The 57671-nt window shown below is 32.7% G+C and carries 56 protein-coding genes (1 of these 56 running past the window's edge); 32 read left to right on the plus strand and 24 right to left on the minus strand.

Features of this window, described 5'->3' with window-relative positions; translation table 11 throughout:
• The 3 genes from G0Q09_RS06745 to G0Q09_RS06755 all read right to left on the minus strand — a co-directional run.
• A partial coding sequence (locus G0Q09_RS06745; RefSeq protein ID WP_219034369.1) for an IS3 family transposase occupies nt 1-215 on the minus strand: 215 nt, incomplete at its 3' end.
• A 134-nt stretch (nt 216-349) separates the two neighbouring features.
• Nucleotides 350-649, minus strand: coding sequence for a transposase (locus G0Q09_RS06750; protein ID WP_125388334.1), 300 nt, complete (start codon nt 647-649; stop codon nt 350-352).
• A gap of 317 nt (nt 650-966) precedes the next feature.
• Nucleotides 967-1293, minus strand: coding sequence for a Spy/CpxP family protein refolding chaperone (locus G0Q09_RS06755; RefSeq protein WP_038332782.1), 327 nt, complete (start codon nt 1291-1293; stop codon nt 967-969).
• 236 nt (nt 1294-1529) lie between these two features.
• Here G0Q09_RS06755 and G0Q09_RS06760 point away from each other — a divergent pair, with 236 nt between their 5' ends.
• The gene (locus G0Q09_RS06760) at nt 1530-4058 is read left to right on the plus strand and encodes a TonB-dependent receptor (protein WP_219034370.1); all 2529 of its coding nucleotides are present in this window, start codon (nt 1530-1532) and stop codon (nt 4056-4058) included.
• 74 nt (nt 4059-4132) lie between these two features.
• Here G0Q09_RS06760 and mscL read toward each other — a convergent pair whose 3' ends face one another.
• From mscL to G0Q09_RS06785, 5 genes are all read right to left on the minus strand, one after another.
• Nucleotides 4133-4516, minus strand: coding sequence for a large conductance mechanosensitive channel protein MscL (mscL, locus tag G0Q09_RS06765; RefSeq protein WP_125349655.1), 384 nt, complete (start codon nt 4514-4516; stop codon nt 4133-4135).
• Between the two features lie 34 nt (nt 4517-4550).
• Nucleotides 4551-5444, minus strand: a complete 894-nt coding sequence (gene lgt / locus G0Q09_RS06770) for a prolipoprotein diacylglyceryl transferase (protein ID WP_219034371.1) — start codon at nt 5442-5444, stop codon at nt 4551-4553.
• Entirely contained in the window at nt 5444-5677 is a 234-nt protein-coding gene (yidD, locus tag G0Q09_RS06775) for a membrane protein insertion efficiency factor YidD (RefSeq protein ID WP_219034372.1), read from the minus strand. The genes lgt and yidD overlap by 1 nt, the downstream gene beginning before the upstream one ends.
• A gap of 98 nt (nt 5678-5775) precedes the next feature.
• Nucleotides 5776-6282, minus strand: a complete 507-nt coding sequence (locus tag G0Q09_RS06780; RefSeq protein ID WP_125349652.1) for a thioredoxin family protein — start codon at nt 6280-6282, stop codon at nt 5776-5778.
• Between the two features lie 58 nt (nt 6283-6340).
• The gene (locus G0Q09_RS06785) at nt 6341-6745 is read right to left on the minus strand and encodes a hypothetical protein (RefSeq protein WP_115001760.1); all 405 of its coding nucleotides are present in this window, start codon (nt 6743-6745) and stop codon (nt 6341-6343) included.
• Between the two features lie 113 nt (nt 6746-6858).
• On the opposite strand from G0Q09_RS06785, the gene G0Q09_RS06790 reads away from it, so the two are divergent.
• The 3 genes from G0Q09_RS06790 (at nt 6859) to G0Q09_RS06800 (ending at nt 9138) form a co-directional block, all read left to right on the plus strand.
• A complete protein-coding gene (locus tag G0Q09_RS06790) occupies nt 6859-8139 on the plus strand; it encodes a replication-associated recombination protein A (protein WP_219034387.1) in 1281 nt (426 codons plus the stop codon).
• 212 nt (nt 8140-8351) lie between these two features.
• The gene (locus tag G0Q09_RS06795; RefSeq protein WP_115001756.1) at nt 8352-8774 is read left to right on the plus strand and encodes a type II 3-dehydroquinate dehydratase; all 423 of its coding nucleotides are present in this window, start codon (nt 8352-8354) and stop codon (nt 8772-8774) included.
• A 40-nt stretch (nt 8775-8814) separates the two neighbouring features.
• Nucleotides 8815-9138, plus strand: coding sequence for a hypothetical protein (locus G0Q09_RS06800; RefSeq protein ID WP_219034373.1), 324 nt, complete (start codon nt 8815-8817; stop codon nt 9136-9138).
• A 34-nt stretch (nt 9139-9172) separates the two neighbouring features.
• Here G0Q09_RS06800 and yihA read toward each other — a convergent pair whose 3' ends face one another.
• Nucleotides 9173-9805 carry a ribosome biogenesis GTP-binding protein YihA/YsxC gene (yihA, locus tag G0Q09_RS06805; RefSeq protein ID WP_084106860.1) on the minus strand — a complete coding sequence of 211 codons (633 nt, stop codon included), beginning with the start codon at nt 9803-9805 and terminating at the stop codon, nt 9173-9175.
• A gap of 2 nt (nt 9806-9807) precedes the next feature.
• Nucleotides 9808-10590, minus strand: coding sequence for an alpha/beta fold hydrolase (locus tag G0Q09_RS06810; protein ID WP_038332809.1), 783 nt, complete (start codon nt 10588-10590; stop codon nt 9808-9810).
• A 262-nt stretch (nt 10591-10852) separates the two neighbouring features.
• Here G0Q09_RS06810 and mraZ point away from each other — a divergent pair, with 262 nt between their 5' ends.
• The 15 genes from mraZ (at nt 10853) to G0Q09_RS06885 (ending at nt 27698) form a co-directional block, all read left to right on the plus strand.
• Nucleotides 10853-11314, plus strand: coding sequence for a division/cell wall cluster transcriptional repressor MraZ (gene mraZ, locus G0Q09_RS06815; protein WP_038332815.1), 462 nt, complete (start codon nt 10853-10855; stop codon nt 11312-11314).
• Complete coding sequence (gene rsmH / locus G0Q09_RS06820; protein ID WP_125349647.1) at nt 11307-12212, plus strand: 16S rRNA (cytosine(1402)-N(4))-methyltransferase RsmH; 906 nt, start codon at nt 11307-11309, stop codon at nt 12210-12212. Before mraZ ends, rsmH begins: the two co-directional genes overlap by 8 nt.
• 9 nt (nt 12213-12221) lie before the next feature.
• Complete coding sequence (locus G0Q09_RS06825) at nt 12222-12581, plus strand: FtsL-like putative cell division protein (RefSeq protein WP_052217625.1); 360 nt, start codon at nt 12222-12224, stop codon at nt 12579-12581.
• Nucleotides 12559-14541: a PASTA domain-containing penicillin-binding protein gene (locus tag G0Q09_RS06830; protein WP_219034374.1), complete on the plus strand. Its 1983-nt coding sequence runs from the start codon at nt 12559-12561 to the stop codon at nt 14539-14541. The genes G0Q09_RS06825 and G0Q09_RS06830 overlap by 23 nt, the downstream gene beginning before the upstream one ends.
• Entirely contained in the window at nt 14538-16001 is a 1464-nt protein-coding gene (locus G0Q09_RS06835) for a UDP-N-acetylmuramoyl-L-alanyl-D-glutamate--2,6-diaminopimelate ligase (RefSeq protein ID WP_038332824.1), read from the plus strand. The genes G0Q09_RS06830 and G0Q09_RS06835 overlap by 4 nt, the downstream gene beginning before the upstream one ends.
• A gap of 3 nt (nt 16002-16004) precedes the next feature.
• On the plus strand, nt 16005-17246 hold the full coding sequence (gene mraY, locus G0Q09_RS06840; RefSeq protein ID WP_115001744.1) for a phospho-N-acetylmuramoyl-pentapeptide-transferase: 1242 nt from the start codon (nt 16005-16007) through the stop codon (nt 17244-17246).
• Nucleotides 17247-17248: 2 nt separating this feature from the next.
• Nucleotides 17249-18583, plus strand: a complete 1335-nt coding sequence (gene murD, locus G0Q09_RS06845) for a UDP-N-acetylmuramoyl-L-alanine--D-glutamate ligase (RefSeq protein WP_219034375.1) — start codon at nt 17249-17251, stop codon at nt 18581-18583.
• 15 nt (nt 18584-18598) lie between these two features.
• A complete protein-coding gene (locus tag G0Q09_RS06850; protein WP_219034376.1) occupies nt 18599-19798 on the plus strand; it encodes an FtsW/RodA/SpoVE family cell cycle protein in 1200 nt (399 codons plus the stop codon).
• The gene (gene murG, locus G0Q09_RS06855; RefSeq protein ID WP_219034377.1) at nt 19770-20876 is read left to right on the plus strand and encodes an undecaprenyldiphospho-muramoylpentapeptide beta-N-acetylglucosaminyltransferase; all 1107 of its coding nucleotides are present in this window, start codon (nt 19770-19772) and stop codon (nt 20874-20876) included. The genes G0Q09_RS06850 and murG overlap by 29 nt, the downstream gene beginning before the upstream one ends.
• The gene (gene murC / locus G0Q09_RS06860; RefSeq protein WP_125349641.1) at nt 20876-22216 is read left to right on the plus strand and encodes a UDP-N-acetylmuramate--L-alanine ligase; all 1341 of its coding nucleotides are present in this window, start codon (nt 20876-20878) and stop codon (nt 22214-22216) included. Before murG ends, murC begins: the two co-directional genes overlap by 1 nt.
• Before the next feature lies 1 nt (nt 22217).
• Nucleotides 22218-22949: a cell division protein FtsQ/DivIB gene (locus G0Q09_RS06865; RefSeq protein ID WP_236688178.1), complete on the plus strand. Its 732-nt coding sequence runs from the start codon at nt 22218-22220 to the stop codon at nt 22947-22949.
• Nucleotides 22936-24390 (plus strand): cell division protein FtsA, encoded by a 1455-nt coding sequence (gene ftsA, locus G0Q09_RS06870; protein WP_219034378.1) that lies wholly within the window; start codon nt 22936-22938, stop codon nt 24388-24390. Before G0Q09_RS06865 ends, ftsA begins: the two co-directional genes overlap by 14 nt.
• Before the next feature lie 55 nt (nt 24391-24445).
• Nucleotides 24446-26290, plus strand: coding sequence for a cell division protein FtsZ (ftsZ, locus tag G0Q09_RS06875; protein ID WP_125349666.1), 1845 nt, complete (start codon nt 24446-24448; stop codon nt 26288-26290).
• Nucleotides 26291-26391: 101 nt separating this feature from the next.
• Entirely contained in the window at nt 26392-26844 is a 453-nt protein-coding gene (locus G0Q09_RS06880) for a GatB/YqeY domain-containing protein (RefSeq protein ID WP_125349638.1), read from the plus strand.
• A 323-nt stretch (nt 26845-27167) separates the two neighbouring features.
• A complete protein-coding gene (locus G0Q09_RS06885) occupies nt 27168-27698 on the plus strand; it encodes a septal ring lytic transglycosylase RlpA family protein (protein ID WP_125349637.1) in 531 nt (176 codons plus the stop codon).
• A 128-nt stretch (nt 27699-27826) separates the two neighbouring features.
• Here the strand turns inward: G0Q09_RS06885 and mqo are convergent, their stop codons facing one another.
• The 3 genes from mqo to G0Q09_RS06900 form a co-directional block, all read right to left on the minus strand.
• Nucleotides 27827-29302: a malate dehydrogenase (quinone) gene (gene mqo, locus G0Q09_RS06890; protein WP_125349636.1), complete on the minus strand. Its 1476-nt coding sequence runs from the start codon at nt 29300-29302 to the stop codon at nt 27827-27829.
• Between the two features lie 135 nt (nt 29303-29437).
• The gene (locus tag G0Q09_RS06895; protein WP_125349635.1) at nt 29438-29938 is read right to left on the minus strand and encodes an RDD family protein; all 501 of its coding nucleotides are present in this window, start codon (nt 29936-29938) and stop codon (nt 29438-29440) included.
• 41 nt (nt 29939-29979) lie between these two features.
• A complete protein-coding gene (locus G0Q09_RS06900) occupies nt 29980-31461 on the minus strand; it encodes a hypothetical protein (RefSeq protein ID WP_038332873.1) in 1482 nt (493 codons plus the stop codon).
• Between the two features lie 148 nt (nt 31462-31609).
• Between G0Q09_RS06900 and G0Q09_RS06905 the strand changes: the two genes are divergently transcribed.
• From G0Q09_RS06905 to leuB, 4 genes are read left to right on the plus strand one after another with little or no spacing between them, the layout of a single operon-like run.
• The gene (locus G0Q09_RS06905; protein WP_125349634.1) at nt 31610-32785 is read left to right on the plus strand and encodes a 2-isopropylmalate synthase; all 1176 of its coding nucleotides are present in this window, start codon (nt 31610-31612) and stop codon (nt 32783-32785) included.
• Nucleotides 32782-34167 (plus strand): 3-isopropylmalate dehydratase large subunit, encoded by a 1386-nt coding sequence (gene leuC, locus G0Q09_RS06910; protein WP_219034379.1) that lies wholly within the window; start codon nt 32782-32784, stop codon nt 34165-34167. The genes G0Q09_RS06905 and leuC overlap by 4 nt, the downstream gene beginning before the upstream one ends.
• A gap of 12 nt (nt 34168-34179) precedes the next feature.
• The gene (gene leuD, locus G0Q09_RS06915; protein ID WP_219034380.1) at nt 34180-34782 is read left to right on the plus strand and encodes a 3-isopropylmalate dehydratase small subunit; all 603 of its coding nucleotides are present in this window, start codon (nt 34180-34182) and stop codon (nt 34780-34782) included.
• Nucleotides 34769-35893, plus strand: coding sequence for a 3-isopropylmalate dehydrogenase (gene leuB, locus G0Q09_RS06920; RefSeq protein WP_219034381.1), 1125 nt, complete (start codon nt 34769-34771; stop codon nt 35891-35893). Before leuD ends, leuB begins: the two co-directional genes overlap by 14 nt.
• 82 nt (nt 35894-35975) lie before the next feature.
• On the opposite strand, the gene groL is transcribed toward leuB, so the two are convergent.
• From groL to miaB, 9 genes are all read right to left on the minus strand, one after another.
• Nucleotides 35976-37601, minus strand: coding sequence for a chaperonin GroEL (groL, locus tag G0Q09_RS06925; RefSeq protein WP_125349630.1), 1626 nt, complete (start codon nt 37599-37601; stop codon nt 35976-35978).
• 103 nt (nt 37602-37704) lie between these two features.
• Nucleotides 37705-37983 (minus strand): co-chaperone GroES, encoded by a 279-nt coding sequence (locus G0Q09_RS06930; RefSeq protein WP_125349629.1) that lies wholly within the window; start codon nt 37981-37983, stop codon nt 37705-37707.
• 155 nt (nt 37984-38138) lie between these two features.
• A complete protein-coding gene (locus G0Q09_RS06935) occupies nt 38139-40460 on the minus strand; it encodes a zinc-dependent metalloprotease (protein ID WP_125349628.1) in 2322 nt (773 codons plus the stop codon).
• A 2-nt stretch (nt 40461-40462) separates the two neighbouring features.
• A complete protein-coding gene (locus G0Q09_RS06940; protein ID WP_125349627.1) occupies nt 40463-40888 on the minus strand; it encodes a hypothetical protein in 426 nt (141 codons plus the stop codon).
• A gap of 91 nt (nt 40889-40979) precedes the next feature.
• The gene (gene secG / locus G0Q09_RS06945) at nt 40980-41330 is read right to left on the minus strand and encodes a preprotein translocase subunit SecG (RefSeq protein ID WP_038332909.1); all 351 of its coding nucleotides are present in this window, start codon (nt 41328-41330) and stop codon (nt 40980-40982) included.
• Between the two features lie 4 nt (nt 41331-41334).
• Nucleotides 41335-42546, minus strand: coding sequence for a tetratricopeptide repeat protein (locus tag G0Q09_RS06950; RefSeq protein WP_219034382.1), 1212 nt, complete (start codon nt 42544-42546; stop codon nt 41335-41337).
• Between the two features lie 23 nt (nt 42547-42569).
• Nucleotides 42570-43079, minus strand: coding sequence for an LptE family protein (locus G0Q09_RS06955; protein ID WP_125349625.1), 510 nt, complete (start codon nt 43077-43079; stop codon nt 42570-42572).
• A 1-nt stretch (nt 43080) separates the two neighbouring features.
• Nucleotides 43081-44352, minus strand: a complete 1272-nt coding sequence (locus G0Q09_RS06960) for a sigma-54 interaction domain-containing protein (RefSeq protein WP_125349624.1) — start codon at nt 44350-44352, stop codon at nt 43081-43083.
• Between the two features lie 219 nt (nt 44353-44571).
• The gene (gene miaB, locus G0Q09_RS06965; protein WP_125349623.1) at nt 44572-46017 is read right to left on the minus strand and encodes a tRNA (N6-isopentenyl adenosine(37)-C2)-methylthiotransferase MiaB; all 1446 of its coding nucleotides are present in this window, start codon (nt 46015-46017) and stop codon (nt 44572-44574) included.
• 122 nt (nt 46018-46139) lie between these two features.
• Here miaB and G0Q09_RS06970 point away from each other — a divergent pair, with 122 nt between their 5' ends.
• From G0Q09_RS06970 to G0Q09_RS07010, 9 genes are all read left to right on the plus strand, one after another.
• Nucleotides 46140-46934, plus strand: a complete 795-nt coding sequence (locus tag G0Q09_RS06970) for a DUF2189 domain-containing protein (RefSeq protein ID WP_125349622.1) — start codon at nt 46140-46142, stop codon at nt 46932-46934.
• Nucleotides 46935-47019: 85 nt separating this feature from the next.
• Complete coding sequence (gene topA / locus G0Q09_RS06975) at nt 47020-49554, plus strand: type I DNA topoisomerase (protein ID WP_219034383.1); 2535 nt, start codon at nt 47020-47022, stop codon at nt 49552-49554.
• 2 nt (nt 49555-49556) lie between these two features.
• Nucleotides 49557-50708 (plus strand): arginase family protein, encoded by a 1152-nt coding sequence (locus G0Q09_RS06980; RefSeq protein ID WP_125349620.1) that lies wholly within the window; start codon nt 49557-49559, stop codon nt 50706-50708.
• Nucleotides 50709-50816: 108 nt separating this feature from the next.
• Complete coding sequence (porK, locus tag G0Q09_RS06985) at nt 50817-52256, plus strand: T9SS ring complex lipoprotein PorK/GldK (RefSeq protein WP_185144160.1); 1440 nt, start codon at nt 50817-50819, stop codon at nt 52254-52256.
• Between the two features lie 36 nt (nt 52257-52292).
• On the plus strand, nt 52293-52964 hold the full coding sequence (porL, locus tag G0Q09_RS06990; protein WP_125349619.1) for a type IX secretion system motor protein PorL/GldL: 672 nt from the start codon (nt 52293-52295) through the stop codon (nt 52962-52964).
• Nucleotides 52965-53015: 51 nt separating this feature from the next.
• Nucleotides 53016-54584, plus strand: a complete 1569-nt coding sequence (gene porM / locus G0Q09_RS06995; protein WP_219034384.1) for a type IX secretion system motor protein PorM/GldM — start codon at nt 53016-53018, stop codon at nt 54582-54584.
• A 23-nt stretch (nt 54585-54607) separates the two neighbouring features.
• Nucleotides 54608-55510 carry a type IX secretion system ring subunit PorN/GldN gene (gene porN / locus G0Q09_RS07000; RefSeq protein WP_257468103.1) on the plus strand — a complete coding sequence of 301 codons (903 nt, stop codon included), beginning with the start codon at nt 54608-54610 and terminating at the stop codon, nt 55508-55510.
• A 351-nt stretch (nt 55511-55861) separates the two neighbouring features.
• Nucleotides 55862-56920, plus strand: a complete 1059-nt coding sequence (locus G0Q09_RS07005; protein WP_219034385.1) for an NAD(P)/FAD-dependent oxidoreductase — start codon at nt 55862-55864, stop codon at nt 56918-56920.
• 11 nt (nt 56921-56931) lie between these two features.
• Nucleotides 56932-57393: a hypothetical protein gene (locus tag G0Q09_RS07010; RefSeq protein ID WP_115001691.1), complete on the plus strand. Its 462-nt coding sequence runs from the start codon at nt 56932-56934 to the stop codon at nt 57391-57393.
• Between the two features lie 6 nt (nt 57394-57399).
• Here the strand turns inward: G0Q09_RS07010 and G0Q09_RS07015 are convergent, their stop codons facing one another.
• Nucleotides 57400-57621: a hypothetical protein gene (locus tag G0Q09_RS07015; RefSeq protein WP_115001689.1), complete on the minus strand. Its 222-nt coding sequence runs from the start codon at nt 57619-57621 to the stop codon at nt 57400-57402.
• Nucleotides 57622-57639: 18 nt separating this feature from the next.
• A protein-coding gene (locus G0Q09_RS07020; protein ID WP_115002126.1) for a hypothetical protein crosses the window boundary here: on the minus strand, nt 57640-57671 show its final stretch. 289 nt of this gene lie beyond the right edge of the window; only the last 32 of its 321 coding nucleotides appear in the window; its start codon lies off the right edge, out of view — the gene reads right to left on this strand; the stop codon is at nt 57640-57642.

The following is a 57671-nucleotide window of genomic DNA, read 5'->3' on the forward strand; positions in this document are numbered from 1 at the left end:
TTAAGAAGATTATTTACAGTTAAATAATTATGTTTAGAATTTGTTGTAACTCTAAACTTTTTACTTAATTTACTTCTTAAACCAAGCTCTTGCATATATTTAGCAACTGTTTTAACTGATATTCTGTAACCTAAAGCATTTAATTCTGAATGAATTCGAGGACTTCCATATCTCTGCTTGAATTTAAAATATAGATACTTTATTTTATCTAGCATCAAATTTTTTCTCAAAAGTCGATTGGAGCAACCTTTATTTTTCCATTTATAATAGCTGCTGGAGTGGATTTTTAAGATAATACACATTTTCTCAATCGGAAATTGGCACTCGTGATTCTTTATAAATCTATATTTCATCGACCGTTCTTGGAGAAAATGCTGATTGCTTTTTTTAAGATATCACGTTCTAATTCTGCATCTTTAAGCTTTCTTTCTAATTCAACTATTCGCTCCTGTTCTGGCGTTAGTTTTAAATTACCTTTTCCTGGAAAACTATTGGATCCGTATTCTTGATAATCTTTGCGCCATTTGTATAATAAGGAGGCTTTTATTCCAAGTTCCCTTGCTAATTCCGATATATTACTTCTTTCATAACTCAATTCTACCGCTCGTAATTTAAATGAAGCATCGTAATGATTTTTTATTCCTTTCATAATTGTAAGATAAGTATTATATACCTTTTCTTACTCTGGAACTTTCGTTAGGATATCCAATTTAGGATTAAGATCAATTGGTGTATAACTATAACAGGATTTATTTAAAAACATGTATAGTTATTTTAGGACGGGTCATTAGGACGGGACAGTAGCAGGATACTCCCAACATCAAGGCAAGATGAAGGCAACATAGTGGCAGTAGAATGTATGTAAAAGGTTTTTGTAACTCAGGTGTTGTGACGATTGCCTAGTTGCTTTGTAAAAAAGATAAACGTATTAAGTTGTAATAATTGTATTAAATAAAAAAGGAGCTATTAATTAGCTCCTTTTTTATTTTGATGTTTTTTGGCGTGCAATTCCTTCAATGTTGCTTTTTGTTCTGGCGTAAAAACAGCATTGATTTCATTAAACTCCTTTTGACGAACTTCTTTCATTTTCTTTTTCAATTCAATTTTTTCGTCTTTGTAGCTGTCCTCAATTTGTTTGATTTTGATGACTTGCGCATCTGTCAAGTTCAAATCTTTTTTTAATTGTTGTAATTTCTGCTCTCTCGATCCTTCATTTCTGTCTTGCGCTGAAGCAGTTGTTAAAGTGAAAGCAATTAATCCTAATCCTACATATTTATAAAATGCTGTTCTCATAATTATCAACTTTTTTTGTTTATTTATTCTTAAGACTTCAAAAAATTAAAAAGGTTTAAAACAATAAATGTTAAAATTTTTCGGTTATGATGAAATCTTTTAAAAGATGTAACATTTGAGATGAATAATCGACCAATATTTTTTTAAATTATTTTTGAAATCGATTAAACCTTTTTCAAAAAGGATTGTCAAACAAGTTGTAAAATTATAAAACTACAAAACGAAAAATTAAACAAATGAGGTTAAGAAGTTTATTTGCTTTGATTTTTATTTGTGTTTGTGCAGGATTGAATGCGCAAGAGCTTTTAAAAATTAAAGGGAAAGTCTTATCAAGTGAAAACAAACCTGTAGAATACACTACAATATCGCTTGAAAGCTCGGAAGATGGAGTTGTGGCAGAAGCGGCAACGGATGCAAAAGGAGAATTTACAGTAGAAGCAAAGGCTGGGCAATATGTTCTTGTGATTGAGCCATTGGGATACGATGTAATAGAAAAACAGATTAATTTAGAATCTGCATTAGATTTAGGAACTTTTACTGTAAAAACGACGCAAACAGTTTCGTTAGGAGCAGCGGTTGTAACAGCGGAAAAACCAATTTATAAGGTAGAATTGGACAAAAAAGTGTATGATATGGCGAATGATCCAATGTCGCAAGGTCAAACATTGTCTGATGCTTTAGCAAATGTACCATCGGTTTCTGTTGATGCAGAAGGAAATGTTTCGTTGAGAGGAAATGATAATGTAAAATTCTTGATTGATGGAAAACCTTCGGGAATGTTAGGTGTTTCGGATGTAGCGGAAGCTTTAAAAAATATTCCAGCCGAAAATGTAGAACGTATTGAATTGGTAACAAACCCTTCTGCTCGTTACGAAGCTTCAGGTTCTGCGGGGATCATCAATATTGTATTGAAAAAAGGTTCTAATACAGGTTTTAATGGTTCTGTAACCTTGAATGGAGGAATTCCTAAAATGGTTGGAGGAAATGTAAACTTGAATTATAAAACAAAAAAATATAACATTTTTACAACTTTAGGTTCTCGTTATATGGATAGAGAAGGTGAAGGTTCTGCTTTTATGACAAGTTATAATGAAGGAACAGATGTTGTAAAACAATATAGATCTACAAACCGAGATAATAATAGAATTCGTAGAAATTACAACATTCGTTTGGGTGGAGAATATTATTTAGATGATAAAAATACAATAGGTTTATCTGCAGGTTATCGTTACAATAATGGAAATAACAATGCTTTAGTTGATTATAATTATTTTGATAATGCAATGACTTTCTTGAAGAATGAATATAATCTTCAGAATGAGAAAGAAATTGAAAATAACTTTGATTTAGATTTTAATTATAAACACGAGTTTGATAAAAAAGGTCATGAATTTGTTTTTACAGGTCGTTTTTCATCTCAAAAAGAAGACGAAGATGGTCTTGTTGATGGATTGACAAAAGAACTTGATAAAACAACTGGAATTTATAAAGATAAAATTACAAATCGTATTACTGATAATTTAGAAGATCAGAAAAATATTGTTTTAACGGCAGATTACGTTCGTCCAATTGGAGAAAAAGGAAAATTTGAATTGGGTGCTCGTGCAGATTTTAGTGATACGAAAACTAATAACAAAACATTCTTTTTAACTGACGCTGGAGATTATGAAGAAGATAGTAGATTCTTTGCAAATGTAGATAATCAACAAAATGTATTTGCGGCTTATGCACAATATGGAAATGCGATTGGAGAAAAATTTCAATACTTCGCAGGTTTACGTTTAGAGAGTTCTGATATGAAAATCAAAAACTACACAAGCGGAGAAAATATTTCAAAAAAATATACAGATTTATTCCCAACATTAACGTTGAATTATAAGTTTACTGAGAAAAACGAATTACAATTAAGTTATTCTCGTCGTGTTCGTCGTCCAATGGGATTCATGTTAATGCCTTTCTTTTCTGCAACAGATGATAGAAATGTAAGAAATGGTAATCCAGATCTTAATCCTACTTATACAAATTCATACGAGTTAGCTTATATCACAACTGTAGGAAAGTTGATGGTAACGCCAAGTTTATTTTACCAAAGAACAACTGATATGATTAATCAGTTTCAACGTAAAAATTATAACGATAACGGAGATGAAGTATTTATTACAAAACCAATCAACATTGGTGATGAAGATCGTTATGGTTTAGATTTAACAGCGACTTACAAACCAGCTAAATGGTGGAGTTTGATGTTCAATGTAAATTTATTTGGATACAATAGAACAGGTTTCTACGAAGAAACAAACGTTGTAAAAGATCCTGTAACAGGAGTAGAAAGTACAAAAGTAGATACGCAAGATTTCTCTGGAGACGGATTTAGTTCTCGTGGACGTTTGTCTTCTAACTTTATATTACCTGCAGATTTCAAAATTCAGGTTGCTGGAAATTACATGGGAAGCATGAAAACGGCTCAACAAAAAATTGAAGATAATTTGTCAATGGATTTTTCTTTATCAAAAGATTTATTCAACAAACAAGCTACATTATCTTTAAATATTCGTGACGTGTTCAACTCAAGAAAAAGAGAATCTACTACTTATGGAGCAGATTACACTAATTACGAAAGTATGCGTTGGATGAAACGTTCAATTAACTTATCGTTTACATATCGTTTTAAGAAAACAAACGAAAGAGAAAAGAATAAACAACAACGCCCAGATGGAGAAGAAATGGGAGGTGGAGAAGAAATGCAAATGCAAGCAGCTTCTTAAGAGTTTGAAAATAATCGATAAAAAAATGGATCGCAATTGCGATCCATTTTTTTATCATTTTGAATGAAAACGAATTATTTGTTTTTTAACAAATCACGAATTTCAGCCAATAATTCTTCTTGTGTTGGTCCTGCAGGAGCTGGTTCTTCAGCAGGGGCTTCTTTTTTCAATTTGTTAATTCCTTTAATCATTACGAATAAAGCAAATGCAACAACTATAAAAGAAATAGCAGCAGCTAAAAAGCTACCATATTTAATTGCAGTCCCTGGTATTACTAATGCAGCTAAATTTTCAGCGTCAATAGCTTTCAAGGCTGGATTTAAAATGGCTGGCGTAATGATATCTTCAACTAAAGAAGTAACAATTTTACCAAAGGCACCACCGATAACTACACCGACAGCTAAATCTACTACGTTACCTTTTACTGCAAACTCTTTAAATTCTTTAAAAAATCCCATAAGTCTATAATTTATTTCTAAGTTTATAATAATTCTAAGGTTGATTGATATCTAATCTATTTTTAGAAGAGATAAATAAGTATAAACCGATTAACATAAAAGGAATACTTAAGATTTGACCATTGTTTAATCCTATATTCAACATTTGAGCAACTGCTTCTTCTCCTTGATTTTCTTTATAGAACTCAACAACAAATCGTATTAAAAATAATAAAAATAAGAATATGCCTAACAAAGCTCCCAAATATTTTGTCTTATCTGTTTTGTTGTACATATAAAGCATAATAATTCCTAAGATAACATATCCAATCGCTTCATAAATTTGAGCTGGATGACGAGGAATTACTTCTCCATATCCCAAACTTTGTTGATGAAATTTTACTGCCCAAGGTAATTCTGATGCTTTTCCTACAATTTCTGAGTTGTAAAAATTTCCAATTCGAACCGCAGCTCCACCAAAAGGAACAACAACAGCAATACGGTCTAACAACCACAATACATTACGATGCAAATATTTTCTACTAAATAAATAGGAAGTTAAAATTACACCTAATGCAGCTCCGTGACTTGCAAGTCCACTAAATCCTACAAATTCGTAATCTTGTAATAATCCAAAGAAAGCACTTTGTCCTGGTGAGTGTTGTACAGGTAAGAAAACTTCGATTGGTCGTTCAATAAACGCAGCAGGATCATAAAAAATATATTCTCCGAGTCTTGCACCTACAATTGCTCCAATAAATGTGTAAAGGAATAAAGGGTCAAGTAATTCTTTTTTCTGATTTTCTTTCTTGAAAATATTTGACATCAAATACCAGCCTACGACAAAGGCAACTATCCAACATAAACTGTAAATATGTACTTTGAATCCTGCTATTTCAAATAAATAAGGTTTTGGATTCCAATCGATAAACGAAATTAAGTTAATCATTAATTTTTCTTTTTAGGTACAGGGTCGTATCCATGTCCTCCCCAAGGATGACAGCGACTAATTCTTTTTGTTCCGAGCCACAAACCTTTCAGCAAACCATGTTCTTTTAGCGCCTCTATCATATAAGAAGAGCAAGTTGGTTGATATCTACAATTGCTTCCCATCCAAGGAGAAATTGCTAATTGATAAAATCTTACCAACAGAATAAATGGTGTAACCAAAATTTTGTTCATCTCGCAAAGTTAATCAATAACCGAAATAAAAAAGAATCAATCTAAAAAGTTTATGCTTTTGCAGATTGATTCTCTATACGATACGTGCTTAACGCATATTATTTTTTAGTATAACTCGCTGGATCTAATGCTTTGTAAGACCAGTTTTGTAAAAACTCTAACACAACTTTCGGATCATGTCCTTTCACTTCTTTGCTTTCAAGATAAGCTGAGTTTTGTGTGTGAATTAAATTTCCTTTCTCATCTAAAATTACAAAAACAGGAAATCCAAAACGCTCTGGGTGTTTCAATGCAGCTAACGTTTCTTCGTTTTTATTTTTTGGAGAATAATTTACATGAACCACTTCATAATTATTCGCAATATAATCTTTTACTTCTTGATTTTCTTTTGTCAATTTATCAAACATCACACACCAAGCGCACCAATTACCACCAATTTGCAATAAAACGTGTTTCTTTTCAGCAGAAGCTTTTTGTACCGCATTCGCGATATCTACTTTCGGATTTGCTTCTTCACTATAAATTTTTGGTTTTTCAGTTTGTTGACCAAATGCAAAACTTAACGATAAAATCATTAAGCTAAAAAACATAGTTAATTTTTTCATTTCAAATTCTAAATATTAAGTCGAATTTACAATAAAAAATTATGCCGAAAACGTTTTTCTACGAATTAATAATCGTGTAATATAAATTTAGTTTTTCTTGAACCGAATTTATTTCATTATTTTTTTCGTTTTGATTAAATTGATTAATCATATTGATAGAGAATTTTGATTCAAATTCTAAACGATCCAATTCAATTTCATAAAAATTAATTTGATGATGAATTTGCGTGAAATAATAATTTACCAATTCAACATACATCAATCTAAGTTCTTGATTAACTCTGATAAATTCGACAAATTCTTGCAATTCGACCAAAAACTCAATCATTTGTTTATTGATTTCTGATTGTTTATCTTTTAGTTCAATCTTTTTCAAATAATCAGTTGATAAAGCAATTTTATCACCCAAAAGTTGGTGCTTTCTTGTTAAAATTAAAGCACATTCTAACGCTTTCTTCATCATTTTAATTTTTATTCTAACACAAAGAAAATAAATCTAAATGCCAAAACATGTCGTCTAAAAAATCATTCATTTTGACAAAACATTCCCTAACTTTGAAATCTAAACAAGATTTTATGAATGCTCCTTTAGCTGAAAGAATGCGTCCAAAAACGCTTGAAGAATACATTAATCAAAAGCATTTGGTGGGCGAAAACGGACCAATAAAAATGATGTTGCAACATGATATGATTGCTTCGATGATTTTTTGGGGACCGCCAGGAACAGGAAAAACGACACTTGCACAATTGATTTCCGAATTAACTGATCGACCTTTTTATACGTTGAGCGCCATAAATTCTGGTGTGAAAGAAGTACGTGAAGTAATTGAAAAAGCAAAGAATCAAAATTTGTTTTCAGGAACAAAAAATCCTATTTTATTTATAGATGAAATTCATCGTTTCAATAAATCACAACAAGATAGTTTGTTGGGAGCGGTAGAAACTGGTTTGGTGACGTTGATTGGAGCAACAACCGAAAATCCAAGTTTCGAAGTTGTACCAGCTTTGCTTTCGCGTGCGCAAGTTTATGTATTGAAACATCTCGAAAAAGAAGATTTAGTTGATTTAATCGAACGAGCTATAAAAAAAGATACGGTTTTATCTAAATTAAATATTGAATTAGTTGAAACAAATGCATTATTAAGATATTCGGGTGGTGATGCAAGAAAACTGTTGAACGGTTTGGAGTTGGTGATTAATAGTTTTTCTCCAACAGATAAAATCATCATCAATGATGAAATTGTGCATGAACGTATTCAGCAAAATTTAGCACGTTACGATAAAACGGGAGAACAGCATTACGATATTATTTCGGCTTTTATCAAATCGATTCGTGGTTCAGATCCAAATGGAGCGGTTTATTGGTTAGCTCGAATGATTGAAGGTGGTGAAGATTTGAAATTTATTGCGAGAAGAATGTTGATTTCAGCTTCCGAAGATGTGGGAAATGCAAATCCAACTGCAATGATTTTGGCGAATAATACATTTCAGGCTGTTTCGGTGATTGGTTATCCAGAATCTCGTATTTTATTGAGTCAATGTGCGGTTTATTTAGCGAATTCTCCAAAAAGTAATGCAACCTATTTAGCGATTGGTAAAGCGCAACAAGTTGTGAAGCAAACGGGTGATTTGCCTGTTCCGTTGCATTTACGAAATGCACCAACTAAGTTAATGAAAGATTTGGATTATGGAAAAGAATATAAATATTCGCACGATTTTCCAGGAAATTTTGCTGAGCAAGAATTTTTACCTGATGAAATTTCTGGAATTACATTTTATGAACCAGGAAATAATAAACGTGAGCAAGTAGATAAACAATCACTTAATCAAAAGTGGAAAGGAAAGTATGGGTACTAAAATTAAAAATCTCAGTTAATCTTGATTAACTGAGATTTTAAGGTTTGGTTGATTTTTTTGGTTTAGATTGGTTTATATGATAATAGGTTGGTAATTGTATATACACAAGGTTTATGCCAAAACTTAATAAAAAGTAAAAAATTGATTAAAAAAAAGAAAAAATTAAACTTTTTCGATCTAAAAAAGAGATTTATATTTATAAAATAAAGAAAATGAAACAAATACAAATTATAAACGGACCTAATTTAAATTTACTTGGCGTTCGCGAACCAGAGATTTATGGAACACAAACTTTCGAAGATTTTTTTGAACACGAATTGAGAAAGCAATTTCCAGAAGTTTCGTTGCATTATTTTCAATCAAATCACGAAGGAGATATTATTGATAAATTGCACGAAATTGGTTTTAAATATGACGGAATTATCTTGAATGCTGGAGCGTATACGCATTATTCGTATGCGATTGCAGATGCGATAAAAGCGATTACGACTAAAGTGATAGAAGTTCATATTTCGGATATTTATGCGCGCGAAGATTTCAGAAAAAATAGTGTAACAGGTGAAAGTTGTCTAAAAATTATTTCAGGAAAAGGTTTACCAGGTTATGTTGAAGCTGTGAATAATTTTGTGAAATAATTAATAATCATTATCTTAACAAGATTAAAATCTATTACCTATGGATAAAATTATTTTAGGATTAATCTTTGGATTAACCATTATTAGCTGTAAATCGAAAGCTGATAAAAACAATACAGAGCAAAAAGCTCAGGCAATGACGGCTTGTGAACAAGCGGCAATAACACCAGGGATATCTGCGGCTAAAAAAGAGCTGATTACAAAATATTGTGACTGTTCGACAGATAAAATGATGGATGAATTTACATATACAGAAATGATGCAAATGAATAATCCAACACCTGAATTACAAGAACGATTAATGAAATTAATAGAACCTTGTATCAATGATTTGAAAACAAAATCTGCTGAATTAGGAGAGTAATAAACAAAAAAGTCGGAACTATGTTCCGACTTTTTTAATATTCTTTTTTGTATTGTTCTTTCTTAAACTCGTCTACAAGATGTTCGTTCAAACTATCAATGTAGCCTAAGATTTCTAATTTACCAATTTTACTCGAAGCCGAACTTGTAAATATTTTTGGTAATTCTTCCCAAGTTTTTAATAACTCGTTTTTGTAGTGATTCAAGTTTTTTTGCATTTGTGTACTCGTTAGTTTGTCTAATTTTGTAAACACAATCGCAAACGGAATTTGTTTGTTTCCTAACCATTCCATAAACTGTAAATCTATTTTTTGAGGCGTGTGTCGAGAATCAATCAATAAAAAAACATTGACCAAGTTTTTACGAAACTCAATGTAATCATAAATCATTTTATTGAAACCACCACGAACACCTTTTGGTGCTTTAGCAAAACCATAACCTGGTAAATCGGCTAAATACCAAGTATCGTCCATTTCGAATGTATTAATCAATTGAGTTTTACCTGGAGTTGCAGAAGTTTTAGCTAATGCTTTTTTATCTGCTAACATATTGATTAATGACGATTTTCCAACATTAGAACGCCCAATAAATGCGTATTCTGGTTTGAAAGGATCTGGACAATCTGTATATTTTTGCGAACTTTTTACGAATTCAGCTTTTTTAATCATAATTATGCTTTAGTGGCTGGATCTAATTGTTTTTCGATTAGCCATTTGTATAAAATTTCGTTGAATAATTCAGGGTGTTCCATCATTGGAGCGTGCCCACATTTATCAATCCAAAATAAAGAAGCGTCTGGTAATTCTTCTTCAAATTCTATTGCAACTTCTGGTGGAGTTACATTATCTTGTTTTCCCCAAATCAAACAAACAGGCATTTTGATGTCTTTTAAATCATCTTTCATGTTAGATTTGATCGCGTCTCTTGCGATATATAAAGTTTTGATAGCTTTATTTCTGTCATTTACAGTGTCAAAAACATCATCTACAATTTCTTTTGTAGCGATAGCAGGATCGTAAAAAACTTCGCGCGTTTTACGTTCTACATATTCGTAATTACCACGTTTTGGATAAGTTTCTCCAAAAGATTTTTCGTACAAACCAGAACTTCCTGTTAAACAAAGTGCTTTTACATATTCTGGATGTCTGTGACAAACCATCAAACCAATATGTCCTCCTAAAGAATTTCCAACTAAAATAGCTGGTTCTTTAACGACTTCTTCAATAAAATTTGCAACATGTTTTGCAATATTTTTGATATTAGTATTGATGACAGATAAAGAATATAATGGCAATTCTGGTGCGAAAACCTTATATCCTCTTTGTGCATAATAATTTGTAAGTGAGCTGAAATTGCTAAGTTCACCCATTAATCCATGAAGCAAAACAATTGGTTGTCCTTCTCCTTCTTCTATGTAAGAGAACTTATCTTTTTTCTTTAAGCTAAAAAACATTTACTCGATATTAAGTCGACAAATTTAATTAATTATATTTTTTATTTCGTGGTTTATATGAAAAACTTTAACAATCCATATTAATCACTTATCAAAACAAGGTCTATATAAACATTATTTCTCATTTTATACATGGGGTTAGCGTTAGAAAAAACATAACTATCTGATACTAAATTTTAAATTGTTGATAACTATTTCAATAAAAGTGGTAAAAAATGGTAATTTGTGGTAATATTTTATTTATTTTTGGAAAAATTCTATCATGAATTCATTAATTGGAACATATGAGTGTAAGGTAGATACAAAGGGTAGGCTCCCAATACCAGCGGGTTTGAAGAAACAACTTGCTGAATGTTTGGAAGATGGCTTTGTGTTGAAAAGATCTGTGTTTCAAAATTGTTTAGAACTGCACCCTATGAAAGAATGGGAAAAAGTGATGAATGATTTGAATAAATTGAATCGATTTGTGAAGAAAAACAATGATTTTATTAGAATTTTTACGGCTGGATTAAAAATTGTCGAAGTTGATGCAAATGGAAGGCTACAGATTTCAAAAGATTTAGTGAAATTTGCAGAAATTAATAAAGAAGTTGTTCTGAATTCTTCTGTAAACATGATCGAGATTTGGGATAAAGACAAATATGAAGAGTCGATTAATGTAGATGATTTAGATTTTGCTTCTTTGGCAGAAGATGTAATGGGAAATTTAGGAGAAGATGAGTGAATATCATAATCCAGTATTATTAAAAGATAGTGTTGATGCGTTAATTATTAACGAATCAGGTATATATGTAGATTGTACGTTCGGGGGTGGAGGTCACTCACGTGAAATATTAAGTCGTTTGGATCAAAATGGAAAATTATTTTCATTTGATCAAGATGTGGATGCGGTTCGCAATAAAATTGATGATAATCGATTTGAGTTAGTTGAGCAAAATTTTAGATTCTTGAAAAATAATTTAAGATTTCGTGGAATAAAACAAGTGGATGGTGTTTTGGGTGATTTGGGAGTTTCTTCTCATCAGTTTGATACGCCAGAACGTGGTTTTTCAACTCGCTTTGATGGAGAATTGGATATGCGAATGAATCAGAATGCAAAACTTTCTGCCAAAACAATTATTAATGAATACGAAGAAGAAGATCTTGCTCGTGTTTTTTATGATTTTGGAGAATTGCAAGGTTCGTATCGTTTGGCGAGAGAAGTTGTGAAAGCAAGAGCAGATAAACAAATTAATACAATTGATGAGTTGAAGCAAATTTTTTCATTCATTCCAAAAATGAAAGAAAATAAATTTTTCGCTCAAATGTTTCAGGCATTACGAATCGAAGCAAATGATGAAATGGCTGCATTGAAAGAGATGTTAACGCAATGTGGAGAAGTGATAAAACCAGGTGGTCGTTTGGTGATTATTTCGTATCATTCGTTAGAAGATCGTTTAACAAAACGCTACATGAAAAACGGAATGTTTGAAGGTGAACCTGAACGTGATGTTTTTGGAAATTGGTCGGCACCTTTCAAACCTTTACAATCAAAGGTGATTGTGCCAACGCAAGAAGAAATTAATGAAAATCCAAGAGCGCGTAGTGCGAAAATGCGTATTGCGGTTCGTAATGAGGATTAAGAAATAGGAATGGCAAAAAAGAAAAAAATATTACCAGAGAAAAAAACTTTTACAGGTTTGTTGAGAGGTGAGTTTTTAATCAAAACTGGCTCAGAACAAAACTGGAAGTTCATGTTGTATCTGGTAGGTTTGGCTTTTTTGAGTATTTCGAGTTCGCATTTAGTTGATCGTAAAGTGGTTCGAATCGCTGAATTACAAGATAAAGTAGAAGATTTAAAATCTCAATATACAGATAAGCATCGCGATTTGATGCGTATGCAATTAGAAACGGAAATTTTGGAGCGTACAGCAGTGTATGGTTTGAAAATTCCAGATAAACAACCTTATTATATAGTAGACAAAGTTTATGACGAAGTCAGCGAAAAATAAAAACAATATTGTCATCAAAGGATGGGTATTTGCCGGCGCGCTAGCGATTTGGGCCATCTTTATTATTGTTTTTATGTTTCGAATTAATATTGTAGAAGGGGTTGAATTAGAGCGTTTTGCTGAAAAGAATAATTTTAGATTAGATACCGTTACGGCGGAGCGTGGTAATTTATATGCTTCTAATGGTGCATTAATGGCTACAACTGTTACAAAACACAACGTTTATGTGGATTTGACGGTGATCAAAGATGAATTATTTAAAACAGAAATGCACAATCTTGCCGATTCTTTAGGTAAGATGTTTACAAAATCTCCCTCTTATTTTTACGACAAATTTTCTACAGAACGTAAAAAGAAAAATCGTTACATGATGTTGGTGAAAGATTTGGATTATGAGCAATATCAACGCATCAAAAAATTTCCAATCTTCAACAAAGGTCAAAACAAAGGTGGATTTATTCATGAAACTGAATCAAAACGAGAATTAATCGTTCAAGATATTGGTATTCGTACAATTGGTTACGATGATCAACGCGGAAAAGTTGGATTAGAAGGAGCTTATTCTGACTTATTAAGCGGTATTGAAGGTCGTCGTTGGGAGCAATTTATGGGACGTGGAAAATGGAAACCAATGAAAAGTTGGGAACAAGAGCCTCAAGCCGGATCATCTGTTTACACAACAATAGATGCCGATTTGCAAATGGTTGCTTATGATGCTTTGTACAAACAACTTTCTGAATTTGAAGCGCAACACGGAAGTGTGGTTGTGATGGAAGTTCAGACAGGGAAAGTTCGTGCAATTGTGAATTTATCTCGTAAAAAAGATGGAACATATATAGACGATTATAATTATGCGGTTGGTGAAGCTGCAGAACCAGGATCTACTTTCAAAACAGTTTCGTTGCTTGCAGCAATGGATGATGGTTTTATTAATAAAAACTCGACAGTAGAAACGGGAGGTGGAAGTTATAAATTCTATGGTCGTACGATTACAGATACACACGGATACGGAACATTGACTGTAGATGGCGTGATGAAAAAATCGTCTAACATTGGTACAGCTAAAATTATAAATAAATATTACGGAGAAAATCCAAAAGCTTTCTTCAAAAAAATGGATAAATGGCATATGACTTCGCCTCTTGGAGTTGATATTCTTGGAGAAGGAAGTCCAATTATGCACCGTCCAGATAGTAAATCTTGGAGTAATATTACGTTACCTGTAATGGGTTATGGATATGGTTTACAGTTAACTCCAATTCAAATTGTGACTTTCTACAACGCAGTGGCAAATAATGGTAAAATGTTGAAACCATTATTTATGGATAAAATCACACGTAAAGGTGAACCTGATAAAATTTTCGAACCAGTTGTTTTGGTTGATCAATTAACTTCTTTGGAAAATGTAAAACAAATGCAAGAAATGCTTCGAGGAGCAGTAGAACAAGGAACGGGACGTATTATTAGTAATAGTAATTACGATATTGCTGGTAAAACAGGTACTGCTCGTGTTGATTATTGGAAGCGAGACGGTAAAGGAATGCAATATCGTGCATCATTCGCAGGATATTTTCCAGCAGAAAAACCAAAGTATTCTTGTATTGTTGTTGTGCACAAGCCAAATACAGCCAAAGGGTTTTATGGAGGTAGTGTAACTGCTCCGGTTTTTAAGAAAATTGCCGATTGGGTATATTCAAAAACTCCCATACCTTTGCCACGCGATTTAGTAAAAAAGAACGCGGTGAAAGAGTTTAAAAAAGGAGATGATATTAATGTTAGTAATTCTAAAAATATAGTGCCAAATGTGACTGGTCATACAGGATCTAAAGCAATTCCGGTATTAGAAAATTTAGGGTTAGATGTACAATATTCAGGGTTTGGAAAAGTAACAAATCAATCCATTCCTGCGGGAACAAGATTTAAGAAGGGTGAGACAATTTATTTAATGTTGGAAGGATGAGAAATTTAGTTGATGTATTATATAAAGTTTCCATCTCAGAAACGATTGGTTCAACAAAAGTTGAAGTCAATAATATTCAATTTGATTCAAGAAAAGTATCAAACGATGATGTTTTTGTTGCTGTAAATGGAGTTACAGTTGACGGTCATCAGTATATAGAAAAAGCGATTGGTTTAGGTGCTAAAGCAATTGTTTGCGAAGTTTTGCCAGAAAATTTAGTTGATGGAATAACGTATGTGAAAGTTGAAAATTCAACGATTGCATTAGGAATTTTAGCTTCTAACTTTTATGGAAATCCAACAAAAGATTTAAAACTTGTTGGAGTTACAGGTACGAATGGAAAAACAACAACGACAACTTTGTTGTACGAATTGTTTACAAAATTAGGTTATGCTTGTGCATTAATTTCGACGATTAAAATTGTGATTGATGGTGAAGTGATTCCGTCTACCCATACAACGCCAGATATTTTGACATTGAACAAAATGTTTCGCGAAGCGGTAGATAGAGGATGCGAATTTGCTTTTATGGAAGTTTCTTCGCACGGAATTCATCAAAATAGAATTGCTGGTTTGCATTTTGAAGTGGCTGGATTTACGAATATCACACACGATCATTTAGATTATCACAAAACGTTTGCAAATTATCTTGCAGCAAAAAAGAAATTCTTCGACGATTTGCCAAAAACGTCTACGGCAATTTCGAATGCAGATGATAAAAACGGAAAAGTAATGCTTCAGAATACAGTTGCTACGAAAAAATTGTATGCGCTAAAAACTGATGCAGATTTTAAAGGAAAAATTATTGAACACCAATTTGATGGAATGCAATTAGAATTCAATGGAAAAGAATTCTGGACATCATTAATTGGTCAATTCAATGCATATAATTTATTATTAGTTTTTGGTGTAGCGTCAATTTTAGGACAAGATGAATTAGAAGTTCTAAAAGCGTTGAGCACACTTGGAAATGTTGATGGTCGTTTTCAAACATTCAAAACAGAATCAGGAATTATCGTAATCGTAGATTATGCACATACGCCTGATGCATTAGAAAATGTTTTGGATACAATAGAAGGAATTCGTACCAAAAATGAAAAACTAATAACAGTTGTAGGTTGTGGTGGAGATCGTGATAAAACAAAACGTCCAGAAATGGCGGATATAGCGAGCGAAAAATCTAATCTTGCTATTTTTACATCAGATAATCCGAGAACTGAAGATGCAGAAGAAATTCTTCGTGAGATGGAAGTTGGTGTAAAAGCGCAATTTTATAATCGCACCTTGAAGATTACAGATCGAAAAGAAGCTATAAAAACAGCACTTAAAATGTCCGAACCAAAAGATATTATTTTGATTGCGGGAAAAGGTCACGAGACGTATCAAGAAATTAACGGAGTAAGAACACATTTTTCTGATGTAGAAGTTGCATCAGAATTGAGTAAAATATTGAACAAATAAAGAATGTTATACTATTTATTTGATTATTTAGAAGGTATCCATTTTCCAGGAGCGCGTATGTTTCAATACACGTCTTTCCGCGCGGGAATGGCAATTTTATTGGCAATGTTCATCAGTTTGTTTTACGGAAAACGAATCATCAGTTATTTACGTAAAGAACAAATGGGCGAAATTGTTCGTGATTTAGGTTTAAAAGGGCAAGTCGAAAAAGCTGGGACGCCAACAATGGGAGGTTTAATCATCATTTTGGCAACATTAATTCCTACTTTACTTTTTGCGAGATTAGATAATATATATATTATCATTTTATTGGTTTCAACAATTTGGTTAGGTGTAATTGGATTTTTAGATGATTACATCAAGGTTTTCAAGAAAAATAAAGATGGTTTAAAAGGAAAATTCAAAGTTTTAGGACAAGTTGGTCTTGGAGTTGTAGTTGGATTAATGCTTTATTTCAGTCCAACAGTTACTGTAAAACATCAAGAAAATAGAGTAAAAACAGTTGTAGGAACAGAACAAACAGAATACAGCCGACAAATAAAATTTGGTTCAGAAGAAAAAACATTAGAAACGACAATGCCTTTTGTAAAAGGAAATGAATTCAACTATTCTGATATTTTGTTTTGGATGGATGCGCAAGATCGACCTACATGGGCGGTTGCAGCGATTTTTATTTTTGCGGTAATTTTTATCATTACAGCAGTTTCGAATGGAGCAAATTTAACAGATGGAATCGACGGTTTAGCAGCAGGTAGTTCGGCTGTGATTATGGCAGCCATCTCGATGTTTGTTTTCGTTTCTGGAAATTTAATGTTCGCTGACTATTTAAACATTATGTTTATTCCGCGTTCGGAAGAAGTCTTGATTTTTTGTGGAGCTTTTCTTGGAGGTTTGATTGGATTTATTTGGTACAATACCTATCCAGCTCAAGTATTCATGGGAGATACTGGAAGTTTAACAATCGGAGGAATTATTGCTGTTTTAGCAATTATCGTTCGTAAAGAATTATTACTACCAATTTTGTGCGGAATATTTTTCGCAGAAAGTTTGTCAGTAATGTTACAAGTGTCTTATTTCAAGTACACGAAAAAGAAATTTGGTGAAGGTCGCAGAATCTTTTTGATGTCTCCTCTACATCATCATTTTCAGAAGCTAGGTTATCACGAAAGTAAAATAGTGGTACGTGCAATTATCATCGGAATCATTTTAGCGGTAATTAGTATTATTACCTTAAAGATTAGATAAAAATGAAAAGATTAGTCGTTTTAGGAGGAGGAGAAAGTGGTGTAGGAACAGCTATTCTTGCGAAGAAAGAAAACTTTGATGTTTTTCTTTCGGACATGGGACAAATAAAAGACAAGTATAAACAACTTTTGGAGGAGCACGGAATTGCTTATGAAGAAGGTCAGCACACAGAAGAATTAATTCTGAATGCCGATGAAGTAATGAAAAGTCCAGGTATTCCAAAAAAATCAGCGCTAATTCAGAAATTAGAAGCGAAAGGAATTTCAATTATTTCTGAAATTGAATTTGCGTCTCGTTATACAGATGCAAAAATTATTGCGATTACAGGATCTAATGGAAAAACAACAACAACAAGTTTGATGTTCCATATCCTAAAGCAAGCTGGATTAAATGTAGGATTAGGTGGCAACATCGGAAAAAGTTTTGCAAAATCTGTAGCTGAAGATAACTTCGATTATTATGTACTAGAAGTAAGTAGTTTTCAGTTAGATGATATCAAAATAGATTTCAAACCGTATGTTGCAATTTTACTGAACATTACACCAGATCATTTAGACCAATACAATTATCAGTTTGATTTGTATGCAAAGGCTAAATTCAGAATTACTGAAAACCAAGATGAAAACGATTATTTTATCTACAATTTGGATGATCCAAAAACAATGGAGATGATTGATAAGATTGATATTCGAGCTCATCGCAAACCGTTCACAATGATGGATGCAACAAATGAAGCATACGCAAACAATGAATTGTTCCGTGTGAACGATTCGAATGGTGATTTTACAATGTTAGTGAATGATTTAGGATTAATTGGTAAACACAATGTTTCTAATTCATTGGCTGCGGCTGTAGCTGCAAAAATTATTGATATCAATAATGAGGATTTAAAAAAGAGTTTATCAGATTTCAAATCTGTTGAACATCGTTTAGAGCCTGTTTTGACAATTGGAGGAATTGATTTTATCAACGATTCTAAAGCAACAAATGTGAATGCAACATATTTTGCTTTGGAAAGTATGACAAAGCCAGTTGTTTGGATTGTTGGAGGAACTGATAAAGGAAACGATTACAACGAAGTTTTACCTTTCGTGAAAAAGAAAGTGAAAGCAATTGTTTGTTTGGGTGTTGATAACGCAAAAATTGTTGATTTTTTCAGTCCATATATCGATACAATTGTTGAGACAAATACAATGAAAGATTGTGTAGAGCAATCATATAAATTAGCAACAAAAGGAGAAACGGTTCTTCTGTCACCAGCTTGTGCAAGTTTCGATTTGTTCAATGGTTATGAAGATCGTGGAGATCAATTTAAAGAAAACGTACGCAAATTATAATAACACAACCAACCAATGTCTAACATCGTACAAAAATATTTTAAAGGCGATAAACCGCTTTGGGCTTTCATTTTATTGTTAGCACTATTTTCGTTTTTACCTGTTTATTCAGCAAGTTCTAACTTGGTGTATACGGTAGGATCGGGAACTATTTTTGGGCATTTAGGTAAACACGCAGTGATTTTATTAATTGGTTTATTTATCATTTATGGATTACAACGTATTGATTATCGTTGGTTTGGTTTGTTTGCTTTAACAGCTGTTGTTATACTTTCTGGAGTTTTGGCAATAACACTCGTACAAGGACTAACCATTGGAGGTGCAAATGCTGCACGTTGGTTAACGATTCCGGGAACTGGAATTGGTATTCAACCCTCGATGATTGCTTCGCAAGCGTTGTTGATTTATATAGCTCGTTATTTGACAAAAAATAGAGACAAAGAATATACGTGGAAAAACACAGCAGTTCCATTATTCTTACCAATTATTGTAATTGTAGGATTAATCTTTCCTTCTAATGGTTCAACAGCGTTGATGTTAGCTGGAATGTGTGGAATATTGTTGATTATTGGTGGATTTCCATTCAAATATTTATTTACAATTGCTGCGGTAGGTTTTATTCTTGGTGGCGGATTTGTGTGGATGGCTTTATCTCGACCAGATTTAGTAACAAATTCTCGTGTGCACACATGGATGTCACGTATCGAGAAATTTAATGATGATTCTGGATTAGAAAGTTATCAAGTTTTACACGCAAAAGCTGCAATTGCAAGAGGATTGAATGAAATGGCTGGACCAGGAAAAAGTGTTTTCAAACAAACTTTACCTCAGTCATCATCCGATTTTATCTTCGCGATTATTGTAGAAGAATATGGTGCAATTGGTGCAATTCTATTAATTGGAATTTTCCTTCTGATTTTAATACGGATTTGTATCATCGCATCAAAGATTCATACCGTTTTTGGTACGCTACTTGTGTTTGCAGTGGGCTTACCAATTATTATACAAGCAATGGTAAACATGGCGGTAGCGGTTAATTTAATTCCAGTAACGGGGCAACCATTACCAATGATTAGTTACGGAGGAACATCCATTTGGATGACATGTATTTCGTTCGGAATAATTTTGAGTGTAAGTACTCAGATTAAATCGCAAGAAGAATTAGAACAAGATAGAAAAGTATTAAGTGAAGAATACATCGAAGACATCGCCTAAAGTTTTAATAAGCGGCGGAGGAACAGGTGGACATATTTATCCAGCCATTGCAATTGCAGACGAAATTAAAAGACGTTTGCCAGATGCACAAATTTTGTTCGTTGGAGCAGAAGGAAGAATGGAAATGGAAAAAGTGCCAAAAGTTGGATATGACATAAAAGGTTTGCCAATTTCTGGATTTGATAGAAGTAACATGAAAGCGAATTTAAAGTTCCCTTTTAAATTGATAAAAAGCTTAAGTCTTGCAAAAAAAATCTACAAAGATTTTCAGCCAGATTTAGCTGTTGGTACAGGAGGTTATGCAAGTGGACCAATGTTGTGGGTAGCAGGAAGCAAAAATGTTCCGATTTTATTACAAGAACAAAATTCGTTTCCGGGAGTTACCAACAAAATTTTGAAAAATAAAGCGAGTGCAATTTGTACAGCTTACGAAGGAATTTCACAGTTTCCACAAGAAAAAGTGCATTATACAGGAAATCCTATTCGTGCCGAAATTTTTCAAAATTTACCTTCAAAAGCAGAAGCAATTTCAGCTTTTGGATTAGATCCAGAAAAACCAACTATTTTATCAGTTGGTGGTTCACAAGGATCAAGAGCAATGAACAATGCTTGGTTAGAAAACCTTGACGAATTTGTTGCAAGTGGTGTTCAGTTGATTTGGCAAACAGGAAAGTTAGATTATCAAAAAATCAAAAATTTGGTTGGCGATAAATATCCAACGATTCATGTAACCGAATTTATTTACAACATGAAAGATGCGTATGCAGCTTCGGATATGATTGTTTCTCGCGCAGGAGCAATGGCGATTTCTGAATTGTGTATTGTTGGTAAAGCAACTATTTTGCTTCCATTGCCAACAGCGGCAGAAGATCATCAAACCAAAAATGCACAAGCATTGGTTGAGAAAGATGCAGCGATTATGGTAAAAGATGTAGATGCAAAACAAATTTTAGTCAAAGAAGTAATTGCTTTGGCGAACAATGAAGAATTAAAAAATAAATTATCTCAAAACATTAAGCAATTAGGGAAACCGAATGCGACAAAAGAGATTGTAGATATATTATTGAATTTATTATAATGAATATTTTAGATAAAACATATTATTATTTCATCGGTGCAGGAGGAATCGGAATGAGTGCTTTGGAACGTTTCTTCAAGTCAATCGGAAAAGAAGTTGTAGGTTATGACAAAACACAAACCGAGTTAACAACTGAATTGATTGCTGAAGGAATTGATATTCATTTTGAAGATAACATCGAGTTAATTCCAGCAGGAATTAATCCAAAAAATACGTTGGTAATTTATACGCCAGCAGTACCAAAAGATCATTCAGAACTAAATTATTTTTTAGTGAATGATTTTAAAGTCATGAAGCGTTCAGAAGTGTTAGGTGAAATTACCAAACATACATACAATATTGGTGTTGCGGGAACACATGGAAAAACAACGACTTCATCTATTTTAGGACATATCCTAAAAGTTGCGAATGTAGAATGTACAGCTTTTTTAGGTGGTATTGCAGAAAATTACGATTCGAATATCATCTTAAATGGATCTAAATATACAGTTGCAGAAGCCGATGAGTTTGACCGTTCTTTCTTACGTCTTTCTCCAAAATTAGCGATTATCACAAGTGATGATGCAGATCATTTGGATATTTATGGTGAGCGTGATGAAGTGAAAAAATCGTTTCAAGAATTTGCGGCAATTGTGGAAGAAAAATTATTTGTTCACAAAGGTTTGCCTTTCGACGGAGCTTTTACGTATGGAGTAGATTTGGACGCAGATTATGATGGGCACAATGTAAGAATTATTGATGGACATTATGTATTTGATGTAAAAACACCAAACGGTTCATTGACAGATGTTGGAATTTTATTACCAGGACATCACAATATGGAAAATGCGGTTGCGGCTTTAGCTGTTGCAGATTACATGGGTGTTCCACATGATAAAATTAAAGAAGCTTTATCAACTTTTGTTGGAGTTAAAAGACGTTTTAATCGTTTCGAAGCAAATGGAAAAATTTACATCGACGATTATGCACATCATCCAACAGAATTGAATGCAGCAATTCGTTCAGTTCGTGAACTTTATCCGGGTAAAAAAGTGTTGGGAGTATTTCAGCCTCACTTATTTACACGTACAAGAGATTTCGCAGAAGAGTTTGGACAAAGTTTATCGCAGTTAGATAGTTTGATTTTATTAGACATTTATCCTGCCAGAGAGTTACCAATCGAAGGAATTACTTCAAATTGGTTGCTAGAAAAGGTGAATTTAAATGAAAAAATAGTATCTTCATTAGAAGATAGTTTAGCAAACATCAAAAAACAAGATTTTGATGTATTATTGACTGTTGGAGCAGGAAATATTGATACAATTGTTAAACCAATAAAAGAGTGGTTAAGTGAAGCGTAAATTGAAAATCATAAAAGTGATTTTTGGAGTTGCCTTGCTAATCGGTTTGATTAGTTTTACGGTAATTAAGAATGCTTCGCGTACTGTGAAAAAAATTGACGTGGCGTTTGTTCAGCCAGTTGATAATTATTTTATTAATGATGAATCGATAAGAGAAATTATCAACAAAGATGGAAAAGACATTCTGAAACAATCTCTACGAGAGGTGAATGTAAAAGAAATCGAACAAAAAGTAAGTGAGAGTCCTTTTGTGGATTCTGTACAAGTCAGTAAAGATATCAACGGACATTTACGACTTGACATAAAAGCAAACTCAGCAGTAGCAAGAATAAAGACGCTGAAAAATGAATTTTATTTGACAACAAAAGGCGGAAAAATGCCTTTATCTAAATTAAATTCAGCGGATGTAATTTTAGTTTCTGGTGATGTAAAACCGAATGAATATGAAGATTTGAGTAAATTTGTTCAAGCTTTGAAAGCTGACGATTTATTAAAAAATCACATCATAGCCATTCAAAAAGTGGGACAACGTTCTTTTAATTTAATTGTAAACACAGGAAACTATTATATAGAATTAGGAACTTTAAACAACTTTGAACAGAAGTTACATAATCTAAAATTATTCTATAATCAATACATTGATTTTATAGGAACTGAAGATTATGAAAAATTGAGCTTGAAATTTGTAAACCAAGTTGTAGCAACCAAACGAATAAAAAATGGAGAACAATAGTAAGATTGCAGTTGGCTTAGACATAGGGACTACAAAGATTGTAGCGCTTGTCGGACGAAAAAATGAGAACGGAAAAATCGAAATTCTTGGACACGGACAAGCAAAAAGCTTAGGTGTACACAGAGGTGTTGTAAATAATATTACACAAACCATTAACTCGATAAAAGAGGCAATTGATAAGGCTGAAAGATCATCTGGTGTCAAAATTACTGATGTTACTGTTGGTATTGCCGGACAACATATTCGTAGTTTACAACATAGCGATTACATTACTCGTACCAATTCAGAAGACGTGATTGATGATAATGATTTAAAGTTATTAACAAATCAAGTTTACAAATTGGTCATGTTACCTGGAGAAGAAATTATCCATGTTCTTCCTCAAGAATTTAAGGTTGATAACGAAGGTGAAATCCGCGAACCAATCGGTATGTACGGAAGCCGTTTAGAGGCTAATTTCCATGTGGTTGTAGGACAAGTTTCATCCATCCGAAATATTGCACGTTGTGTAAAAGCTGCTGGTTTACGTTTGGCAAGTATTACTTTAGAACCAATTGCATCATCTAGTGCTGCGCTTAGCGAAGAAGAGAAAGAAGCTGGTGTTGCATTGATTGATATAGGTGGTGGAACAACGGATATTGCAATTTTTAAGGATAATATTATTCGTCACACATCTGTTATTCCGTTTGGAGGAAATGTGATTACAGAAGACATTAAAGTTGGATGTTCTATTATTGGAAAGCAAGCCGAAGCTTTAAAAGAAAAATTTGGTTCTGCTTGGCCAGGAGAAAATAAAGAAACTGAAATTGTATCGATTCCTGGTTTAAAAGGACGCGAAGCAAAAGAAATATCATTAAAAAGATTGTCACAAATTATTCATGCACGTGTGCAGGAAATTTTGGAACAAGTATATTTGGAATTGAAAAACTACGGTTGCGAAGATCAAAACAAAAAATTGATTGCAGGAATCGTTTTAACAGGTGGTGGATCTAAATTGAAACACATTCGTCAACTTACAGAATATGTAACAGGAATGGATGTAAGAATTGGATACTCTAACGAACATATTGTTGGTGCAAAAGCTGAGGAAATTAGCGGACCAGAATATGCAACATCTGTAGGTTTATTGATGAAAGGTTTAGAAGAATTAGCGGCGAATTATCAGCACGAAATTTATGAAAAACCAGTAATTAATAACTTAAATAACCAAGAAGAATTAGAAATTGGAATTCAACCAACTCAGCACAAAAAAACTGCAAAAGCAGAAGTTATAGTAGAGGAGGAATCGGTAATCCAAAAACCAAAAAGAGAAGAAATAGTTGACGAATTTTTGGATCAAGAAATTGGTGAAAAGAAAGAAGCTAAATCTAAACCAGAAAAGAAAAATTTCTTTTCGAAATGGACGGATAAATTTATCCAAATGATCAACGAAACTGAATAATAAGAATAAACTAGAATAAATTACGAACCAATTTAATAAGAAGAATATGAGTGATATGTTAACAGGAGATATTGTGTTCAACTTACCAAAGAGCAGATCTCAAGCTATCAAAGTAATCGGAGTAGGTGGTGGAGGTAGTAATGCCGTAAACTACATGTTTGAACAAGGAATTGCAGGTGTAGAATTTGTAATTTGTAATACGGACTCTCAAGCATTAGCAAATAGTCCAGTACCAACAAGAATTCAATTAGGACAAGCAATAACAGAAGGTTTAGGAGCTGGAGCAAATCCTGAGGTAGGAGAGCAATCTGCTATCGAAAGTATGGATGATGTAAAAGCTGTTTTAGACGAGGGTACTAAAATGGTATTTATTACTGCCGGAATGGGTGGTGGTACAGGAACCGGAGCAGCACCAGTAATTGCTGGTATTGCAAAAGAAATGGATATCTTAACAGTTGGGATTGTTACAGCGCCATTCTTTTTCGAAGGAAGAATGAGGTTGGAACAAGCCGAAAAAGGTATCGAAAAATTAAGACAAAACGTCGATTCATTAATTGTTATCAACAATGATAAATTACGTGAATTATACGGAAACTTAGGTTTCAAAAATGGTTTCTCGAAAGCTGATGAGGTTTTAACAACAGCAGCTAAAGGAATTGCAGAAGTTATTACTCAACACTATGCAATGAACATCGATTTACGTGATGCGCGTACAGTACTTAAAAATTCTGGTACAGCAATCATGGGATCTGCGCAAGGTTCTGGTGAAAACAAAGCGAAAGACGCAATTTCTTCTGCTTTAGATTCTCCATTGTTAAACAACAACAAAATTACAGGTGCACGTAACGTATTGTTATTGATTTTATCTGGTAATAACGAAATTACAATGGATGAAATCGGTATCATCAATGATTACATTCAACAAGAAGCTGGTAATAGTGCAAATATTATCATGGGTATTGGTGAAGACTTAGATTTAGGAGATTCTATCTCTGTAACTGTTGTAGCAACTGGTTTTCCTACAGAAGATCAGGCGTATACAGGAAAAGAGGAACAAAAAATTGTACATACATTAGAGGAAGAACAACCAATTAATAAAACGTTATCAGTTGAGCAACCTTTTGTGAATCGTGTAAAACCAATGACGTTAGATTTTGGTCGTTCTAATGCTTCTCAGCAAGCACCACAAACGCCTCAACAAAATCAAACGCCAGAGGCTCCTCAAAATAATTATCGTCAAGCAGATATTAACCAAAGTTTTCAACAACAAACTTATCACAATACGCCAGAAGAATCTTTCGAAGAAAATAATTCTCCAAAGCGTTATGTTTTAGATGATATTGATGATGAGCCAGTGCAAGAGAGACGTTCTTATGATGATTTCGAACCACGTTTGAAATCAGATTTTAATCGTCCGCAAGAACCAACGAATAATGTAAATAATAATCAAACATATAATTCATATTCTAATCCTGTAGCTTCAGAGCAGTCAAACTATCCTCAAAATAATTATGCTGGATATCAAGCTCCAAAGAACGAAGGATATGGAAATGTAGAGCCAGTTCAATCTAATGTAGCTCATTCTGTTGCTCCACAAGCTGAAGAATTACAAGTTGCTATAGATCCATTTAGTCAACCAATTGAGCAATCAAATGATCCTGAATTGAATAGTATGATTGAAGAAAGAAGAAATCGTTTGAAACAATTTAATTTTAAATTCAACAACACGATGACAAATTCTCAAGTAGACGAATACGAAGCAATTCCTGCTTACAAACGTCAAGGATTGAATTTGTCTGATCGTAATGATAATCAATCTTCTGATTTTTCTGTAGGAACTAATCGTAACAACGAAACGCAAATTCGTCCAAACAATTTTCTACACGATAACGTAGATTAATAAACGATCACTCGTAAAAAATATTCTTATTATAGAAAAGGTTCATTGCTTTTGCGATGAGCCTTTTTTTGTCTTAAATTTGTAGTCTAAAAGCAAAACAAATGAATTTAGAAACTCAAATAATGGCACAGTTAAAAGAAGCGATGAAAGCTAAAAATACTGTTGCTTTAGAAGCTTTAAGAGCTGTAAAATCTGAATTATTATTAGCAAAAACATCAGGTGCTAACGGAGAATTATCAGAAGATCAAGAAATTGCTTTATTACAAAAATTAGTAAAACAACGTAAAGAAGCTGCTGAACAATTCGAAGCAAATGGACGTGCTGAATTAGCTGAAAAAGAATTGGCACAAGCAGAAGTTATTCAACAATTTTTACCTGCTCAATTATCAGACGAAGAATTAACAGCTGCAATTACAGAAATTGTTGCAGAGGTTGGCGCTACTTCTCCAAAAGATATGGGAAAAGTAATGGGAGCTGCTTCATCTAAATTAGCTGGTAAAGCGGAAGGGAAATTAATTTCAGCTAAAGTAAAAGACATTTTAGCTAGTTTATAATTGATTTTTAAAGATTTAAAAATTAAGAAAAGGTAAAGTATTATAAACTTTACCTTTTTTATTTCTTTATTAGATAAATTTCTTCAAATTATACAAAACTATTATTTATTGATAATCAATAGTATATCCGATTTAAATAAATAATTCCCAAAAAAATTAGGATTATAGCTTTATTTTAACATTAAATTAACAAATCGCTGTAAGCATCTAAATTCGCAAAGCACAAGAGATTTTAGAATTAAAAATCAATTGATTAGAATAATTCTAAATAAGAAGCTGTTTATACCCTTAAATTTGCAAAGTAAATCAGAAAAATCTAAAGGATGACGAAAAGCATTACAGCGTTTATAGCAATGTTAATGATTTTTCCAATAGCAAATGCTGATGGTAAAATTTTTAAGGATTCTGGTAATAATGACACAATTATTATGCCAGCTTCTGAGAAAAGATTTAGTAACGATATTGATAATGATACCATCAAAAAAGATACATTATCAGTTGAAGATGAAAAGTTGGTTGGAGAACTTATCGAGAATAGTGCTCGAAAAATCTCGACAGGAGTTGTTTCTTGGTATGGAGACAAATTCCACGGACGCAAGACAGCTAGTGGTGAAACGTATGACAAACACGAACTAACAGCTGCCCATAAGTCTTTACCATTTGGTACGAAAGTAAAAGTTACGAATATCAGAAATGGTAAATCTGTAGTTGTAGAAATCAACGACAGAGGTCCATACGCTAAATCTAGAGTTTTAGACTTAAGTCAAGCTGCATTCAGCGAAATTGGTCACACCAATACAGGAGTGATGCAAGTTGAATACGAAATTATCAAAAGCGAAGACAAGAAAGACTAAGATGTTCAGAAAAAATTAAAAGGTTTGAGAATTTATTCTCAAACCTTTTTTTATGCTCTTAAGTTTCGTGCAAAAAAAATCCTGACAAATGAATATCAGGATTTATAATTATATGATGTAAGAAAATCTTAATCTAAAATTTTAAGCACTTTAGTTGTACGGGCTCTTGATGCTTCAACTAATTCAGCTTGTGCTAAATCTTCACCGTAAGAAGGGATCATTTCTTTGATTGCTTCGTTCCAGTTGTTTTTCATCAAGTCTGGGAAACATTGTTTCATCAAGTTCAACATTGCACTAACAGATGTAGATGCTCCTGGAGAAGCTCCTAATAAGGCAGACATTGTTCCATCTTGAGATGTTACGATTTCTGTACCAAATTTTAAAACTCCTTTTCCATCTTGTTTTTCGATTACTTGAACACGTTGTCCTGCAGTTTGTTCGAACCAATCTTCTAATTTAGCTTCAGGAAAATATTCTTGTAATTCTTCTACTTTTTTCGCTTTAGACAACATCACTTGTTCTACCAAGTATTTTGTTAAATCGATATTGTTTAATCCACAATTCATCAAAAATCCTACGTTTCCTAAGTTTACAGATTTGAATAAATCGCAATTAGATCCGTATTTTAAGAATTTTGTTGAGAATGTTGCAAATGGACCAAATAATAGAGATTGTTTTCCATCAATAACACGTGTATCTAAGTGAGGAACAGACATTGGTGGTGCACCAATTTTTGCTTTTCCATATACTTTTGCATGATGTTTTTTGATTACTTCTTCGTTTTGACAAATTAACCATTGTCCACCAACTGGGAAGCCACCAAATTTTTTCGATTCTGGAATTCCAGATTTTTGTAACAATAAAATTGCTCCTCCACCTGCACCAATAAATACGAAATCAGCATTAAGTGCTTTGTTATTTCCAGATTTTAAATCTTTTACTTTAACTGCCCATTTTCCGTTGCTAAGACGAGTTAAGTCTTTTACTTCGTGTTCAGTTTCTAACGTGATTTCTTTTTTGTCTTGTAAACCTTTGAAAATTTGACGCGTTAATTCACCAAAATTCACATCAGTTCCCAAGTTCATATGCGTTGCCGCAACTTTTTCATTACCTTTTCTACCGTCAACAATTAATGGAGCCCATTCTCTGATTTTAGAAACATCATCCGAATATTCCATATCCTTAAATAAAGGATGCTGAGATAATTTTTCGTAACGTTTTTTCAAGAAATTTACATCGTCATCGCCCCAAACAAAAGACATATGCGGAGTAGGACGTAAGAATTTTTCTGGAGAAGAAACGTAATTATTTTCGACTAAGTAAGACCAAAACTCTTTCGAAGTTTCAAATTGTTTTGCAATATTAATTGCTTTATCAATATTAACCACTCCATTTTTGTCCATTGGTGTATAATTCAATTCACAAAAAGCAGAGTGACCAGTACCTGCATTATTGAAAGCATCAGAGCTTTCAAATCCAATCTTATCTAATTTTTCGAAAACAGAAATCTTAATTGCCGGATTTATTTTTTTAAGAAGTATGCTTAAAGTAGCACTCATGATACCAGCACCAACTAACACTACCTCTTGAGGTTGTTTTTCCATTTCTCAAAAATATATTTACGTTGCAAAGGTATTAATAAATAGCCTTTTTTGCGAAATAATACGCAGAAAAAACAATGATTTTTTACATAAATTATTGTTTTGAGATAATTTGAATAGATTTTATTTTATAGAAAATTATTCAAACTCAGTTTTTCCAATACTTTCGATGTTGTCTGCTTGTGATAAATCTGCTTCAAAAGCTTTTTTGTTCACAACTGTAGTTTTTGAAATTTTATCGTGCCAACCATTTTCTCCTAAAAAAGTAAGAACATCAAATGGAATTATTCTACAAATACTTCTTGTAAAATAATCTTTCGTTGTAGGTGTAGAACCGTCAATCATCACAACTTTTGTTCCTGTAATAAATTTACCTAATGAACGTCCTTTGGTTAAAAACTCTGATAAAAAAATTAGTAAAACATAAAAAAAGGCTGTGATAACTCTATCAATCAAAGGATTTATATTTTCTAATTGATAAATAATGTCGCTTTCTGGATTAATGATCACAATAACAATTGCTATAAAACCGAAAAATAGCATCGTCAATAAAATGATTGATACATAATCTATAATAAAATTTAAAAAGCGCAATCCTTTGTTCGCTTTATGTTCGCCAACTTTGTAATCTTGGTACATAGTGTTTATGTGTTAATTTAGATGTAAATATATGATAAACACTAAATTTTATCTTCCATCCAACGTCTAAGATTGATGTAATTGGTATTTCTTCGTAACAAATTTTGATTGTCTGAATCTTTCAAAAAATCATCTAATTCTCTGAAAGCTTTTACTTTTTCATGTGGATACAAATCATTCAATTCAATAAAAAATAAACTAATTTTTCGCGTAATAATATTACTATTTTTCATCTTTTTGCAGAATTGATGCGTTTTGTAGGAATATGTGTCTAATTCTTGATCATTCCCAGAATCATACAAATTCATCATAATCAAAACCAGAGTATAAAAATGTAAATCTTCTTGAATTGACGCTTCACTATTGATTATTTTTTGACAATACTCGAACGAATTATCCCAATCTTTGTTTAAGAAATAATAGGCAGCAATTTTTAGATAAAGCACCAAAATATGATGATTATCGATTTTATGATGATGCGATTTAATTTCGCGTAAAATATCTTTAATCAAAAATGGACTAATATTTTCTTTCGGATTAATGAAAAAATAATTCAGTTTGCTATTAAATTTATTGATAAACCAAAGCGCTTCCACATTATCATTTTGAGGCAAAATCTCGTAAACAGATTCTAATTTATCAAACCAAAATTTAAATTCTTCAGAATTTTTTTTCAGGTATAAGATCTTTAATAAATAGCTATTTCCTTTAATAAACCAAACTGGATGACTAAGAATTCGTTCTTTTTTCTCGTAAAATAATTCAACCCATTTTTTCGAAAATTCATAGGCAGAGTGTAGGTTTTGCGTTAACATCGACAACCAAACATTTGCTTTGTAAAACCACAGTTTCTCTTTGAATTTTAATTTCTTAAAATCGATATTTTTTGTTTCCGAATCAAAGAAATTCTGAATTTTTTGAATTTCATCATCATCTTTTGCGTATCCATTCTCGAGCAAAATACTATACAATTTTAGCGATAAATTAGACAATTTACTTGCTTGTAAATTCTGTAAACTCAATTCCTCCGATTGTTCAATCAACTGATCTGCACGACCAGAAATACTTCGTGTAATGAATTGTGATTCGATAATTTTTTCGAGTTCTAAAATATCATAAGCAATGGCTTTTTCGTCAAAATCTAAGGCTTGAGTTTTGGCTTTGTCCAACATTTTTAGACTTTGTTTGTGTAAGCCTTTTTGATACAAAATCGTAGCAAAATCAAACTGTTCACGTATTTGCATACGCGAATTTTGTTGCGAAGGATTCATTCTCAAGCTAAACAAAATTTGTTTGTACAAATGCGCTTTTAGATTAGATAATTGTTGTTTCGTGGTAATTTTTTTCTTCAAAATAGCCGTTTCATCATATTCTTCCAACTTATCCAATGCTTCAAATAATAACAAAAATTTTGCATCTGCATTAATTTGCAGACGATTTACATAAAGTTTGAATTGACGTTTTTCGGAACGATTAAGTGACTTTATTAAACTAAATAGTGCGTCTTTGTTATGATTTGACATTGTAATTAAATTATATATAATGTATTGAAAATAAAATGATTATGATAAATATTTTAGCTTTAAGAATTGTAAAACACTTTTCAATTTGAAAATTTAAAGTTAGTACAATTTTAATTTTACATCACAATAACAAACAAAACTAATTGCAATGAGTGCTGAGAAGATTCAAATTTTTGATACGACACTGAGAGATGGAGAGCAAGTGCCGGGGTGTAAGTTAAACAAAAAACAGAAGTTAGAAATTGCGGCTCGATTGGACGAATTAGGCGTTGATATTATCGAGGCTGGTTTTCCAATTTCAAGTCCTGGAGATTTCGAAGCCGTAAATGCAATTTCAAAATTAGTGAAAAATGCCACAGTTTGTGGTTTAACTCGTGCAAACAAAAAAGATATAGAATCTGCAGCTAAAGCTTTACAATATGCCGTAAAACCAAGAATTCATACCGGAATTGGAACTTCGGATTCTCATATTATTCACAAATTTAATTCGAATCGTGAAGCGATTATCGAACGTGCAGTTGAAGCGGTTGCATATGCAAAAACATTTGTAGATGATGTTGAGTTTTATGCTGAAGATGCAGGAAGAACGGATAATGCTTTTCTTGCTCAAGTTTGTGAAGAAGTGATAAAAGCTGGTGCGACGGTTCTTAATATTCCAGACACAACGGGTTATTGTTTGCCTTTTGAGTATGGAAATAAAATTAAATATTTAAAAGATCATGTTCAAGGAATTGATAATGTGATTATTTCTTGCCACAATCATAACGATTTAGGTTTAGCGACAGCGAATGCAGTTGCAGGAGCTATAAATGGAGCACGCCAAATAGAATGTACAATTAATGGAATTGGTGAGCGTGCTGGTAATACGGCCTTGGAAGAAATCGTGATGATTTTTAGACAACACAAAGAATTGAATTTTTATACAGATATCAATGCTCAAATGTTAACAGAATTAAGTCAATTAACTTCTGATACAATGGGAATGATGGTTCAACCAAACAAAGCAATTGTAGGATCGAATGCTTTTGCGCACAGTTCTGGAATTCATCAAGATGGTGTGATTAAAAATCGTGAAACATACGAAATTATCAATCCGGCAGATGTTGGAGTTAATGAGTCCTCTATTATTTTGACAGCTCGTAGCGGGCGTTCAGCATTAGCTTATCGTCTAAAAGATATCGGTTTCGATACATCTAAAAATGAATTAGATATTTTATATGAACAATTTTTAGAAATTGCGGATCTAAAAAAAGAAGTCGTTCGTGAAGATTTACTTGGATTAATACATCAGTTTAATCAAACATCACAGAGAAAATTCGCATGAGAACATTATTCGATAAAGTGTGGGATGCCCATGTTGTCAGCCAAGTAGAAAATGGACCACAAGTGATTTATATTGATAAACATTTAATTCACGAAGTAACAAGTCCACAAGCTTTTGCAGAATTAGAAGCGAGAAATATTCCAATTTTTCGACCAAATCAAATTGTTGCAACTGCGGATCACAATGTACCAACGATTAATCAAGATCAGCCAGTTCGAGATCCATTATCAAAACAACAATTAGAGCAATTAGCGATTAATTGCGAAAAAAATAATATTACTTTTTATGGTTTAGGTCATCCGTATCAAGGAATTGTTCACATTATTGCGCCAGAATTGGGTGTTACGCAACCAGGAATGAGCATGGTTTGTGGTGATAGTCACACATCTACGCATGGAGCTTTTGGAGCAATTGCTTTCGGAATTGGAACAAGTCAAGTTGCACAGGTTTTTGCTAGTCAATGTTTGTTGATGAATAAACCAAAATCGATGCGAATTACAGTTAATGGAAAACTGAATCCAAATGTTCAACCAAAAGATGTGATTTTATATATCATTTCTAAAGTGGGAACAAATGCAGGAACTGGTTATTTCTGTGAATACGCTGGAGATGTTTTCGAGAATATGTCGATGGAAGGTCGAATGACAGTTTGTAATATGTCGATAGAAATGGGCGCTCGTGGTGGAATGATTGCACCAGATGAAACAACTTTTGCTTATTTAAAAGATAAACCATTTGCACCGAAAGGAGAAGATTGGGAGCAAAAAGTAGCATATTGGAAAACTTTACCAAGTGATGCTGATGCAATTTTTGATGAAGAAATAGAATTTGACGCTGCGGATATTTATCCAATGATTACGTTTGGTACGAATCCAGGAATGGGAATTTCGGTGAAAGACAGTATTCCTTCTAAAGATTCGTTAAGCGATAATGAAAAAGAATCGTTTGAAAAAGCGTTGAAATATATGGGATTCCAAGATAATCAATCAATCATCAATCATCCAATTGATTATGTGTTTATCGGAAGTTGTACAAATGCAAGAATCGAAGATTTGCGTGAAGTAGCAAATTATGTGAAAGGAAAACAGCGCAATGAAAATGTAACTGCGTGGATTGTTCCGGGATCGAAACAAGTAGAAAAGCAAGCGATAGAAGAAGGTTTGGACAAAATTTTTGAAGCCTCTGGATTCAGATTGCGCGAACCAGGTTGTTCGGCTTGTTTGGCGATGAACGACGATAAAGTTCCAGAAGGAAAATATTGTGTTTCGACTTCGAATAGAAATTTTGAAGGACGTCAAGGTCCAAATTCTCGTACATTATTAGCAAGTCCTTTGATTGCTGCTGCTGCTGCAATTCACGGAAAAATTGTTGATATCAATTAAAATTTACTCAAAATGGATTCAATCAATCAATTAAAATCATCGGCTGTTCCGATTAAAATAGAAAATATAGATACCGATCAAATTATTCCAGCTCGTTTTTTGAAAGCGATTAGTAGAGAAGGTTTTGGAGATAATTTATTCAGAGATTGGCGATTTAATCAAGATAATCAATCAATTGATAATTTCCCGCTGAATGATTCAAAATATGCTGGAAAAATATTAGTTGCAGGTAAAAATTTTGGTTGTGGAAGTAGCCGAGAACACGCTGCTTGGGCAATCAAAGATTACGGATTTGATGTGGTAATTAGTAGTTATTTTGCAGATATTTTCAAAGGAAATGCATTGAATAACGGAATTTTACCAATCGTTGTTTCAGATGAAATTTTAAATCAAATCTTTGAGATCATCGATCAAAATCCTTCAACAGAATTTGAAGTTAATTTAGAAAATCAAACCTTAAAAATTCAAGATCAAACCATCAACTTTGATGTTGATTCTTATAAAAAAATCTGTTTATTAAATGGATATGATGACATTGATTTTTTAATCAGTCAAAAAGATAAAATAGAAACTTACGAACAAAACCATAAATCTTTACAACATGAAAACGCATAAAATTGCAGTACTTTCTGGCGATGGAATAGGACCAGAAGTCGTTTCGGAAACAATAAAAGTTCTGAAAGTCGTTGAACAAATTTTTAAATATAATTTCGAATTTGAGGAAGCTTTGATTGGTGCAATTGCGATTGACGAAACGGGAAATCCTTTGCCTGATGCGACATTGCAATTATGTAAAGATGCAGATGCGGTTTTGTTTGGTTCTATTGGTGATCCAAAATATGACAATAATCCGAACGCTAAAGTTCGTCCCGAACAAGGTTTGTTAAAGCTAAGAAAGGAACTTGGTTTATTTGCAAATATCCGTCCAATCAAGGCTTACGAATCTTTGTTGGGGAAAAGTCCATTGAAACGTTCGCACATCGAAGGAACGGATATGGTTATTTTTCGCGAGTTGATTAACGGAATTTATTTCGGAGAAAAATTTACGGCGCAAGATGGTTCGCATGCGTATGATACGTGTTCGTACAACAGAAAAGACATTGAGCAAATTACACATTTAGCTTTTCAGGAAGCAATGAAACGCCGCAAAAAAGTAACGTTGGTAGACAAGGCAAATGTGTTGGACACGTCTCGTTTATGGCGAAAAGTTGCAATGGATATTAGCCAAGAATATCCAGAAGTTGAGTTAGATTTCTTGTTTGTTGATAATGCGGCGATGCAATTAATCATCAATCCAAAACAATTTGATGTGATATTAACGGAGAACATGTTTGGTGATATTATTTCGGATGAAGGAAGTGTAATTGGAGGAAGTATAGGGTTGTTGCCTTCGGCTTCTATTGGGACAGAAAATGCATTGTTCGAACCAATTCATGGTTCGTATCCACAAGCAAAAGGAAAAGGAATTGCAAATCCTATGGCTTCTATTTTGAGTGCTGCAATGATGTTGCGTTATTTGGGATTAGAAGAAGGTGCAAAAGCAATTGAGAATGCGGTGGAAAATGCGATTAATAATTTGATTGTAACTTCAGATTTAGATGAAACGAGTGATTATTCGACATCTGTTGTGGCAAATTATATTGCGAAGATATTATTGAGCGATCATGATCATCATTCATATTTTAATTTTGAAAATGTATTGATGGGGAAATCGACGATTATATAGTTTTTATTATTTATGACTTAATGAAAAAGCCATTCAGAGTTCTGAATGGCTTTTTCTATTGTATATTTTTATGAGTTGATGATTACATCATTCCTGGCATTCCACCTCCCATTGGTGGCATAGCTGGCTCATCTTTTTTAATTTCTGTAACAACCGCCTCAGTAGTAATTAACATACCTGCAACAGAAGCAGCGTTTTCTAATGCAACACGAGCGACTTTAGTTGGATCAATAACTCCAGCCTCGATCATGTTTACATATTCGTCAGTTTTTGCATTGTATCCGAAATCTCCATTTCCTTCTTTTACTTTTGCAACAACTACAGAACCTTCACCACCAGCGTTGTGAACGATTTGGCGTAATGGTTCTTCAACTGCACGCGTTACTATTTTAACACCTGTCGCTTCGTCAGCATTTGTAGTATCGATTGTTAAGTTAGATAAAGCTCTAACAAAAGCAACACCACCACCAGCAACGATACCTTCTTCTACAGCTGCGCGAGTTGCGTGTAAAGCATCATCAACACGGTCTTTGATTTCTTTCATCTCAACTTCAGAAGCAGCACCAACGTATAATACAGCAACACCTCCAGCTAATTTAGCTAAACGCTCTTGTAATTTTTCGCGGTCATAGTCAGAAGTAGTTGTTTCTACTTGCGCTTTAATTTGGTTAACACGAGATTTGATTTGTTCTGCATCACCAGCTCCGTTAACAATAGTTGTATTGTCTTTGTCGATAACTACTCTTTCAGCAGTACCTAACATTTCTAAAGTAGCAGTTTCTAACGTAATTCCTTGCTCTTCTGAGATAACAGTACCTCCTGTTAAGATAGCGATATCTTGTAACATTGCTTTTCTACGATCTCCGAATCCTGGTGCTTTAACAGCAGCAATTTTTAAAGATCCTCTTAAACGGTTCACTACTAAAGTAGCTAAAGCTTGACCTTCAACTTCTTCAGAAATGATTAAGAATGGACGACCTGATTGAGCAACTGGCTCTAATAAAGGTAATATTTCTTGTAAGTTAGAGATTTTTTTCTCACATAATAAGATGTAAGGATTCTCTAATTCAGCAATCATTTTATCTGCATTTGTTACGAAGTATGGAGATTGATATCCACGATCGAATTGCATTCCCTCTACAACGTCAACGTAAGTTTCTGTTCCTTTTGCTTCTTCAACAGTAATTACTCCTTCTTTTCCAACTTTAGAAAAAGCTTCTGCGATTAATGATCCAATAGTATCATCGTTATTTGCAGAGATAGAAGCAACTTGTTTAATTTTTTCTGATGAATCACCAACTTCTTGAGATTGCTCTCTTAAGTTAGCAACGATTCCAGAAACAGCTTTATCAATACCACGTTTTAAGTCCATTGGGTTCGCACCTGCAGCAACGTTTTTCAAACCTTCGCGAACGATAGCTTGAGCTAAAACTGTAGCAGTTGTAGTACCATCACCTGCAACGTCGTTTGTTTTAGAAGCAACTTCTTTTACCATTTGAGCACCTAAGTTTTCGATTGGATCTTCCAATTCGATTTCTTTTGCTACAGAAACTCCGTCTTTTGTTACATGTGGAGCACCGAAAGATTTTTCTAAAACTACGTTACGACCTTTTGGTCCTAATGTTACTTTAACTGCATTTGCTAATGCATCAACACCTCTTTTTAAAGCGTCTCTTGATTCAATGTCGAATTTAATATCTTTTGCCATTTTTTTTATAAGTTTTGTTGTCTTAAGTCTTAAGTCGAATATAATTAAAAATAAAAAAATAAGTTACTTTGTACTTAATACATTTTACTAATTACAACTAAATTTAGATGATTGCCAAAATATCAGCTTCACGCATGATTAAATAGTCCTTTCCTTCTAATTTTAATTCAGTTCCTGAATATTTTCCGTAAAGAACTTTGTCTCCAATTGCAACAGTTATTGGTTCATCTTTTTTACCATTACCAACTGCTACAACGATTCCTTCTTGAGGTTTCTCTTTTGCTGAATCTGGGATAATAATTCCTGATGCTGTTTTAGTTTCTGCAGGAGCAGGCTCAATAACCACTCGATCTGCTAATGGTTTAATGTTTAATTGTGACATATTTGTATTTTTATTTTAATAATTGATGGTTTTAAATAAACGAAAAACGTGCCAACACACAATTTCTGCCATTATGGATAAGTTAATTTCACTCCTTAAAACAAAAATGCCAAGTTGTATGACAACTTGGCATTTAAAGTGATTTTTATGAATAATTATTTTTTGATAATCACTTTTTTCGTGAATTGTTCGTTACCTGCTTCAATCGAAACAATGTAAACACCATTTGATAAACTAGATAAATTAACTTGTTGAGATTTCGAAGAATTCAATTTGTTTGAGTAAACTGTTCTTCCTGCTAAATCTGTCACCGTAATTTTACCTGTTGTAAATGAGTTTGTAAAATCTAAATTGATTATTCCATTTGAAGGATTTGGAGAAATCGTACCTAAATCTTTTCCTTTTATATCATTTGTAGTTAAAGAACTTTCTATAGAAAAATCAGTAGAGTTAACAGCTAAGAAAACGTTATCAATAGCTTTAATCATAATTCTCGCTTTATTAGTAATTCCTAATCCTGCAGGAACTGTGAATGTATAAGAACCGTTGTTCGGAACTGATTCAGCTAAAACATAATCAAATGTTTTTCCTCCATCAACCGATAATAAAATTTTTACATTTTGTGTGTCAATACCGTTTGCATCAGTTCCTGCAACATTCCAAGTAATTGTAGCAGTGTTATCTTGTTTCCAATTTTCTGCAATTGATTGCGAAGTCACTTTGAATGGACCAAAATTTAGAAAGTTTAACTGAACATTTTGTCGAGCGGTTAATCCAACTTCAGAATTATTGTCACGAACTGTTACAGAGAAATTCATTGTACGAGGAACTGAAGGAATGACTTCCCAATTGTTTTTATCGTAATTTGAAACGTTTGACAGATATAGATTTGTTTGAAATACTAATTCATTTGAAATAATTTTTTCTAAACGAGGAAAATAGCGAATTCCAACTTTTTGTGGAGAGAATGATCTGAAATTTGGGCCTTGAGAATTAGAGGAAATAGGAGGAAGTGATTTAATAGAAGTTTCAGAAACTTCAGGATTCATCTGCTCCCAAGAATATGTTAATTGATCATTATTTGAGTCAGTGGCTAATGTTTCTAAAGCAAATGCAGTTGAAATTGGAATGTTATATTTTGTTTTCAAGTTAGAAGCTATAATAGGTGCAGCATTAGTTGTTGTAACGAATTGTCCACAATTCACATAATTTAGCACTTTTGCCATTTCTTCTAAACTTTTTGTATGGAAATATGCATCACTTTGATTTTGTACGTTTGGTGAACAGATACCAGTGTAAGCCATAATTGTAGAACCACTTCCAGGTTCAACAGAACTGTTAAGTGTACGATTACAATTGTTGTTTTGTGTATGGTAGGCACCTAATTGATGACCAATTTCGTGGGCAGTATAATCAATATCAAAAGCATCCCCAATAGGAACTATTGTACCAGTCACTCCTCCTGCTTTTGCTCTATCATTACAAACTGCTGGCGTATTGGCTAATCCATTTGAATTATTATCATCATTCACTTGAAAAAATAAATGACCAATATCGTAGTTAGCAACTCCAATAACATTATTTGTAACAGTAATATTTTCCTCAAGATTGTAATTTGCTGCAGAATTAGAATTAATATTAGGGTCTTGGAAAGAATCAGAATCAATAAAAAATAATTGATCAGTATTTGGAATTAATTCTAAAAAAACACCAACATCATTTTTTAAAACGCCATTAATTCGTGTGAGTGATAAATTGACTGCAGCTAATATTGACGCTTTCTTTTGAGCTTCTGTACCAGATGATAAATTAGCTTGTTTGATTACAAAATCTGAATACTCAGTCGTTGTTGTAATGGCTAATCTAAATTTTCTTAAACTTCCATTTTGAGTTGCTGTTCGAGAAGATTGTTTAATAGTTTCAAAATTCAAATTATCTATCCCAAGAGCACTTTCAGAAGGTTCTGTAGCACATTTGAAAGAATTTGTATTAACTAAATCTTTTTTATCATACACAATATATGACGCTTTATTTTTGGTGTAAGCGTCTATTAACACTGTTTTATTGCCGTTTGAAACTAAACCATACAAACCAAATTGAGGAGATAAACTAAAATTGATTTTCTCTGTCAAATCATTTGTATTGTATCCAGAAAAAGATTTTATATCTGGGTATTTAGTTTGTAATTCAGGAGATAAATTTGAGGTTTCTACAATACGATATGTATTAAACTTTCCGTTCTCAGTTGGAAATTTTAATAAAAAATTTTGTTGATTCGTATTGTTTAAATAGTTCACCAAATTATCATAAGCTAAGTCTAATTTAACCGATTTAGTTGGTATATGTGCTCTTGGATTTAATTGCTCTTTAGAAATATTTCCTTTCGCATTGGTAGTTTTCCAAAAGTTTTGTTGAGCAAATAAGTTTGTGCTAAATGCAAGACAAATAAGTAAATATTTAGATGTATATTTTTCCATTTTTATTTAGTTTTTACTAAAATCTTCTCTACAGATTTAGGTACAATCATCATCAATAAATTTGAAGAATCTTGTGTTTGATTAATTCCTTTTATAGGTGTTAAATGTAAATTATAAATCTTTTCATTACCAGTAATAGAATCAATATTATATGAATTAATATGTTTTTGAGGAATCAAAATTATTTGATTTTGTTCATAATCAATAACGAAACGAGGTAATGATTTATTGTAATCTTTTGGTAATGTGGCATACATGTTGTTTAATTCAGTTTCATTTTTGAAGAAATGTGTTCCTGATAATTCATATTGCGCAGAAAAAGTTGTGAGTAATTGATAATTTTCTTTTGGAATTTTCTGATATACTTTTTGACCAACACAGCTTATAAAAGTAAGTAAGATGGTTATAAATGAAACGAATGTTTTCATAATTTAGGTTTTGATAAATTTAAAGATAATATTAATCAATCAACAAAAAAAGCCTCACAATTTGTGAGGCTTGTATATTTTCTTATCAAAATTACTTCGCTGGTTGAGCTGGTAATTGATTTTGACTTGCTCCGTTTGCAGCAGGTTGCGTTGGTAAATTATTAGCTGGTGCCGTAACATTTGGCTTAATTGGTTTTATCGCATTTGGATTTTCATGCGAAGCACTTGCTCCAATAATCAATACGATTACAGCGATAAATAATCCCCAAGTTGTGTTGTCTAAGAATTTATTCGTTCTTTGAACTCCAAACATTTGGCTTCCTCCGCCACCTCCGAAAGTAGAAGATAATCCTCCTCCTTTAGGGTTTTGAGATAATACGATTAGTACTAATAATACACATAAAATCATGATAATAATCATGAAAAACTGAAATAGTCCCATTTTATTATTTAGAGTTTTTTAAATTTTCAATTTCTTTAATTCGATTTGCAAATAAACTATTTTTTTCTGGATATTTCAAAATTAATATCTTATAAGCTTTAATTGCCTTATCATATTTTTTTTGCTCAATATAAATTTGAGCCAAAGTTTCGGTCATCAAATCCGAATATTCTTCCGTATTCTGAACGAAATTTGATGGTGTGTTAACTGGTGTAATATCCGTTTTTTTCATCGGAACGATTTTCGGATTTTTTTCCAAAAAGTCATCAATCAACTTATATTTTATTTCTCTTTCTGCAATTTCTTGCTCTTCCTCAATCTCTTGTTGAGTTTTTGATTGAGAAGGAACTTTCTTCAACCAATCCGAAAAAGAGAACGTCGAATCATCCGAATTATTTTCAATGATTTCTACTTTTTCTTCAATCGTTTCAGGTTCAGATTCTTCAATTACCTCCGCATTTTCAGACAATCCTTCTATAATTTCTTCTTCCTGATTATCTTCAATTGTTTCAATTACCTGCTGAGGTTCAGATTCAATAATTTCAATTCCAGAAGTTTGTTGAACAGCATTTTCGATATCATTCTCAGAAGTTAAATTTTCTTCTTTCGAATTATTTTCTACCACAACTTTATTCGTGATTTCAGCAACTTCGTTCAATTCTTCATCCGAAATAATATCAACAACATGATCTGTTCTCAATTCAGATTCTTCTGTATCATTTTCGATCATTTCGTCTACAATATCTTCATTGATTTCTTCTGAATTAGTTTCAGAAACAACTTCAATTTCTTGGTTTAATTCTTCTTCTTTTTCTTCAATGATTTCATCAATAACTTCAACTGTTTCGTTATTGTTTTCGATGATTTCAGAAGTAGAATTTTCTAAAATTGGTTCAGAAATAATTTCGTTTTCAACTAATTCTTCCATTATTTCTTCTTCCATTTCAGGAGAAATAGTTTCAGTTTTTGTTTGAATTTCTTTTTGAATTGGTTCTGAATTGATGTAATGATACAAATCGACACGATTGCTACTGTGAATTGAAGTTTTGTTCAAATAATCCTCAAAAGAAGGATGATTTTCCTTTTTTAAACCATAAAGTAATAAAGCGCGCAATGTGTAGAAATACGGATATTTTTCTACCTCTTTTTTAAGAAGTGGAATGTCCGATTTCTCAACTTCGTACGGATGTGCTACTAAATATTCAATTCTGGTCATTGCTCAAATATAAGGTTATTTTTTTACCAATCCATCGCAATAGACGCAAAAACTTGGTCGCGAATATCATCAATAATTAAAGGAACAATTGACGATTCTACAGCGCTTAACATTGCATTTCCGTCATATAATTGGAAAGCAGAAAATGTTCTGTCATAACTTTTTGATTCGTCTTTATTGTTGATGTATCGAACTTTTACATAAATCGTCAAACGGTTTTTTGCCGCAATATCATTTGATTGAATTGCTTCTGGAACAACATCGTATCCCGTAATTTCACCTTCGATAATTAAGTCAGAATTTTCATTCGAATTTAACTTTAACTTCGTTCTACTTCTAAAAATATCTTGAATCGCAATCGTTAAATCTTGACTCAAAGTAGGATTTTGTTGAGGTGCGTAATTCGGAAAAGTTGCCACATAAATTGTGTTCCAATCTGGTTGAATTGCTGCTCCCGAAAGTGAATATTTTATACATCCTGTTAAACTAAAAATAGCAAAAATACTAAGGACGAATAGTTTTATTTTGTTCATATTACAAATGATATTGTTTGATTTTTCGGTACAATGTTCGCTCAGAAATTCCCAATTCGTCAGCCGCCATTTTACGTTTTCCTTTGTGTTTTTCCAACGCCAATTTTATCATTTCCTTTTCATTATCTTGCAACGAAAGAGATTCTGGTTCTTCGATTGGACTTACATCATATACATCGTTCGAATAATCGTATTGCGATTGTTGATAATTTGGTGTAATTGGAGCAGATTTCGTTGGAACCAAATTATATTGACTTGGCACAAAATCTTCTTCTGGTTCGTTTTGATCTTGATAAACGCGCTGAATCAATTCTTGTGTATTGCCATTAAAATCTTCAACATCTTTGTGTTTGATTAAATCTAATGTTAAAGCACGTAAATCGTTCAAATCTTTTTTCATGTCCAATAAAACTTTGAACAATAATTCACGTTCCATAAAATCAGAAGAACTTCCATCTTTCGATTTATTTGTTACCGTCAACATTGTTGAATTATTGGGTAATAATTCCATGATTTTTTCTAACGAAATCACACGGTCTTTTTCCACAACAGAAACTTGTTCAGCAAAATTTCTTAATTGACGCACATTTCCCGGCCAAGGATAATTCGCAATATAATTTTGGGCTTCTGGAGAAAGCTCAATATGCGGCATTCTGTATTTATTTGCAAAATCTGAAGCAAATTTTCGGAACAATAAATTAATATCTTCCTTACGCTCGCGCAAAGCAGGAATATCAATTTGAACTGTATTTAATCGATAATATAAATCTTCACGAAATTTACCTTTTTCAACAGCTTCTTTCAATTTTACATTCGTTGCAGCAACAACACGAACATTTGTTTTTTGAAGTTCCGAAGAACCAACTTTCATAAATTCACCCGACTCTAAAATACGCAATAAACGCACTTGTGTAGCTAAAGGCAATTCACCAACTTCATCTAAGAAAATAGTTCCACCATCTGCTACTTCAAAATAACCTTTACGTGTTTGTGTAGCGCCTGTAAAAGCACCTTTTTCGTGTCCAAATAATTCAGAATCGATTGTTCCTTCTGGAATCGCACCACAGTTCACTGCAATATAATTGTTGTGTTTGCGTGCAGATTGATTGTGAATAATTTTCGGAATAAATTCTTTACCTACACCACTTTCTCCGATAACAAGAACAGAAATGTCTGTAGGTGCAACCTGAATCGCCTTTTCTAAAGCACGATTCAAGGCTATATTATTTCCAATGATTCCAAAACGTTGTTTGATAGTTTGTAAAGAATCCATTTTTTTATTTTTTAGGTTTTTGAAAAATGATCTATCAAATTTCAATTATTGTCTTATTAAAACCGTCATTTCGAGTAAAATTCTTTAGAATTTTGTATCGAGAAAAAGGTTTTAAACTATTAAAATTCTATTCTCGATACAATTTTTAATCATTTCATTTATAAAAATCACTCGAATTGACGAATTTTATTTTTAGTATACAATTGACGGATTGATTGTTTATCCTTCTATCATTTCACCAATCAAAGTAGCCGTTGTACAGCTATTTGCTTTTACGTTTACAAAATCTCCTATTTTAGTTCCTTCTACTTTAGGGAAAACTAAAACCGCGTTTTGTGTATTACGTCCGTACCAGAAATTTTCGTCACGTTTAGAGTTTCCTTCAATCAAAACTTCATGAGTTTTTCCAACATAACTATTCATACGCTCTGCAGAGTGTTTTTGTTGCATTTCGATGATTTCTTGTAAACGACGTTTTTTATCTTCTGGTAAAACATCATCAGGCATTTTTTTGTGCGCTGGCGTTCCTGGACGCTCAGAATAAGCGAACATATAACCGAAATCATATTTCACATATTCCATTAACGATAATGTATCTTGATGTTCTTCTTCTGTTTCGCCACAGAAACCTGCAATCATATCGTGAGATAAAGCACAATCTGGAACGATACGTCGAATTTTATCAATCAATTCGAAATATTCTTCACGAGTATGTTGACGATTCATACGTGCTAAGACAGTAGTAGAACCCGATTGAACAGGTAAGTGAATGTATTTACAAATATTTTTGTGTTTCGCCATCATTTGCAATACGCCTTCTTCCATATCTTGTGGATTAGAAGTTGAAAAACGTAAACGAATGTTAGGAAACTGCGTAGCAACCATGTCTAATAATTGAGCAAAATCTACAGCAGTCGCTTTCTGAATATCAGTTGCATTTTTGAAATCTTTTTTTGGTCCTCCACCATACCATAAATATGAATCGACATTTTGACCTAAAAGTGTAATTTCTTTATAACCAGATTCTGCTAATTCTTTACACTCATTCAAAATTGAGTGCGGATCACGAGAACGCTCACGACCACGTGTAAAAGGTACAACACAGAACGTACACATGTTATCACAACCACGAGTAATCGTAACGAAAGCTGTAACGCCATTTCCTCCTAAACGAACAGGAGAAATTTCTGCGTAAGTTTCTTCTTTTGATAATTGTACATTTACCGCATCACGACCATCTTCTACATCGTTGATTAAGTTTGGTAAATCGCGGTAAGCATCAGGTCCAACAACGATATCAACTAAATGTTCTTCTTCAAGAAATTTATGTTTCAAACGTTCCGCCATACAACCCAAAACACCAATTTTAAGACTTGGATTTTGTTTTTTGATCGCGTTTAATGTTCCTAAACGTTTACGAACTGTTTGTTCCGCTTTTTCACGAATAGAACAAGTGTTTAAAAGAATTAAATCTGCTTCGTCAACTTTTTGAGTGGTTTGATAACCTTCGTTATTTAGAATAGATGCAACAATTTCACTATCCGAGAAATTCATTTGACATCCGTAACTTTCTAAGAATAATTTCTTTGTTGCATTACGAGTAGGAGCAGTCATCAAAGCCTCTCCTTGTCTTGCTTCATCTATATGTTTTTCTTCTGTATGCATTCTAAAATGGATATTTTATCGTGCAAAAATAATAAATCTATGTGACATATTGGCAGTAAAATTTTCTTTTGCATTTTATTAACATTTTGTAGATTTGAGGAAATCTAAAAAAATATAAAACTATGGATGATAGAATTAGACAAAGAATAGAAGAAATTAAGCAACGGGGAGTTAATATAAACGTTGGAGATATTTTTTCAAAATCATGGGAAATTTTTTCGGGAATCGCATTATATGCAATTCTTGCAATTGTAATAACATTCGCAATTAGTTTCATGATTAATTTCTTCTTAGGATTAATCATTTCAGCACCAACTATGGTTATTAATGATCCATCTGATTTAAATGAAGTGTTTGCAGAAGCATCATCTCCTTTAGCGTGGGTGAGTAATATTGTTAGTATTGTAGTTGCAGCAGCTTTAGCACCGATTACAGTAAGTATTTTGACAATGGCTAAAAAATTTAATAAACATCAAAATCCTGATTTTTCAGATTTGTTTGTTCATTATAAAGATGGAAAATTTGGTGTGATTTTTACAACATATTTAGCTGTTCAATTTTTAGGATTCATAGGTATTTTATTATGTATTGTACCTGGATTTATTTTCTATGTTACATCAATACTAGCAATTCCTTTTGTATTGTTTACAAGTTTTACTACAACGGAAGCTATAAAATCAAGTGTAAGTATTTTATTTAAAAACTTCGGATCAGCATTTGTTTTTTGTTTGGCTTGTTTTGGAGTTGCAATTTTAGGCGTACTTGCTTGTGGAGTTGGATTATTAGTAGCAATGCCTCTAATTTATATTGCTACATATGTTTTATATGAAACAGTTATAGGAACAGAAGACAATGAACAATCAGAAATAGACCAAATAGGAACAGATATTTACAAGGATAATCCTTACATGAAATAGACAAAATTATGAAGCAGTTGAAAATCATTTTTGGCTGCTTCATTTTTTTGTTATTAATTTTGCAGAAATTTTTTAAGAAAACAATATGTCTAAAAATCTCGTTATTGTTGAGTCCCCAGCAAAAGCTAAAACCATTCAAGGTTTTTTAGGTGATGATTTTATCGTGGAATCAAGTTTTGGTCACGTGGTCGATTTACCAAAGAAAGGAATGGGAATCGAAATCGAGAATCATTATAAGCCAATATACGAAGTAACACCTGATAAAAAGGAGGTTGTAAGTAAACTGAAAAAATTGTCTTCGAAAGCCCAAACAATTTGGTTAGCATCCGATGAGGACCGCGAAGGAGAAGCAATTTCTTGGCATTTGTATCACGTTCTTGGATTAGAAAAGAAAGATACAAAACGTATTGTTTTTAATGAAATTACAAAAAAAGCGATTCAACGTGCGGTAGAAAATCCACGTCAAATTGATGAGAATTTGGTTGATGCACAACAAGCTCGTCGTGTTTTGGACAGATTAGTTGGTTTCGAAATGTCGCCAATTTTATGGAAAAAAATCAAACCAGGCTTATCTGCAGGTCGTGTTCAATCAGTTTCTGTTCGATTAATTGTTGAACGTGAAAAAGAAATTCAAAATTTTGTTCCAGTTTCGTCATATAAATTCATTGCAATTTTCGAAACAAATGAGGGAAGAACATTAAAAGCAGTTTTAACAAAAGAATTTTCTACGTTAAAAGAAGCCGAAGATTTCTTAGAAACATGTGTTGGAGCAGATTTTAAAGTAAATGATTTACAAAAGAAACCAGCAAAACGTACACCTTCAGCACCATTTACAACATCAACTTTGCAACAAGAGGCATCTCGTAAATTAGGTTTTTCAGTTTCAAGAACGATGCGTGTCGCACAACAATTATACGAATCTGGACATATCACATATATGAGAACAGATAGTGTAAATTTGTCTGATGACGCTTTAACAGCGGTAAAAGCTGAGATAGAATCTGCTTACGGAAACAAATATGTTGAGATAAGAAAATACAAAAATAAAAATTCATCTGCACAAGAAGCGCACGAGGCGATTCGTCCAACACATTTCGAAAATCATTCGATTAATGCAGACGATTCAATGCGAAAATTGTACGAATTAATTTGGAAACGTACAGTTGCTTCTCAAATGGCAAATGCAGAATTGGAACGAACTATTATTGATATTGATAACAACAAAAACAACTTTATTTTCCAAGCGAAAGGAGAAGTAATTGTGTTTGATGGTTTCTTAAAAGTATATCAAGAATCGTTTGACGAAGAAGATGCAGATGACGATAAAGTATTATTGCCAAATGTAAAAGTTAATGAGCAATTGAAAGCAGATGAAATAAACGGTACTGAACGTTTTTCTCGTCCTGCGGCTCGTTATACAGAGGCATCTTTGGTGAAAAAATTAGAAGAATTAGGAATTGGTCGTCCGTCAACTTATGCACCAACGATTTCTACAATCCAAAATAGAGGTTATGTGGAAGTTGGTGAATTGGATGGTCAAGAACGAAAATATAATACCTTAACGTTAATCGATAATCAAATCAAAAAAGTTCAACAAAAAGAAATTTTTGGAGCTGATCGTCGCAAATTAATGCCAACTGATATCGGAATCGTGGTAAATGATTTCTTGGTTGATTATTTTACGAATGTGATGGATTACGATTTTACGGCACGTGTTGAAAATAGTTTTGATGATATTGCAGAAGGTAAATTGAATTGGACAAAAATGATTGATGAATTTTATACGAAATTTCATCATGTTGTAGAAGATGTTCAAGAAAATGCAGATCGTGCAACTGGAGAACGCGAATTGGGAATTGACCCTGTTTCGGGTAAAAAAGTGCATGCACGTATTGGACGTTTTGGACCAATGATTCAGATTGGTGAAGCAGAAGATGAAGAAAAACCTCGTTTTGCAAGTCTTCAAAAGCATCAATCTATTCATAATATTACCTTAGAAGAGGCAATGAAATTGTTCGAATTACCAAAAACTTTGGGTGAGTATAAAGCGCACGAAGTAGAAGTGAATATTGGACGTTTTGGGCCTTATGTGAAATTTGATGATAAATATATTTCGATTCCGAAAGAGGAAGATCCAATGGATTTATCATTTGATCGTGCAGTAGAATTAATTGAAGAAAAATTAAAAGCTGATGCACCGATTGCACAATACGAAGGGTATGATGTAACAAAAGGAAAAGGACGTTTTGGACCATTTATCAAATGGAATGAATGGTTTATTAATGTTCCAAAAAAATACGATTTCGATCATTTATCTCAAGCTGATATTATCGAATTGATTGAAGATAAAAAACGTAAAGAATCTGAACGTGTGGTACGCGAATGGGCAGAACAGGAAATTCGTTTGGAGAAAGCACGTTGGGGACGTTATAATTTGATTCAAGGAAAAATAAAAGTTGAGTTATCGAAAGAGACGAATCCAGAAGCGTTGACTTTGGCTGAGGTTGAAAAATTAATAGAAGCTGCGAAACCTAAAAAGAAAGCAGTGACTAAAAAAGCGCCTGCAAAAAAGACAACTGCGAAGAAAACGACAACTAAAAAAACAACGACTAAAAAGTAATAATGTACAACGACTTTTTAAAACCCGTTTCTGAAGAATTACAAGATTTTGCTAAATCTTGTAATTCTTTTGCGTTAGGACAAGCTATAAAATTTCGCGAAGATGTTATCGAAAGCGATGAAAAATCGAACGATAAAATTGCGATTATTGGTGTGACAGAATCTCGTTCGAAACAAAAAGATTTGATCGAAGATGTAGATTTTAGCCTTGTTCGTACACAATTGTACGAATTGCAAATGGGAAATTGGTCGATAGATTTGTACGATTTTGGCGATGTTGTTTATTATGATGATAAAGCCGAAACCGAAAAAGTTTTTAGAGAAGTTACCAACGGATTAATTCGTGATGGATATGTTGTTGTTATTTTGGGTGGAAACCCAAGTTTAGGTTATCAACAATATCGTGCTTATGACGAAATTGTTGATAAAGTTTATTACTTAACAATCGATCATAAATTACGATTAGGAAAAGATGAAGCACAAACAACAGAGAATAATTATTTAACAAAAATTATTTCGAATGAGCCTTTCAATTTATTGGATTATACGAATATCGGTTTTCAAACGTATTTTGTTGCTCAAGAAAAATTAGATTTGTTAGATCAGTTAAATTTTGATGCTGTTCGTTTGGGTGTGATTTCTGAAAATGTAAAAGAAATAGAACCTTATTCGAGAGATGCAAATGCGGCTTTGCTTAATTTATCGAGTTTACAAGGTTCGGATTTCTCTTCTTCAAAAAATATGACGCCAAATGGATTTACTTCACGAGAAATTTGTGCGTTAACAAGATATTTAGGTTTCAGCAATAAATTGACTTCACTTTACGTTTGTGATTATATCGAAAATTATAAAAAATTAGATCATCTATTAATTTCGCAGATGATTTGGTATTTTATTGATGGAAAAAATCACCGTCCAGAGATAAAAAGTTTTGAGGATACACAATATTTTGAGAAAATTTTTGTTCCTACAGAAGGATACAATTATATTTTTTACCGAAATATATTAACCAATCAATTGTGGATAGAAGTTGATAACACTGTTGATGGAGAGCGAAAATTTGAAATTATTCCGTGTTCAGAAAAAGATTATGAGCAAGCCTTGAATGGAGAAATACCGAATAGGTGGTGGAAATATTTCAAAAAATTTTATTAAAAAATAAAGAACAATTTTAAAAATCAATTAATAAATTGCCTTAATTTGTAGCCTTATTAATTGAGAACTAAAAGTATAAAACCTGTATAAAAATAAATCTATAACAGAATGAATAGAATTTTGGTAAGTGCATTGTTGCTATCTCTTTCTTTATCATCATGTAAAATGTTGAAGAACAGAGGGAGTAGTGATAGAAATGATGGACAAATAGTTTCGAAAACATCTTCGGCTTGGACGCCAGTTCGTCCAAAAGGAATGGTTCCGATTCCGAGTGGATCGTTTGTTTTAGGACAAACCGATTACGATTTTACAAAAACAAATGATGCTCCAGTAAAAACGGTTACTGTTACAGGTTTCTTTATGGATGATACAGAGATTACAAACTCTGAGTATCAGTATTTTGTAAATTATGTAAAAGATTCTATCGCTCGTACTGCTTTGGCAAACAAGGCAGAAACTTTAGGTTTTGACCCTATGAATCCAAATAATGGAGCAGGAGGTATTGGTGATTATGCATATATTTCTGGTTCACAAGATGGACAAGGGACGCCATATGATGAATATATTAAAAACAGTAATACAGGTCGTGATGGTCAATCTTTAGATGGTAAGAAATTAAATTGGAAACAGCGTTTGGAGTGGGATAAATACAAATATCCAGATGTAGATTATGCTGAGGTTATGGAAGGATTATATTATCCTCCAGAAGAGCGTATGAATGGAGAAAGACGTATTGATACGCGTAAATTAAACTATTCTTATGTGACAGTTGATCAAACTGCTGCAGCAAAAAAACGTGGTACTTTCCGTGTAGATTTTCGTAAAGAATTTAGTTTAAACATTTATCCTGATACAACAGTTTGGGTAAGAGATTTCAACTATTCGTACAATGATCCAATGCACCAAGACTATTTTTGGCATAAAGCTTATGCAAATTATCCTGTTGTAGGTGTTAACTGGAATCAAGCAACAGCTTTTTGTGATTTCCGCACAAGATATCATAACACAGCATTGAATAATAAAAAGAAAAGAGGAAGTCAAGTAAAAGTTATTAGTTACCGTTTACCAACAGAAATTGAGTGGGAATACGCAGCGAAAGGTGGTTTAGAAAATGCACCTTATCCTTGGGGAGGTCCTTATTTAACAGATGATAGAGGTTGTTATCTAGCGAACTTCAAACCAAAACGTGGAGATTATTTAGAAATCAACGATGGCAAGAAAACTGGTTACATGTATACGGCTCCTATAAAAACATTCCGTGCGAATGGATATGGTCTTTATGACATGGCTGGTAACGTAGCTGAATGGACAAGTTCTCCGTATAACAGATCATCTTATACAATGTCTTCATCACTTAATCCGTCAATTACAATGTCTGGAGAAGTAAATAGAAGTGTAAGAGGAGGATCTTGGAAAGATGTTGGATATTTATTAATGACTTCAGCAAGAGATTGGGAACACAAAGATTCTGCAAGAAGTTTCATCGGATTCCGTACAGTTCAATCTTTCCCAGAAGGATCAAAAGTAAATTTTAGAAAAACCAAATAACCTAATTAATAAAACAATTTAATAAAAAGCACTCTTATGGCAGTACAAGCTTCAAAACAAGAACGTCTTACAAATTTTTTGTATAATTTCTTTGCCGCAGTAGTAATTATCGGGGCATTATGTAAAATTACGCACACGAATTTAGGACCAATATCAGCCAATTTAATCTTAACAATCGGATTAGTAGCTGAAGCATTCGTCTTCTTTTATTCAGCATTTTTCGATAAACCTCAAGGAAGCTATGAATGGGAAAAAGCTTATCCAGAATTATTAAATGGAGAACCAGTACAAAGAAAAACTGCTGCTGTTGCAACTGCAGGAAATAATTTAACTGCTGAGTTAGACAAAGTATTAGCAGATGCAAAATTAGATAAAGAAGTTTTCGAAAGATTACGTGGTTCTTTAGATAAATTTGGTTCAGCTGTTAACGAATTAAACACAACAACATCAGCTGTCGCTTCAACAGAACAATATAGCAACGAAATTGCAAAAGCATCAACTAACATCAGCCAATTAAATGCTGTATATGCTGAGCAAATTGTAAATAGCCAAAAACAAGTAGAATTAAATAAACAATTTATCGAAGAAATGCAAAAATCTTCAGGTAGTTCAGAGCAATTCTTGAAAGAAATGCAAGAGCTTTCTGCTAACATTAATGCATTAAACAAAGTATACGGAGGTATGCTTTCTGCAATGAAAAACAACTAATACATTGCTCCGATAAATTAAACTAATTATTCATTAATTCTATAAATTATTATGGCAGGAGGTGGTAGACTAACCGGACGTCAGAAGATGATTAACCTGATGTATCTCGTGTTCATTGCAATGATGGCTTTGAACGTGGATCGTGAGGTGTTGAGATCTTTCGAAACGATAAATACTTCTTTAGAGTCAACAACGACTTTAACGAAAACAAATAACGATACCTTCTATGGTCAAATTGATCTAAAAGCGAAGGATGATCCAACTTATGCAAAAACTCAAGCTGAGGCTGCAGAAGTTAAAAAGCAAACAAATGATTTTGTTGCTTATATCGATGGATTGAAAAAAGAATTAGCTGGTGCTGATTTTATTTCTGGATCAGAAGATACAGATTACAATGCATTGTCTAATACAGAGCCTGTTGTATCTTTATTCTTTAAAGGAAAAGGAGGTGACAAAGGAAATGAGAAAGCACAAGAGTTTACAAACAAAATTGATGGTTTCAGAAATTTCTTAATGACTTTTGCAAAACAAAGTCCTGATGCTAAAAATGCGGAAGCTCGTATCAACGAATTTTTTGGAACAACTCCAAAATCGAAGAAACAAAGTTGGATGCAAGAAAAATTCTATGATCAACCAATGGTTGCTTCTTTAACGAATTTATCGAAAATGCAAATGGATGCTCGTACAGAAGAAGGTAACTTAGTGAGAGCATTATTATCTGGTAAATTAGAAGAAAAAATCGAATTGGATGCTTTCCAAGGTTTATTCTTATCTCCAGGTGTTGTTAAAGTCGGAGATGAAGCTGTTCTTAATGTAGTTTTAGGAGCTTACGATAATTCAATCAAAGGTTCTGTTTCTACAAGTGTTGGTTCTGCTACTGTTGTTGATGGTAAAGCATCTATTAAGCTGAATACATCTGCAGTTGGTATGCATCAATTAACAGGTAACATTACATACGTATCGAATGGAAAAACGAAAACGGTAGCCATAGCACCTTCAACTTATCAAGTTGTTGCACAAACATTAGATAAAAAAGCTGCTGAGATTATTGAAAAAGATCCAACAGGAGGTTCTATTGTTGCAGATAATTTACGTGTAGTTTATCGTGGAGTATCTAATCCAATTTCAGCAACAATTAACGGTGCAAACGGACCTGTTAGTTTAAGTGCTTCTTCTGGAAGTCCTTCTGGAGCGGGAGCTAACAAATGGAATTATACGCCTGGAGGAGGAAACGAAGTGGTGTTTACGGCATCTGCAAGAGCAAGTTCTGGTAAAACATTATCAGTTCGTGAAACATTCCGTATCAAACCAGTTCCACCAGCACGTGGTGTTATTTTAGGAAATACAAGTCCAGCTATTCCAGATAATGGAATTGCAGCGCAAACAATTCGTGTAGATTGGCCAGATTTCTTATTCCCAATTTCAGGTGAAGTAACATCTTTCAATGTTAAAGTTCCTGGTCAGGCAACGGCTCGTGTTTCTGGAAATAAAATGTCAGGAGCAGCTGGAGTTATTTCGAAAGCGAAAAAAGGTGATATTATTGGTGTTTTCGATATTAAATATCGTACAAATTCAGGAGCAACTGGAGAAGCATCATCTATCGCAATTCAAGTACAATAATTTAAAAAGTAAAAATTTAAAATATGAAGTATCTTTTGTTTGGTTTAATGAGTTTTTTCTCAACTCTTACAATGGCGCAAAATGTTCTTAACGCTGTTTCGCCAGAACAGTTAAGAAAAGACCGCGAAAATAAAACAAGAGTTGATGAAGCTGGAGATACAGTAAGTACGGCTCAAGATCCTATGAAATATGGTTTTATCGAAGATAAAGATGTTTTATGGTCGAAAGTTGTATGGGAAGTAATTGATTTGAATGAGCGTCTAAATCAACCTTATTATAGATCTGGTGATGAGTTAGTGCAAAATTCTAAATCATTATACGATGTATTGGTTGACGGAGTTCGTAGCAAAAAGATTAGAGAAGTTTACGATGATGAGTACTTTCAAACTAAAATGAGTTATGAGCAAATTATGGCTCGTAATGAGAAGAAAGATACACAACAGTATTACTACGATATGAAAGCTGCTGGAGAAACTCCTGACGAAGCTGCTATTTTTAATTATAAAATTAAATCTGACGATATCAAAATGGTAAAAACGAAAGGTCTTTGGTATATCGACCGTCGTTTAGGAGAATTAAAATATCGTTTGTTAGGTTTAGCAATTATGGGGCCTGATGCGCAATCGTTAGGAACAGAATTTGCTGACGGAGCTTACGTAGATTTATTTTGGATTTGGTATCCTGATGCTCGTAATGTTTTGGTGAATGCAACAGTATTTAATCCAAGTAATTCAAATTCGGCAATTACATACGATGAGATGTTAAATGCACGCAGATTTAGTTCTGTTATTTATAAAGCTCAAACAATGTATGGAACGAAAATGATTGATGATTACATTCCAAATGATGCGAAAGGTCAATTAGAAGAACATCATAAAATTAGAAATTCTATTATTCAGTCAGAAGCTGATATGTGGAATTACTAATCAGAATACAATAAAAAAACTCCAATCATTTGATTGGAGTTTTTTTTATTTAAATTAGGTCGATTAAAAACATAATGATGAAAAGTATTATTTTACTACAACACTATTTGTTTCAATTAATAGTTTTGGACAAGCAAAAACTCTTTCTAATTCTATTAAAAAATCAACAACTAAATTAGACGAAAGCGAAAAAAGAATCACCTTAAGAGACTTTGTAGAGAATATCTATATTAATGCTCTAAATACTTTTGAAGGAGAAAAAATAGTTTAATTTTTCTACAATGTTTTTTTTCAGAATTTAGTTAATCCTTAAAATCTAAAATAGATACCTTTGTAAGCAAATTTTAGAAATTGAAAAAAGTAGAATATATCATCGTTGGTCAAGGTGTTGCAGGGAGTTGTATGGCGATGAAATTGTTGCAGGAAAAGAAATCTTTTGTGGTGATTGATAATCATTTTCACAAAGCATCGGCGATTGCTGCTGGAATTTTTAATCCTGTTGTGCTAAAACGTTTTTCAATTGTTTGGAATGCGACAAAACAAATTGAAAGATTGCGCGAAGTTTTTGGTGATTTCGAACAATTATTAAACAAAAAATATATCTACAATTTTCCAGTTTATAGAATTTTTAATGACGAACAAGAGAAAAAAACGTGGTTGAAAAAAGCGACAACTCATCCAGATTTGATTGATTATTTAGCAACTGATACAGAACAATTGAATGATTTTTCTTCAATAAATTCTCCGATAGGTTCTGGCGAAGTTTTGCATACAGGCCGTGTTGATTTGACAAATCTTTTGGCTGATTTTAAAAATTATTTAGTCAAAAATGATTTGTTTCTTGATGAAACTTTTGATTTTAATGAATTAAAATTAGAGGATAATCAAACGAGCTATAAAAAAATCGAAGCAACTAAAATAATTTTTGCCGAAGGTTATAATATTTTGAACAATCCTTATTTCAAAAATTTACCTATAATTGGTGTAAAAGGCGAAGTGTTGAGAATTAAAACAGAAGCTAATTTACCTGAAGCAGTTGTGAAAGGAAAAGAATTTTTGATGCCTTTAGAAAATAATCAATATTTTGTAGGCGCAACTTACGATCGTGATCATGTGAATTATGAAAATACTGAGGATGCAAAACAATATTTGGTTGAAGGTGTTCAGAATTTTTTTAAAGATGATTTTGAAGTTGTGGAACAACATGCGTCAATTCGTCCAACGGTTGTGGATCGTCGTCCAATTATAGGAGCGCATCCAACGCATCAACAATTGATTTGTCTAAATGGAATGGGAACGCGTGGGACAATGTTAGCGCCTGTGATGGTGGATGATTTGTACGATTTTTTAGAAAATAATCAACTAATTGACAAAGAAGCGAACATTGCACGTTTCTATGATCGATTTTAAACCTATTTTGAATGAAAAAATTTGACATAAAAATATTTGCAATTCAACTTGTAGCAAGCGTTTTGTTATTTTTAGGAATTCAACAATTTTACGTCTTGGCTGAATTAGATTTGATTGAATTAATTCATTCAATGGGAAAAGATAATTTTGCCTTTTTGGTTAGAAAAAGTGACGAATTCGGAATCAGCGAAAAACTGAAACATTTAGCTACAATGAAAACAATTTTGAGTTTTGTAGGTATTGTTTTGGCGTATATTTTATGTTCAGTAATTAATCATAAACGCAATTACGATTGGAAAATGTCTGTAATTATAGTAGTATTGTGTTTTTTAGTTTTTCAATTCAGATTAATGAACCTTCCAATTAATTTTATTGCAACCAAAAATCTCGCATTGGCTTATTTTGTGCCAGCAACTTTTTCGATTTTAATCAGTTTTGTATTGTATTTTTTGAGTTATCGTTTAAAACCTTAAAAAAAATCAATGCAAAATTCTACAATTAGCATTAATATTTTTAGCTTCTTTTATAAAAGTTAAAGCTAATTGTTCATCGTTAACATCAATTGTTATTGAATGTCCATCTAATAATTTGTCAACATTACTTTTAGCAACTTTTAATGATATTTTTAGTAAGTCAATTTGTAGATGTGTTAAAGTGACTTTTTGAAATCCTTCATTCCAGCCATCAAATATTATCTTCATAAGTGATTTTAAATATTGTTAAAAATAGAAATGAATACTTGTTTTAAGTT

This window comes from Empedobacter falsenii (assembly GCF_019308355.1).
Classification (GTDB): Bacteria; Bacteroidota; Bacteroidia; order Flavobacteriales; family Weeksellaceae; genus Empedobacter; species Empedobacter falsenii_B.

Bases quoted from the DNA above. Each gene is read 5' to 3' on its own strand.
- G0Q09_RS06935 (WP_125349628.1), bottom strand. From the start codon at position 40,460: ATGGAAAAATATACATCTAAATATTTACTTATTTGTCTTGCATTTAGC.
- leuB (WP_219034381.1), top strand. From the start codon at position 34,769: ATGAAAACGCATAAAATTGCAGTACTTTCTGGCGATGGAATAGGACCA.
- ftsZ (WP_125349666.1), top strand. From the start codon at position 24,446: ATGTTAACAGGAGATATTGTGTTCAACTTACCAAAGAGCAGATCTCAA.
- G0Q09_RS06950 (WP_219034382.1), bottom strand. From the start codon at position 42,546: ATGACCAGAATTGAATATTTAGTAGCACATCCGTACGAAGTTGAGAAA.
- murD (WP_219034375.1), top strand. From the start codon at position 17,249: ATGAAAAGATTAGTCGTTTTAGGAGGAGGAGAAAGTGGTGTAGGAACA.
- G0Q09_RS06960 (WP_125349624.1), bottom strand. From the start codon at position 44,352: ATGGATTCTTTACAAACTATCAAACAACGTTTTGGAATCATTGGAAAT.
- G0Q09_RS06850 (WP_219034376.1), top strand. From the start codon at position 18,599: ATGTCTAACATCGTACAAAAATATTTTAAAGGCGATAAACCGCTTTGG.
- lgt (WP_219034371.1), bottom strand. From the start codon at position 5,444: ATGATTAACTTAATTTCGTTTATCGATTGGAATCCAAAACCTTATTTA.
- topA (WP_219034383.1), top strand. From the start codon at position 47,020: ATGTCTAAAAATCTCGTTATTGTTGAGTCCCCAGCAAAAGCTAAAACC.
- G0Q09_RS06880 (WP_125349638.1), top strand. From the start codon at position 26,392: ATGAATTTAGAAACTCAAATAATGGCACAGTTAAAAGAAGCGATGAAA.
- G0Q09_RS06760 (WP_219034370.1), top strand. From the start codon at position 1,530: ATGAGGTTAAGAAGTTTATTTGCTTTGATTTTTATTTGTGTTTGTGCA.
- G0Q09_RS06800 (WP_219034373.1), top strand. From the start codon at position 8,815: ATGGATAAAATTATTTTAGGATTAATCTTTGGATTAACCATTATTAGC.
- porL (WP_125349619.1), top strand. From the start codon at position 52,293: ATGGCAGTACAAGCTTCAAAACAAGAACGTCTTACAAATTTTTTGTAT.
- G0Q09_RS06835 (WP_038332824.1), top strand. From the start codon at position 14,538: ATGAGAAATTTAGTTGATGTATTATATAAAGTTTCCATCTCAGAAACG.
- rsmH (WP_125349647.1), top strand. From the start codon at position 11,307: ATGAGTGAATATCATAATCCAGTATTATTAAAAGATAGTGTTGATGCG.
- yidD (WP_219034372.1), bottom strand. From the start codon at position 5,677: ATGAACAAAATTTTGGTTACACCATTTATTCTGTTGGTAAGATTTTAT.
- G0Q09_RS06980 (WP_125349620.1), top strand. From the start codon at position 49,557: ATGTACAACGACTTTTTAAAACCCGTTTCTGAAGAATTACAAGATTTT.
- G0Q09_RS06830 (WP_219034374.1), top strand. From the start codon at position 12,559: ATGACGAAGTCAGCGAAAAATAAAAACAATATTGTCATCAAAGGATGG.
- G0Q09_RS06940 (WP_125349627.1), bottom strand. From the start codon at position 40,888: ATGAAAACATTCGTTTCATTTATAACCATCTTACTTACTTTTATAAGC.
- G0Q09_RS07010 (WP_115001691.1), top strand. From the start codon at position 56,932: ATGAAAAAATTTGACATAAAAATATTTGCAATTCAACTTGTAGCAAGC.
- G0Q09_RS06895 (WP_125349635.1), bottom strand. From the start codon at position 29,938: ATGTACCAAGATTACAAAGTTGGCGAACATAAAGCGAACAAAGGATTG.
- mraY (WP_115001744.1), top strand. From the start codon at position 16,005: ATGTTATACTATTTATTTGATTATTTAGAAGGTATCCATTTTCCAGGA.
- G0Q09_RS06885 (WP_125349637.1), top strand. From the start codon at position 27,168: ATGACGAAAAGCATTACAGCGTTTATAGCAATGTTAATGATTTTTCCA.
- G0Q09_RS06905 (WP_125349634.1), top strand. From the start codon at position 31,610: ATGAGTGCTGAGAAGATTCAAATTTTTGATACGACACTGAGAGATGGA.
- porN (WP_257468103.1), top strand. From the start codon at position 54,608: ATGAAGTATCTTTTGTTTGGTTTAATGAGTTTTTTCTCAACTCTTACA.
- G0Q09_RS06750 (WP_125388334.1), bottom strand. From the start codon at position 649: ATGAAAGGAATAAAAAATCATTACGATGCTTCATTTAAATTACGAGCG.
- G0Q09_RS06795 (WP_115001756.1), top strand. From the start codon at position 8,352: ATGAAACAAATACAAATTATAAACGGACCTAATTTAAATTTACTTGGC.
- G0Q09_RS06790 (WP_219034387.1), top strand. From the start codon at position 6,859: ATGAATGCTCCTTTAGCTGAAAGAATGCGTCCAAAAACGCTTGAAGAA.
- ftsA (WP_219034378.1), top strand. From the start codon at position 22,936: ATGGAGAACAATAGTAAGATTGCAGTTGGCTTAGACATAGGGACTACA.
- mscL (WP_125349655.1), bottom strand. From the start codon at position 4,516: ATGGGATTTTTTAAAGAATTTAAAGAGTTTGCAGTAAAAGGTAACGTA.
- G0Q09_RS06785 (WP_115001760.1), bottom strand. From the start codon at position 6,745: ATGATGAAGAAAGCGTTAGAATGTGCTTTAATTTTAACAAGAAAGCAC.
- miaB (WP_125349623.1), bottom strand. From the start codon at position 46,017: ATGCATACAGAAGAAAAACATATAGATGAAGCAAGACAAGGAGAGGCT.
- G0Q09_RS06900 (WP_038332873.1), bottom strand. From the start codon at position 31,461: ATGTCAAATCATAACAAAGACGCACTATTTAGTTTAATAAAGTCACTT.
- murC (WP_125349641.1), top strand. From the start codon at position 20,876: ATGAATATTTTAGATAAAACATATTATTATTTCATCGGTGCAGGAGGA.
- G0Q09_RS07015 (WP_115001689.1), bottom strand. From the start codon at position 57,621: ATGAAGATAATATTTGATGGCTGGAATGAAGGATTTCAAAAAGTCACT.
- G0Q09_RS06755 (WP_038332782.1), bottom strand. From the start codon at position 1,293: ATGAGAACAGCATTTTATAAATATGTAGGATTAGGATTAATTGCTTTC.
- yihA (WP_084106860.1), bottom strand. From the start codon at position 9,805: ATGATTAAAAAAGCTGAATTCGTAAAAAGTTCGCAAAAATATACAGAT.
- groL (WP_125349630.1), bottom strand. From the start codon at position 37,601: ATGGCAAAAGATATTAAATTCGACATTGAATCAAGAGACGCTTTAAAA.
- mqo (WP_125349636.1), bottom strand. From the start codon at position 29,302: ATGGAAAAACAACCTCAAGAGGTAGTGTTAGTTGGTGCTGGTATCATG.
- G0Q09_RS06970 (WP_125349622.1), top strand. From the start codon at position 46,140: ATGGATGATAGAATTAGACAAAGAATAGAAGAAATTAAGCAACGGGGA.
- porM (WP_219034384.1), top strand. From the start codon at position 53,016: ATGGCAGGAGGTGGTAGACTAACCGGACGTCAGAAGATGATTAACCTG.
- G0Q09_RS06780 (WP_125349652.1), bottom strand. From the start codon at position 6,282: ATGAAAAAATTAACTATGTTTTTTAGCTTAATGATTTTATCGTTAAGT.
- mraZ (WP_038332815.1), top strand. From the start codon at position 10,853: ATGAATTCATTAATTGGAACATATGAGTGTAAGGTAGATACAAAGGGT.
- G0Q09_RS06930 (WP_125349629.1), bottom strand. From the start codon at position 37,983: ATGTCACAATTAAACATTAAACCATTAGCAGATCGAGTGGTTATTGAG.
- porK (WP_185144160.1), top strand. From the start codon at position 50,817: ATGAATAGAATTTTGGTAAGTGCATTGTTGCTATCTCTTTCTTTATCA.
- leuD (WP_219034380.1), top strand. From the start codon at position 34,180: ATGGATTCAATCAATCAATTAAAATCATCGGCTGTTCCGATTAAAATA.
- G0Q09_RS06825 (WP_052217625.1), top strand. From the start codon at position 12,222: ATGGCAAAAAAGAAAAAAATATTACCAGAGAAAAAAACTTTTACAGGT.
- G0Q09_RS06810 (WP_038332809.1), bottom strand. From the start codon at position 10,590: ATGTTTTTTAGCTTAAAGAAAAAAGATAAGTTCTCTTACATAGAAGAA.
- leuC (WP_219034379.1), top strand. From the start codon at position 32,782: ATGAGAACATTATTCGATAAAGTGTGGGATGCCCATGTTGTCAGCCAA.
- secG (WP_038332909.1), bottom strand. From the start codon at position 41,330: ATGGGACTATTTCAGTTTTTCATGATTATTATCATGATTTTATGTGTA.
- G0Q09_RS06955 (WP_125349625.1), bottom strand. From the start codon at position 43,079: ATGAACAAAATAAAACTATTCGTCCTTAGTATTTTTGCTATTTTTAGT.